The organism is Bradyrhizobium sp. (assembly GCF_004799405.1).
Taxonomy (GTDB): Bacteria; Pseudomonadota; Alphaproteobacteria; order Rhizobiales; family Xanthobacteraceae; genus Bradyrhizobium.
The window spans coordinates 1-50,518 of sequence record NZ_SSMW01000066.1 but is presented as its reverse complement, the minus strand read 5'-3'; the positions used below and the strand labels follow the sequence as shown (position 1 = coordinate 50,518).

The following is a 50,518-nucleotide window of genomic DNA, read 5'->3' as shown; positions in this document are numbered from 1 at the left end:
GAAGGTAAAAGCGAGACTGGCGCTCTCGCGGGCGAAACACTGTTCGTTGAGCGGACATTCGAAGATGTCGCGCCTGGTCGCCCGGCTCATCCCGTTCTACGAATTCGGCGTCGACGATTTCTTCTGCTCCGACGGCGCGCCGGCCGAAGTGGCGACGCAGCGCAAGCATGGATTCTTCTGGCTCGCGGCCTTCTACAAGGAGCGATACGCTCGCAGCCGGCAAATGACGTCGCAAGCCATGAGCCGGATTTCCGACCTGCAATTTACTCAAAGCTACCGCGTGCCGTTTCAATACAGCCGGCTGGTCCGCGAGCATCTGGGCGCCGGCACCTTCATGCAGTCCTCGGCCGGCGTGACGCTGACCGATCTCGACGGCAATGTGTTCTACGATCTCGCCGGCTCCTACGGCGTCAATATCTTCGGCAACGACTTCTACAAGGAATGCATCGCCAGTGCCGAGAAGCGGACGCATGATCTCGGCCCGGTGCTCGGCTTCTACCATCCCGTCGTCGCGGACAATGTTCGCCGGCTGTGCGAGATTTCGGGGCTCGATGAAGTCTCGTTCCACATGTCCGGCACCGAAGCGGTGATGCAAGCAGTCAGGCTTGCCCGCTATCATACCGGCCGCTCGCACCTGGTGCGCTTTGCCGGCGCCTATCACGGCTGGTGGGGCGACGTGCAGCCCGGCGTGGGCAATCCGGTTTCGCCGCACGAAACCTACACGCTGGCCGAGATGTCCGACCGCACGCTTCACGTCCTGAGGACGCGGCGGGATATCGCCTGCGTTCTGGTCAATCCGCTGCAGGCGCTTCACCCCAATGCCAGCGCGCCCGCCGATTCCTCGCTGGTCGACAGCTCGCGAGCGGCCTGCTATGACCGCGCAGCATATGCCGCCTGGCTGACGGCGCTGCGGCAAGTCTGCACCGAGCGCAATATCGCGCTGATCTTTGACGAGGTGTTCGTCGGGTTTCGGCTGGCCGCCGGTGGCGCCCAGGACTATTTTGGCGTGCGCGCCGACATAGTCACTTACGGCAAGAGCCTCGCCGGAGGCCTGCCGGTCGGCGTCGTCTGTGGACGCAAGGAGTTGATGCGCCGCTTCCGCGATGACCGTCCGGCCGATGTCTGCTTCGCGCGCGGCACCTTCAATTCGCACCCCTACGTCATGACGGCGATGGATGAGTTTCTCGGCCGGCTTGCCAGTCCCAATTTCCACTCGATTTATGACGGCCTCGACGGCATCTGGAACGGGCGCGCGGAGCAGTTGAACGCCTGGCTGGACCAGCAAGACCTGCCGGTTCGGGTCGCCAATCTGTCCTCGATCTGGATGGTCCATTACACCGTGCCGTCGCGCTACAATTGGATGTTGCAATATTACCTTCGTGCCGAAGGGCTGGCGCTGAGCTGGGTCGGAACCGGCCGTTTGATTTTCAGCCTGAATTATACCGACGCGGATTTTGCCGAGGTGGCTAAACGTTTTGTCGCTGCGGCCGAGAAAATGAAGCGGGACGGCTGGTGGTGGCAGGTCCCCACCCTCACCAACAAGACCATCCGCCGACAAATCCTGAAGGAGATGATCACGAAAAAACGGCAGCGGTGAATCGCAGCCGTTTTCCCGATAACGCGATCCTCAGGCGGGCTTCTCCTCGAGTCCGTGCTCGATGAGATCAAGACCCGGATCGATCAACTCGCCCTTCAGCAGGTATAGCGGCGCCTTGCGGTAAAGCTTGAAGTCGTTGAACGGATCGGTCAGAATTTTTGTCATCCAGACCAGGCCGGTCTCGACATCGCGGATGAAGAAAAGGTGCACGGTGCGGAACAAAAGGCCGCCGATGCCCACCACCAGCCAGATCTTGGCGACCTGACGCATGAAATCGGCCGGCGAAGTCCAGGGCGTAAACATCCCGAACAGGGTGGGATCGAAGTACAGGACCAGCGGAGACGCCGCCCAGATCGTCATCAGCACGACCTTGCGCCGCAGATTGTAGCCGACCTTGACCTCTTCCTTGTGCTCGTGAGTGGCATTGTTGATGTGGTCGTACCCCCGCGGCTCAAAGAAGAAATGTCCCGCCTGACGCGAGGTCATCGAGACCAGCCAGCCGATCAGTGCCGATGCCACCGGATCGAAGAACATCATGGCATAACCGATGATGAAGCTGACCGCGCTGACGAAGTGCAGGCTCTGGTTGATGCGGCTGTGGTGATAGTAGCGATGATCATCCCAGCGTTGGATGCGCAATTGCTCGCGGAAATTCTCGATCATTCTCTTCCTCCAAAAAAACAGGCTGATTCGTTTTACGAGGATTCGATGTACGGGGTGTGACATCATCGAAATGTCATATGACGCCACACGGTGGACCTGACACGGTGACTCTACGGGACAGATCGGCTTCAGCGTCGATCAGGCGGCTACCGCCGCATCCGTTTTTCGGATACGGACCAGCGAGAAGTGGCCGAGCGGCGGCACCAGCCGGCGCTCAATCAATTCCATTGCATTCGCGCCCGCCAGCCATCGCGCATAGCGCGACCAGGCGAATTCAGCGGTGCGGAAGCCGAGCGGACGCACCACCGGCTGCAGCCGTTGCTCGATAAAGCGCCGCATGCCGGCATCGGCGCTGACCCGGGTCAGGATAATCAGTTCACCGCCGGGGCGCAGCACACGGGCGAATTCGTCGAGTGCTGCTTCCGGATTCGGCACGGCCGTCACCACATATTGCGCCATCACGACGTCGAACGAATTATCGGGGAATTCGAGTTTCTCCGCGTCCATCACGGCGAGACCCTCGACATTCTTCAGGCTGAGATCGTCGACTCTGTGCTTCGCCTTGCGCAGCATCGCTTCCGAAATATCGGTGCCGAAGATGCGAAGATGGGGCGCGTATTGCGGCAGCGAGATTCCCGTGCCGACGCCAACCTCGAGCACCCGGCCGCCGATCTTGTTGGTCGCCGCAATCGCCGCCTTGCGGCCTTTGCTGAACACACCGCCAAACACGAGGTCGTAAACCGGCGCCCAGCGGTCATAGGCCTGTTCGACCGTCTCGCGGTCGAAATCCAGCTGTCCTGCGTCGTCAAGCTTCATAATCTCTGCCATGGGGGGTCTCGTTTGCCGTTGTAAGGGGTTTCAGATCAACCTTGTACCGCGCTTCTGCCGGTCACGCGGCTGGCGGACCGCGGACGGCGGCTTGGCTGCAACGCGCTCAGATTGCCAATGAACTGTCTCGCGCTGTTTTCCCAGGAACGCTCCAGCGCGAAATTCCGGCACGCCTGGCGCGACATGCCAAGCGCACGGATGCAGGCGCTGCGCAGGTTGCTATCGAGGGCGCCAACCGGATGATCGGCGATCACGTCAAGCGGGCCTGTCACCGGAAAGGCTGCGACCGGCGTGCCGCACGCCAGCGCTTCGAGTTGAACGACGCCGAACGTATCCGTCAGACTCGGAAAAACGAACACGTCCGCGGCCGCCAGATATCGGGGCAGATCCTTGCCGGTCTTCTCGCCCAGGAATTTCACCTTCGGATAGCGTCGCGCCAGCTCGGCCTTCTGCGGCCCGTCGCCAATCACAACCTTCGATCCCGGCAGCTCCAGTGCAAGGAACGCCTCGAGATTTTTTTCGACCGCGACCCGTCCCATCGTCATGAAAACAGGCCGCGGCAGATCGAGCTCGACGGGCTCATCGGGCGTGAACAATCCGGTGTCGACGCCGCGCGTCCAGGTGCCGAGCTTTCTGAAACCCCTGCGCCCGAGCTCCTGTTTCAGCGAGGTGGCCGCGACCATGGTCATGGCGGCCGCCGCATGAAAGTGCCGCAGCACCGCATAGCTCATCGACAGCGGAATGATCGAGCGTACCGCGATATATTCGGGAAAGCGTGTCGTGTAGGAGGTTGTGAAAGCCAGATTCCGCCGCCGGCAATAGGCGCGCGCCGCCCAACCGATCGGTCCTTCGGTTGCGATATGAATGGCGTCCGGCGAAGCTGCCTCGATTCTTCCGGCGATCTCGCGCCGGTTCGGCAGCGCCACCCGCAACCCCGGATAGGTCGGGACGCCTATCGAGGGAAATCCATCGGGGGTCAGGAATTCAATTTCGGCGCCGAACGCCGCTGCGCTGCGGGCCAGCGAGGTCAACGTCCGGACCACGCCATTGACCTGCGGGTGCCAAGCGTCGGTCGCAATCAAAATCCGCATTTCCGGAACCCGAACGTTGCTGCTGATTCTCAATTTGAGGACGTTCAGCCCGGGATATTTCAGGCGTATGACGCTATTGATGCAAAATCATTTTTTTATAAAACGGATTCAGCTGCCGTCTGTGCCACGGCTTTGTCGTCACGCCGATGAAAGCAGCGCGCGGCCGGCGAAATCCGGATGCCAGCGCCACGACCATCTAGCCCTCGGTTTTTTTATCGCGGGCCGCCTTGCAGCAAATATCCAGCACCGTTCGGATTTTATCACCCTGCAACAGATCCGGAACGCGCCGGTATCCTTTTTGGACGAGTTTTTCCCGGATGCTTTCCCAGCCGCGCATTTTTCCCGAAGTCGCCAACCGCACGGCTGCTTCGTAAACTTCAAGATTTCTTTTCCACATAACAGGAGCGCTCTCGGCAGCGAGCGGAACCATCGCAATCGCCGCGGGCGTATTTCATAAAACTGTCACAAATATCCAGGGATGCGGCGAAGCTATTTGGCACACAGGCCCTTCGCGTGTCAGCCGTTCGCCGCCAGCACGCCGGAATGCTTGGCCCTGTGCGGCACACCTTTGGCCGCCCGCTGCCGTCAGCCATTATCCGCGTACCCACCGCACAATCTTGTCGTACCTCGCCGCGATTCGTGACAGAATTAATTCGGTCTGATGTCAGTTTGGTTACGCGCGGGAGTGATACATGAGTTTGGAGTGGCGGGCGCAGTCCAGTTCCCTGGCTTGGTCAAATCCCCTGGCCTGGTGGTGGAGTCTGTTGACGCTGGTCAGCGGCGTAAATATCGCGGTTTGGTTCTTGCTCTACCGCCAGCTCCACGAACCGCCGACCGGCAGCGTCGGCAGCACGCCCAGCGTAGTATTCATGCTGCTGCTGTGTGCGGGCTATGTTTTTGGCTGCGCATTCCGCTCGTTCCTTCCGCGCGCGGATGTGCAGCGGATCTGCTTGTTCGACACCTGGCTGTCGAGCGTTGTCGTCGGCCGGTCGGTCGCCACGGTGGCCGAGATCTGCGTCGCGGCGCAGTGGGCGATTATCCTGCACCGGCTGAGCACGATGACGGGAGCGGACATCACCTTGAATGCCGCGTGGCTGGTCGTGCCGTTGATCCTCATCGCGGAATGCTTCTCATGGCATGCGGTGCTGACCACCAACTATGTGGGCAACGCCATTGAAAACTCGATATGGGCCGTTGCCTTCTTCGTGGTCGGGATTGGCCTTTGCCGGTTGCTGCCGGAGTTCGACGGTCCGGTTTGCCTGTTTCTCGCCATCGCGATCATCGGGATTGCAGGCTATCTGGTGTTTCTCATGACCATCGATGTCCCGATGTACCTGAGCCGATGGCGGGCCGGGCTTGCCGATGGCAGCAGGTTTCTCAGACCGCTCGAGGGTCTGCGCGATGTGAGCACGCGTTGGGTCGTGACGCACGACCTTGCCGAGTGGAAGGATGAGATCGCCTGGATGACGCTTTATTTCAGTTTGGCGGTCTGGGCCAGCCTTGCGCTGTGCGTTTTCTACTCGCTTGGGGATCGTCTACCGCACTATCGCACCGAAGCGACGGTCGCAAGCTGGTGGTCGGACGCCTCGGCAGCAGGCAGCAAGCAGCAGCCGGTGATGGCGCGTCGGGCGGAATAACCGTCGATATCGCCGCCCCCGGGTTGCGGCTGGCACGCTTGTTGCTCGTTGGTCGGCTGGGATGCCTTGAATCGAGGGGGAGTGCTCAATGTCGACCATATCAGCCGCGGCAACGCCTGCGCGAAAGCCGCTCTACACGTCGTTGTTCGTCCAGGTGCTGGTGGCACTGCTGCTCGGGATTGTGCTCGGGATGGCGACGCCCGATTTTGCGGTCAGCCTCAAGATCCTGAGTGACGCCTTCCTGAAGCTGATCTCGATGATCGTGGCGCCGATCGTGTTCTGCGTCGTTGTCCATGGCATCGCAGGCGCCGGCGACCTGAAGAAAGTCGGACGGGTCGGCGTCAAGGCGCTGGTCTATTTCGAGACCATGACGACGGTGGCGCTGGTCGTCGGCCTCATCCTCGCCTACGTGTTCGGGCCGGGCCACGGCATGAATATCGACACCTCGACGCTCGACCCCAAGGCGCTCAACACCTACGCCACCAATGCCCACAAGCTGCAGGGCGAAGGCATCGGCAGCTTCCTGATGAACATCATCCCGACCACCTCGTTCGACGCCTTGTCGCGCAACGATGTGCTGCAGGTTCTGTTCTTTGCGATCCTGTTCGGCGTCAGCCTGGCGCTGGTCGGCGGCGAGAAAGGCGAACGCATCAGTTCGTTCATCGACGCGGTATCGACCGTATTGTTCCGCACCATGGGACTGATCGTGCGTGTGGCGCCGCTCGGGGTGCTGGGGGCGGTGGCCTATACGGTCGGCAAATATGGTGTCGGCTCGCTCAAGCAACTGGTCTCGCTGGTTGCCTTGTTCTACGTTTCACTCGCCATCTTCGTGCTCGGCGTGCTCGGCGGCGTGATGGCGTTCGTCGGCTTGAACATTTTCAGGTTCCTGGCTTATTTCCGCGAGGAGTTGACCATCGTTCTCGCCACCGCATCGTCGGACGCGGTGCTGCCGCAGATCATGCGCAAGCTGGAGCGGCTGGGTGTCAAGGACTCGGTGGTGGGGCTGGTGATCCCGACCGGCTATTCCTTCAACCTCGATGCATTCTCGATCTACCTCACGCTGGCCGTGGTGTTCATCGCGCAGGCGACCAATACGCCGCTGTCGTTCGGCGACCTGATGCTGGTGCTCGGCGTCTCCCTGATCACCTCGAAAGGCGCCCACGGCGTGCCTGGTTCAGCGATCGTGATCCTGGCCGCGACGCTGAATGCGGTGCCGAGCATTCCCGCGATTGGCCTCGTGCTGGTGCTGTCGGTCGACTGGTTCATCGGCATGGCGCGTGCGCTCGGCAACCTGATCGGCAACTGCGTGGCGACCGTGGTCGTGGCCGCGTGGGAGGGCGATCTCGACCGCGCCAAGGCGACGCGCGTTCTCGGCGGCGAGGAACTGGTGGACGTAACGGCCGGCTAGCGACAGCTCGGTTCAACCGCAGTTCGGTGACGTGCCGCGGATTCGGGCTCGGTTCGCGGACATCGTAGCGCCAACGGGTCGCGCCTATTATCGGGCGGTTCTTTGGGCTTAAAATTCTCGATCAGCCGCAGCAGCACGCGCGCGCCGGCATCGGCATCGGCGGTGTCGACATGCTCGTCCGGATGATGGCTGACGCCGCCTCGGCAGCGCACGAACAGCATGGCTACATCGGCAATGTCGATCATCGCCATGCCGTCATGCCCCGCCCCGCTCGGCAGTTCGAACACGCGATAGCCCTCCGCCGCCACCGCATCGGCGACCTGCGACCTCAGCCACGGCGCGCAAGGCACGGTGCGGTTTTCATGGGTGACGTCGACCTGCAGCGCGAGCTTGCGATGTTTGGCGATGGATTCGATCCGGCGGACGATATCGGCCACCGCGCGCCGGCGATGCGTATCGGTCGGCGCGCGAAGGTCGATGGTGAACGAGACCTGCCCCGGGATCACATTGGTGGCGCCGGGCGTCGCGTGGATATATCCGACGGTCCCGACCAGCCCGCCGAGGTCAGTCCGGCACAGTTCCTCGATCGCGACGATGCACTCCGCGGCACCGGTCAACGCGTCGCGGCGCAGCGGCATCGGCACCGTGCCGGCATGCCCGGCCATACCGGACAGACATGCCGCCAGCCGCGTGGCGCCCGCGATCGCCGTCACGACGCCTACCGGCAAATGTTCGTTTTCGAGCACCGGACCCTGCTCGATGTGCAACTCGAGATAGGCGAGCAATTCACCGGGAGCCCGCGCCGCCGCGCCGATATGGTCGGGATCGAGACCGAACTGCACCAGCGCCTGGCGCATCGACATGCCGCCACTGTCCCGCGCGTTGAGCACGCTCTCGTCGAACGTGCCGGCGACGGCGCGGCTGCCCAGCAGCGTCGAAGCGAACCTGACACCTTCCTCGTCGGCGAAACCGGTCACCTCCACGGCGAACGGCAACCGCCGCCCCCGCTTGTGCAGATCCCCAACGCAGGAGATTGCCGTGATCAATCCGAGCGGGCCATCCCATTTGCCGGCGTCCCGAACGGTGTCGTAATGCGAGCCCAGCATCAGGCACGGCAATCCCGGCCGCTCGCCTTCGTAACGGCCGCAGACGTTTCCCATGGCATCGAGATGGGCGCGCATTCCGGCTGCCTGCATCCAGTCCAGGATGAGGTCGGCGGCGGCGCGATGCTCCGGGGTAAGGAAGATGCGCGCAAGATGCTCCGATGTTTCGGAAATCGCGCCGAGCTGGTTGATCCTGCCGACGATCTCTTCGCCGAGGTGCGCGCCTTGGGGCTCGGCGAGTTGCGGCTTCATCTCACTCATGCTGTTCCAATGACGAAAGCCGCACCGGTTCACCCGTGCCTGCAGACCGATCGATACAAGTTCGGTGCCAGCGGATCGGCGAATCCGGAGAAAGCCGCCCGAACCTACCGACTGGTATCAGCCTGCGCTGCCTTGACCAGCCGGCAAATGATCGGATTTGCCATCCGGTCGACCGCCGCGAAGGCCAATCCGGGCTAACGTTTGCTTAACTCCCTTGCATACAATCAGGAAAAGTAGCTGAAATTTTAATCGATCGCCGACCTGCACAAGTTTTAAACCAAGCCCCGTTTCTGGATATACATTATACTTTTCAGAGATTTAACCGTCTATGCCCACAAAAATGGCGTTGGCACAAAGATTGCGACATGCCCTTTGGGCTCCGCCGGATCGGCGAAGCCGCGAAATCAGCCGGCGGTCCATCCGCCAAAAGGAGCAACCAATGGATTTTGGCAGGATTTCACGACGGCATCTGTTGCAGGGAAGCGCCGCCCTCACGCTCGGCACTGCGCTGGGGACACGTTCGGCTTTCGCCGCCGATACCACCATCGGCTTCATCTATGTCGGGTCGCGCGATGACTACGGCTATAACCAGGCCCACGCGCAGGGTGCTGCGGCGCTGAAGAAAATGCCCGGCCTCAAGGTGGTCGAGGAAGAAAAAGTCCCGGAAACCGACGCGGTCGAAAAGACCATGGAATCGATGATCAATCTCGACGGCGCGACGCTGCTGTTTCCGACCTCGTTCGGATACTACAATCCGCACATGATCAAGATGGCAAACAAGTTTCCGAAGCTGCGCTTCGAGCATTGCGGCGGCTTGTGGACCGACAAGGACCCGAAGAATGCCGGAAGTTACTTCGGCTATATCGACGAGGCCCAGTATATTTCCGGCATCGTCGCCGGTTACTCGACCAAGTCCGGCAAGCTCGGCTTCGTTGCCGCCAAGCCGATCCCGCAGGTGCTGCGCAACATCAATGCCTTCACGCTCGGCGCCAGACTCGCCAACCCGAAGGTAACGACGCAGGCGATCTTCACCGGCGACTGGTCGATGCCGGTCAAGGAAGCCGAGGCCACCAACAGCCTGATCGATCAGGGCGTCGACGTGCTGACTTGCCATGTCGACGGACCGAAGACCATGGTCGAGAACGCCGCGCGCCGGGGTGCCATGGTTTGCGGTTATCACGTCAACCAGGCGCCGCTGGCGCCAAAGGCGTATCTGACCGGCGCGGAGTGGAACTGGGAAGCGTTGTATCCGAAATTCGTCAAGATGCTCGCCGCCGGCGAATCGATCCCGAATTTCTATCGCGGCGGCCTGAAGGAAGAGATCGTCAAGGTCTCGCCCTATGGCGAAGCGGTGTCGGCCGAGGCGCGCAAGCATGCCGACGATATCAAGGCTCAGCTCACCGCTGGCACCTACACCATCTTCAAAGGCCCGATCATGGACAACAAGGGCAAGACCGTGATCGCCGCCGGAACCGACCGCGGCCAGAAGGACCCCGAACTCGAAAAGATGGACTACCTCGTGGAAGGCGTCATCGGAGCAACTTCGTGACATCAGGCGTTGGAGATCCTGCCGAAGCCGTCGCGATCTCTCCGGCAGCGGATCCGGGATTTCTCCAGCGCCATGGCGGGACCATCGAATACATCCTGATTCCGGGCGCGGCGCTGGCCGCCGCGCTCGGGGTGTTTGGAATATTCGTGGCCTTGTTCGGCAAGAGTCCGCTCGATCTTTATTTCTATATGTACCAGGGCGCATTCGGCACCTGGTTCTCCTGGCAGAACACGCTGACTCGCGCCGCGCCGCTGATCCTCACCGCGCTCTGCACCGCGCTACCCGCACAGCTCGGCATGGTCATCATCGGCGGCGAAGGCGCGCTCCTGATCGGGGCACTGGCGGCGACCAGCGCGGCGCTGCTGATGCAGTCGGCGCCGCCGTTCGTCGTCCAGCTCGCGATGGCTTGCGCCGGCATGGCCGGCGGCGGTCTCTGGATCATGCTGTCGGGCGGGCTTCGCCAGTACCGGGGCGTCAATGAAACGATCTCAAGCCTGCTGCTGGTCTATATCGCGCTTGCCATCCTTAATCATCTGGTCGAAGGCGCGATGCGCGATCCGGCCAGTCTCAACAAGCCGTCGACCCGCGAAATCGGCGCCGCCAACATGATCGGATCGATACCCGGGACCGACGTGCATTGGGGACTGGTGTTCGGCGTCATCGCCGCTGTCGCGTCCTACATCCTGATCTATCACACCGTGTTCGGATTCGCCGCGCGCGTAGCCGGCGGCAACATTCGCGCCGCCAGGATCGTCGGCCTCGGCGTCGGCAAGCTGATCCTGACCATCTGCTTTCTGGCCGGCGCATCGGCCGGTCTTGCCGGGATGGTCGAAGTCGCCGCCGTTCAAGGCCGCACCAACGCCAACCTCGCCGCCGGTTACGGCTTTACCGGCATCCTGGTCGCCTTTTTGGCGCGCCAGAATCCGCTGGCCATTATCCCCGTGGCAATTCTGCTCGGCGGCATCAGCGCCAGCGGAGGCCTGTTGCAGCGCAGGCTAGGTTTGCCGGATGCCTCGGTTCAGGTGCTGCAGGGAATCATCTTTGTCGCGGTGCTCGCGAGCGACGCACTCTATGGCCGGATCGGATTTTTGAAAGGAAAGGCCTGACATGGCTGACGGAACCATCGGACTTTGGACGGTGCCATTGGCGGTGTTCGGTGGGGCGATCCGTGTCTCCACGCCGTTTCTGTTCGTCAGCCTTGGCGAGTGCATTACCGAGCGCTCCGGGCGCATCAATCTCGGTCTCGAGGGCACGCTGGTGATGGGCGCCATGAGCGCCTACGGCATCTCTTATCTGACCGGTTCGCCCTGGCTCGGCGTGCTTGCCGCCGGCCTGACCGGCGCGCTGCTCGGGGCGCTGCATGCCGGCATTTGCTCGCTGCCGCGGGTCAACGACATCGCCGTCGGCATTGCCCTGATGCTGTTCGGGACCGGGCTGGCCTTCTATCTCGGCAAGCCGCTGATCGAGCCGACCGCTCCGCGGCTGCCGGCGATCGATTTCGGCTGGTGGAGCGACGTGGCGCAGGTTCGCGCGGCATTGCGGATCAACGTGTTGTTCCTGATCGGCGTGGCCCTGGCTCCGATTTTATACTGGGCGTTCCGGGCCACGCGCTGGGGCCTGTTGATCCGCACGGCCGGCGAGAGTTCGGACGCGGCGCGCGCCATGGGATATTCGGTATTGATCATCCGCTTGCGCGCCACCATGGTTGGCGGCTTTCTGGCCGGGATCGGCGGCTCGTTCCTGTCGTTGTTCTATCCCGGGAGCTGGAACGAGGGCCTGTCGAGCGGACAGGGCATCACCGCGGTGGCGCTGGTGATCTTTGCCCGGTGGGACCCGATGTTGTGCCTGTGGGCGTCGCTGGCCTTTGGCGGCGCCGCGGCGCTCGGGCCGGCGCTGCAATCGGTTGGCGTCACTTCCGGATATCACCTGTTCAATGCCGCCCCCTACATCCTGACGCTGGCGATCATGATCATCACCTGCTCGCCGAAACGCACCCTGACCGGCGCACCCGCCGAACTTTCGATCACCCGATGAACCGACAGACGAGACCGTGACATGGCCGAGCGCTATCTGAAGTCCGAGCCCTATGCGTGGCCCTATAATGGCGATCTGCGCCCGGAGAATACCGCGCTGATCATCATCGACATGCAGACCGATTTCTGCGGTGTCGGCGGCTATGTCGACAAAATGGGATACGACCTGTCGCTGACGCGCGCGCCGATCGAGCCGATCAAGCGGCTGCTCGCGGTGATGCGCGGCCAAGGCTTCCACATCTTCCATACCCGCGAGGGGCATCGTCCGGACCTCACCGACCTGCCCGCCAACAAGCGCTGGCGCTCGCGGCAGATCGGCGCCGGAATCGGCGACCCCGGCCCCTGCGGCCGGGTGCTGGTCCGTGGCGAGGCTGGCTGGGAGATCATTCCGGATCTGGCGCCGCTGTCGGGCGAACCCATCATCGACAAGCCGGGCAAGGGGTCGTTCTGCGCCACCGACCTCGAGCTGATGCTGCGGCTGCGCGGCATCGAGAACATCGTTCTCACCGGCATCACCACCGACGTCTGCGTCCATACCACCATGCGGGAGGCCAACGATCGCGGCTTCGAATGCGTGCTGATCGAGGACTGCTGCGCGGCTACCGACAAGAGCAACCACGACCACGCACTGAAAATGATCAAGATGCAGGGCGGCGTGTTCGGCGCGGTCGCGACTTCCTCGGCGCTGATCGGAGCCTTGTCATGATCGTCGGCGAAGTGCCCATGCCGGGCGGCGCGCTTGGTGTCGACGCCGTCGCCATGACCATGCGCTTCGGGGACTTCGTCGCACTGGATAACGTCGAGCTGAAGGTGCGTCCCGGCTCGTTCCATGCGCTGCTCGGCGAAAACGGCGCCGGCAAGAGCACGCTGGTCAAATGCATCATGGGTTACTACCACCCGACCGAAGGCGACGTCCTGGTCGGCGGCCGCGAGCAAGCGATCGCCAATCCGAAGAACGCCCACGCGCTCGGCCTCGGCATGGTGTACCAGCATTTCACGCTGGTGCCGGCGATGACGGTAGCGGAAAACCTGGTGCTGGCGCGCGACGACGTTCCTCCGGTCGTCAACTGGGCCAGGGAAAAACTGGAACTGGAAGCGTTCCTGGCGAACATGCCGTTCAAGGTGCCGCTCAATGCCAGGGTCTCCGACATTTCGGCCGGCGAGCGGCAAAAATGCGAAATTCTCAAGCAGCTGTACCTGAAGCGGCGCTTTCTGATTTTGGATGAGCCGACATCGGTGCTGACGCCGGGCGAAGCCGACGAGGTGCTGGGCATGCTGCGCGGTATGGTCGTCAATGACGGGCTGACCATCCTGATGATCACGCACAAATTCCGTGAAGTGATGGCATTCGCCGACGAGGTCACGATCCTTCGTCGCGGAAAACTGGCGGGCCATGGCAAGGTCGCCGATCTCACTCCCGACAGCATGGCCCGCATGATGATCGGCGCCGAAGAGCTGACGGTACAACCGGCGCGCGTTGGACAAGTCGGCGAACCGCGCCTGGAACTGAGCAAGCTCAACGCGCTCGACGATGCCGGCGCAGTTGCGGTGCATGACGTGTCGCTGGCGGTCCGCGGCGGCGAAATCGTCGGCATTGCCGGTGTATCCGGCAACGGCCAGCGGCAACTGGTCGAGGTGTTGGCGGGCCAGCGCGAGGCCGAAAGCGGAGAAGTTCGCGTCGCCGGCGAGATCTATCATGCCAACCGCGAGGAAATGCGCCGCCACAAGATGTCGCTGCTGCCGGAAGAACCGCTGAAGAATGCCTGCGTCGGCGGCATGAGCGTTGCCGACAATGTCGCCTTCCGCGAATTCGACCGCGCACCGTTTGCCAGCGGCGGCTGGTGGCTCAACCGTGCCGCCTTCCGCGACGACGCCGACCGCAAGATCGCGCAGTACAAGATCAAGACCCGCACCCCCGACACGCCGATTGCGGCACTGTCCGGCGGCAATGTGCAGCGCGCCGTGCTGGCGCGCGAATTGAGCGGCGACGTCGAGGTCCTGATCGCCGCCAACCCCTGTTTCGGGTTGGATTTCGCCGCGGTAGCGCAGATCCACGCCGAGATCATGGCGGCGCGAAACCGCGGCGCCGCGGTGCTGCTGGTGAGCGAGGACCTCGACGAGTTGCTCGAACTGTCGGATCGCCTGGTCGTGATGTTTCACGGCGAATTTGTCTATGAGACCCGCGCCAGCGAGGCCAACCTCACCGAAATCGGGCGGCACATGGCGGGACATTGATGAGCGATGTTTCGCATCCTGGCCCGCTCGAACTCGATCAATACTTTCTGCGCCGGTCGTTCGAGGTCGCGCGCCGCGCTCTGACCCACGGCAACCATCCGTTCGGCGCCATTCTCGTCGACCAGAATCACAATGTGCTGATCGAGGCCGAGAACGGCTACATGCCGGCGCATGACGGCACCGCGCATGCCGAGCGTTTGCTCGCGACGCAGGCCTGCACCACCCTCGATGCGGGTATTCTCAAGCACGCGACGCTGTATTCGTCGGCCGAGCCCTGTGCGATGTGCGCCGGCGCGATCTACTGGGCCGGCATCGGCCGTCTGGTCTACGGGCTGAGCGAACACCGGCTGCGCGCGGTCACCGGCAACCACCCGGAAAACCCTACCCTCGACCTGCCCTGCCGCGAAGTGTTCAGGAGCGGCCAGCGGGCCACCGAAGTGGTTGGGCCGCTGCTGGAGGACGAAGCGGAAGCGCTGCACGCCGGCGTCTGGCACAAATAGCGCCCAGAACTTCAATCATCTAAAGGCGTCAAGTCAGCAAACAGAAAGATGGCGCCGCGGGTACATCGCGGCGCCATCGCTTTTCACCTGGAGAACCCGTCAGGCGGTTAGAACTTTACCGTCACACCGGCGTAGACGGTCGATTCGGTGCAGGAGTTAGTGCTGCGCAGGGTGTTAGTTACATAGTTGCACACGCCATATTCGGCACTGTGGTCGAGGCCGAACTTGTTCTGCCAGTAACGATAGGCAACCCAGGTGGTTACGAATTGCGAGTACTTCGGACCCCAGAACGCCTTGCTGGCGTCGAAGGTCAGACGGATCGGTTCGCTGTTGAGTTCAGTCTTGGTTGCGGTGCTAAGCACGCCAGGACCGGAAAGGAACGGAAGGCTGTTCGCATCGCCCTTCGGTCCGTAGAAGCCGGCGCGACCGCTGATAGCGAAATATTGGAAGTCTGGCGGCAGGAAGCCGAGATCCATGTAGTAGTTGATTTCAACTGCCCAGGTGGTGTGGAAGCTCGTATTGCCATCGCTCAGGCAGGTTAGGCCGGGGATGTTAGGACCAGAAAAGAGACCACACTGATCGAATGCGTTGTGGTTGATTTCCTTATAGGCCAAGGGCGCGACGTTGATGTAGCCCTTGTAGGGAAGATCGAAGGCGAATTGCAAACCGGCGACGAAGTCGCGCTTGGCCGGAGCCAGGAAGTTGTTTTCCGAGTTGCCGTCGGCGCCGACTTCGAACGAAATGTTATGCAGCGGACCCATGGTGAACATCTTGGTGTTGAAGATTTCGTTCCAGCCGAAGGTGCTGCGGAACAGGCCGTAGATCTCGGTCGCGCCAGCACAATTTGAAAACGGGCCGCCGCCGGTGATGAGAGTTCCCGGTTCAGTGCAGGGCGAGGCCGGATCGTTATGGCCCGACTTGAACATCGAGATGGTGAAGAAGTTGGTGCCGTAGGCCCACGCGTCGAAGTGGGTGAACGAATAGACGCTCTTCGAAGTGGTGCCATTGATGCTGCCGTCGGGGCGGATGCTATAAGCACCGGGATCGGTACCCCTGGGCATCCACGAATAGGTCACCCGGTCGTCGATCACGAAGAAGAACGGCGCATCGGCAACCGGCTTTGGCTTGACCTTGACCGGCAAGTCCGCCGCACTGGCGAGGCTGATTGGCGCGACGGTAGCAATGGCAGCAAAGGACAGCACGGCTGCTGCGATTGCCTTGTAACAGTAGGACATCGGAAGTACCCCCAAGTTTGACGATCGAATGATCGAGCCCTTGAGGCGACCCTTGCGCTGTTTGTTCCACGTGAGAAGCCTCAAGATTCCCCAAGACTTGCTGCAAGTTTCATCAAGAATGGCCGGCATAAGCGCTTGTTTTCAGGTGTCGGCGGCATTTGGCACCGCAAACAGCACAAGCCTGGGGGATGCAAGATCGTCGGGTTATGCCCGTTTTAATTGAGTTTCTTGCAACATCCGGACGCAGGACCGACATCAAAACCGTCCGATCGGGTGGAGGGGAAAACGGTTCTGTTTGCACGAAATCGGCTGCTCACAATCGCGGCACACTTCACTTGGGTGGTGCGATTTGTCCATGATCGTCACAATTCTGCAACACCGAGGCGCAGCGGGGAAAAAACAGCGGCCGATCCGAACTTCGCGAAAGCCCATCGGCAGCGAAGCGACCCAATGATCGTTTGCCAAAGACTTGAGCAAACACTGGCGCTTTTTCGAGACTTACCCTGGTCGGCAAACTAGCACAGTATTGAGGCACCCGTTTCTCCTCGCACGCGTGACAGCGAATGTTAGATCCGACGCCCTCCAGCCAGCACACGCCCCTGCTCCAGACTATCGGGTTGACCAAGCGCTACGGCACCTTTCTCGCCAATGACTCGATCGACATCGATATCTGGCCACGGCAGATCCACGCGCTGCTCGGCGAGAACGGCGCGGGGAAATCGACGCTGGTCAAAACCATCTACGGACTGGTTCAGCCGAGCGACGGCGAGATGCGCTGGCAGGGCGAGAAGATGGTCCTCTCCGGACCGTCCGAAGCGCGCAGCCGCGGCATCGGCATGGTGTTTCAGCACTTTTCCCTGTTCGACAACCTGACCGTCGCCGAAAACGTCGCGCTCGGTCTCGACGGCAAAGAATCGTTCAAGGACATGTCCGCGCGTCTGGAAGAAGTGTCCAACGTTTACGGCCTTCCGCTCGATCCAAAGCGCGAGGTCTGGCAGCTATCGGTCGGCGAGCGTCAGCGCATCGAGATCGTCCGGGCGCTGATGCAAAATCCAAAATTCCTGATCCTCGACGAGCCGACCGCGGTGCTGACGCCGCAGGAGGCCGATCAGCTCTTTGTGGTGCTGGAGCGCCTCAAGGCCGAAGGCCGCGCCGTGCTCTACATCAGCCACAAGCTGGAGGAGGTGAAACGGCTTTGCGATACCGCGACGATCCTGCGCGGCGGCAAGAAGATTTCGACCTGCAATCCCCAGCAAGAGACCGCCGCATCGCTCGCGCGCATGATGGTCGGCGCCGATATCAAGGAGGTGAAGGCAGCTGCAGGACGCAAGATCACGGTGCCGCGCCTCGTCGTCAACGATCTCTGCCTTGAGCCCGACGATCCTCATGGAGTCCGGCTGCAGCACATCTCGCTGGAGCTCATGGGTGGTGAAATCTTGGGCATCGCCGGCGTTGCCGGTAACGGCCAGGACGAGCTTTTTGCGGCGCTTTCGGGGGAGCGCCTGGCGCAAGACCCCGGTACGGTGATCTTCGACGGCCACGCCGCCGGTCACCTCACGATCACCGAGCGCCGCAGGCTTGGGGCGGCTTTCGTGCCTGAAGAACGGCTGGGCCATGGCACCGCGCCGCGCATGAAGCTTTCCGAAAACGCCTTGCTGACCGGTCACGCCGCCAGCGGCATGGTTCAGCACGGCTTCGTCAACACCGCCGCGACGCTATCGACGGTGGACCGCGCCACCGAGACGTTCGACGTCCGCAAGGCCAAACGCGATCCCGAAGCGGCGAGCCTTTCCGGCGGCAACCTGCAGAAATTCATCGTCGGCCGCGAAATCCTGCGCAATCCCGCCGTCCTCGTCGTCAGTCAGCCGACCTGGGGCGTTGACGCGGGCGCGGCCGCGGTGATCCGTCAGGCACTGCTCGATCTTGCCGCCAGCGGTGCTGCCGTGCTCGTCACCAGCCAGGACCTCGATGAACTCGCCGAGATCACCGACCGGATCGCGGTGATGTTCCATGGACATCTCTCGGAGCCGCTGCCGACCGCGGACGCCAATCGCGAGAAGCTCGGCCTGTTGATGGGCGGCAGCAGTCTGACGCAGAAGGAAACGGCTCATGCAGTTGGTGCTTGAAAAACGCGCCGAGCGATCCACCACCATCGCGCTGGTCTCGCCGCTGATCGCGATCGGCCTGACCATCGTGACCATGAGCATTCTGTTCGCGATTCTCGGCAAGAACCCGATTCTGGCGCTCGGCGTCTACTTCATCGATCCCCTGACCGACAGCTATTCGCTGCAGGAAATCGCGGTGAAGGCGACGCCTTTGGTCATGATCGGCATCGGCCTGTCGCTGTGCTATCTCGCCAATGTCTGGAACATCGGGGCCGAAGGCCAGTTTCTGATCGGCGCCGTCGCCGGCAGTTGGCTCGCGGTCAAGACACAAGGCACCGGCGCAGGGTACTGGGTGATGCCCGCCATGCTGCTGCTCGGCGCGGTGGCGGGCGCGCTTTATGCGTTGATCCCGGCGATCTGCAAGGTCCGGTTCGGCGCCAGCGAAATCCTGACCAGCCTGATGCTGGTCTATGTGGCGGATCTTTTCCTGGATTATCTGGTGCGCGGTCCGTGGCGCGATCCGGCCGGGTTCAATTTCCCGACCACCGCCGAGTTCGATCCGGTCGCAACGGTGCCGGTTCTGATCGAAGGCGGCCGGCTGCACCTTGGCGCGATTATCGCGCTTCTGGTAGTTGCCGCGGCGACCGTGCTGCTTGGCAAGACCATCAAGGGCTTCGAAATTCGCGTGGTCGGCGCCGCCCCCCGCGCGGCGCGTTTTGGAGGGTTCAATTCCGACCAGTTGATCCTCCTGACCTTCGCCATGTCGGGCGCGCTGGCCGGGCTTGCCGGGATCATCGAGGTGGCCGGTCCGGTCGGACATCTGCAGCCGGGCATTTCGCCGGGCTATGGCTTCACCGCCATCATCGTCGCCTTTCTCGGGCGCTTGAACCCAATTGGAATATTAATTGCAGGCCTTTTCCTCGCACTCACCTTCATTGGCGGCGAGCAGGCCCAGATCGCGATGAAAATCCCGTTGGACGTGACCAAGGTGTTTCAGGGCATTTTGCTGTTCTACGTGCTCGCCTGCGACTCGCTCATCCTCTACCGCTTCCGGCTGATTTTCCCGTCGCCAAAGGTGTCCAGTGGAACTGCTTGAGGCCATCATCCTGTCGGTGCTCGCGGCGTCGACGCCGCTATTGATCGCCGCCACCGGGGAACTGGTGACCGAGCGCGCCGGCGTGCTCAACCTTGGCGTCGAGGGCATGATGATCGTGGGCGCGGCTTGCGGATTCGGCGGCGCCTGGCTTACCGGCTCCACCATCATTGGTGCAGCCTGCGGCATCGTCGCAGGCACGCTGCTGTCGCTTATCTTTGCGGTGATGACGCTGGGACTTGCCGTCAACCAGGTTGCCACCGGTCTTGCGCTCACCATTCTCGGCATCGGGCTGTCCGGCCTGATCGGCGCCGGCTTCGTCGGCGAGAGAATTACGCCGGCTCCGCATCTCCACATTCCCGGCCTGACCGATATTCCGCTGGTCGGGCGCATCCTGTTCGGCGAGGACGCCTTCATCTATTTCTCGCTGGCGCTCGTGATCGGGGTCTGGCTGTTTCTGTACCGGACCCGGGCAGGGCTGGTGCTACGGGCCGTCGGCGACAATCACGTTTCGGCGCACGCGCTGGGATACCCGGTGCTCAAGATCCGAATGTTCGCGGTGATGTTCGGCGGCGCCTGCGCCGGCCTCGCCGGAGCCTATCTGCCGCTGGCCTATACGCCGTTCTTCATCCCCGGGATGACTGCGGGCCGCGGCTGGATCGCGCTCGCGCTCGTGGTGTTCTCATCCTGGCGGCCGGCCCGTCTCGTGATCGGGGCGTACCTGTTCGGCGCAGTGACGATCCTGCAATTGCACGCGCAAGGGCTCGGCCTCGGCATCCCATCGCAGTTCATGTCGGCGCTGCCGTATCTTGCAACCGTCATCGTGCTCGTCCTGATTTCGCGCGCAAGAACCGGCGGTTCCACCGCGCCCGCAGCCTTGGGCACGGTATTCGTGCCCGATCGATAAATACCCGAGGCGCGCGCGATGGGGCGCGGGCGCACCGGGACAGCCAGTCCACCCCTTAGTGTCAGGAGAAACCTATGAGAAAAATTCTCATCGCAGCAACGGCGGTGTTGCTTACGGCCGGCGCGAGCCTGTTCAGCGCTTCCGCTGCCGACAAGCTTAAAGTCGGATTTATCTATCTTGGGCCGATCGGCGACCTCGGCTGGACCTACCAGCACGAACTTGCGCGCCAGGCGCTGGTCAAGGAATTCGGCGACAAGATCGAAACCACGTTCCTCGAAAACGTCAGCGAGGGTCCGGATTCGGAGCGTTCGATCGAACAACTGGTGCGCGCCGGCAACAAGCTGATCTTCACCACCTCGTTCGGCTACATGGAACCGACGCTGAAAGTGGCCAAGAAATATCCCAACGTGCATTTCGAGCACGCTACCGGCTACAAGCGCGACAAGAACATGTCGACTTATTCCGGCCGGTTCTACGAGGGCCGTTACATCCAGGGCGTGATCGCGGCCAAGATGTCGAAATCCGGCGTGCTCGGCTACATCGGTTCGTTCCCGATCCCGGAAGTCATCTCGGGCATCAACGCCACCATCCTCGGCGCGCAGACCATCAATCCCAACATCAAGGTCAAGATCATCTGGGCCAACTCCTGGTTCGATCCCGGCAAGGAAGCTGACGCCGCCAAGGCGCTGCTCGACCAGGGCGCCGACGTGATCATGCAGCACACCGACTCACCGGCGGCGATGCAGATCGCATCCGAGCGCGGCAAGCTGGCGTTCGGCCAGGATTCCGAAATGATCAAGTTCGGACCCAAGGCGCAGCTCACCTCGATCATGGATAATTGGGCGCCCTACTACATCGACCGCGTCAGGGCCGAACTCGACGGCAAGTGGGCGTCGGAAGATACCTGGGGCGGGTTGAAGTCGAAGATGGTGGTGATGGCGCCCTACACCAACATGCCCGACGACGTGAAGAAACTGGCGATGGACACCGAGGCCGCCATCACCGACGGCAAGCTGTTTCCGTTCAAATGCCCGGTGATGGGCCAGGACGGCAAGGAAGTTGAGTGCAAGGGCGGCGACCATCTCGCCGACGGCCAGGTGCTCGGCATGAACTTCTACGTCAAGGGCATCGACGACACGATTCCCGGCAAGTAACGGCCGGGCACCATCGAAGCCGAAAGGTCCGGGCGCCAAACGCCCGGACCTTTTTACTGGAAGCTTGTGGCCTCATCGCCGATGCATGGCATGCGCGGCGGCGCTGTGACGGTGGATCAGGTCGGGCACATCCAGACCGGGAATCGCGCCGTCTTTCACCACCCAGTGTCCGCCGACCATCACGCGGTCGGCGTGGTGCGCGCCGCACAGCACCAAAGCCGCCAGCGGGTCGCCGTGGCCGGAGAAGCGCAATTCGTCGAGCTTGAACAACGCCAGATCCGCCATTCTCCCGACCGCGATTTCACCGAGTTCGGGACGGCCGACGCAGGCGGCGGAGCCTTTGGTCGCCCATCGCAGCGCGTCCTTGTGGCTGACGCGGCCGACGCCGTAGCGGGCCCGCTGCAGCAGGAACGCGGCCCGCACCTCCTGCATCAGGTTGGATTCATCGTTCGAGGCCGAGCCATCGACGCCAAGCCCTATTCCCACCCCGGCTTCTTCCATGTCGCAGACCGGGCAGCAGCCGGACGCCAGAATCTGGTTGCTGCAGGCGCAATGGCTGATCGTGATCCCGGCCTTGCCGAGGCGCTTGATCTCGGCCGCGTTGAAATGGATGCCGTGGGCAAGCCATGTCCGCGCATTGAGCCAGCCGCATTGCTCGAGATAATCCAGCGGCCGGCAGCCATGCATCTGCTCGCAGAATTTGTTCTCGTCCTCGGTTTCCGCCAGATGGGTATGCAGCCGGACATCGAGCTTGCCGGCCAACGCTGCCGTCGCGCTCATCAGCGAGGTCGTCACCGAAAACGGCGAACAGGGCGCCAGCGCGATCTGCACCATGGCGTCCTCACCGCGCTGGTGATGCCTGGCGACCACGCGTTCGCTGTCGGCGAGGATGGTGTCTTCGTCCTGCACCACGCTATCGGGCGGCAATCCGCCGTCGCGCTGCGAACGGTTCATCGAGCCGCGGGTCAACAGCACGCGAACGCCGAGCCGCTTGGCGACGGCCACCTCGATATCGACGGCGTCCTCCAGTCCGGCCGGAAACACGTAGTGATGGTCGGTCGTGGTGGTGCAGCCCGACAGCAACAGTTCCGACATCGCCACGGTGACGCCGAGGTCCAGCGATTCCGGCGTCAGCCGCGCCCATACCGGATAGAGCGCCTGCAGCCACGGAAACAGCTCGCGATCCAATGCCGCCGGCAGCGCCCGCGTCAGCGTCTGGTAGAAATGATGATGGGTATTGATCAGCCCCGGCAGGACCACATGGTCGCCCGCCTCGAAAAACGCCGCGCTCGTGGCGGGCTGGCCGCCCTTGGGCACCAGTTCGACGATCCTGCCGTTCTGGACCACGATGCCGCGTTCGGCACCTTCGGCGAGAATAGCCAGGGGGTCCTTGATCCAGAGCGCCTGGGTTTGGTTCATGGCAGGTTGCATCTCCAGGCTATTGGTTTCCTAAACCCACTTGCAATTCAGGCACTTGCAATTCAGGGACCAGCCCGAATGTCCGGCCGAGTTGGCGTCCGTCTTGCAAGACTTCTACAAGAACACTCATCGCATTGAAACGACAAGCGTATCCATGGATTTGAATACCGTCACCGAGGTCGCGCATCCCACGACGCGGGAAGAGCTGCCCATTTGGATGGCAGGCGATGCTTGGCTCGCGGGCGGGACCTGGCTGTTCTCGGAACCGCAGGTCCATCTCACCCGGCTGATCGATCTGGCCGATCTCAAATGGCCGGCGCTTACGGTCGGCCCAACCCATCTGACGATCGCCGCTACCTGCACCGTCGCGCAACTTGATGGGCATCCCTGCCCTTCCGACTGGATCGCCTCGCCGCTGATCAACCAGTGCTGCCGGGCGTTTCTGGCGTCGTTCAAGATCTGGAAGACGGCGACCGTCGGCGGCAACATCTGCATGTCGCTGCCGGCAGGCCCGATGATCGCGCTGACGGCCGCCCTCGATGGCGGCTGCACGATCTGGAAGACCGATGGCAGCGAGCAACGGGTTCATGTCGCCGATTTCGTCACCGGCAATCAGCAGAACGTGCTCGCGCCCGGCGACCTGTTGCGGCAAATCGATATTCCGATCGCAGCACTCAGGCGGCGCTCGGCGTTTCGCCAGATCTCGCTGACACCGGTTGGACGGTCGGCGGCACTCCTGATCGGCAGCGTCGACCATCAGGGCGGCTTCGCGCTGACAGTGACGGGATCGACCGTCCGGCCAATCCAATTCTCGTTTCCCGAAATGCCTTCCGCAGACGAATTGCGCGACTCGATCCTCCAGCGCATTCCCGACGAACTCTATCACACCGACCTCCATGGCAAGCCGGCATGGCGCAAGCACATGACGTTGCGTCTGGCTGAGGAGATTCGCGCCGAACTTGCGGGCACGCGATGAGCTATCAGATCAACGGCAAGGAATTCTCACAAACGCCGCATGCCGGACAGTGCCTGCGGACCTTCCTGCGCCAGCTCGGCCATTTCGGCGTCAAGAAAGGCTGCGATGCCGGTGACTGCGGCGCCTGCACGGTATTGCTCGACGGTGAGCCGGTGCACTCCTGCCTGATCCCGGCGTTTCGCGCCGAGGGCCATGCCGTCACCACGATCGAGGGCCTCGCTCCCGAGGGCGGCGCGCATCCGATGCAGCAGGCGTTTCTCGATGCGCAGGCGTTTCAGTGCGGATTCTGCACCGCGGGCATGATCCTGACCTGCGCGTCGCTGAACCAGGCGCAGCGGCAGGATCTCGGCGCGGCGCTGAAGGGCAATATCTGCCGCTGCACCGGCTACCGCGCCATCGAGGACGCGCTGCATAACAGGAACAACATCGAAGACGCCGCCGCCGGCTCCGCGTTCGGCCGCAGCCTGCCTGCGCCCGCCGGGCCGGCCGTGGTGCGCGGTGCGGCGCGCTATACCTTCGACGTGGCGATCGAGGGCATGCTCCACATCAAGATGCTGCGCTCGCCGTATCCGCATGCAAAGATTGTCTCGATCGACAAGAGCGCGGCGCTGGCGCTAGCCGGCGTGCACGCGGTGCTGACCCATGAAGACGTGCCGGACCGGTTGTTCTCGACCGCGCGGCACGAAGTCGCCGACATGGATCCGGACGATACCCGCATCCTCGATACTGTCGTCCGCTTCATCGGACAAAAGGTCGCGGTCGTGGTGGCGGAGAGCGAAGCGATTGCGGAAGAAGGCTGCCGCCGTCTCAAGGTCGATTACGGTATTCTCCCCGCGGTGTTCGATCCGGCACAGGCGATTGCCCCGGGCGCGCCCGCGATCCATTCCGACAAGACAAGCGAGCATCGCGTCGCCAACGCGGAGCGCAACATCGTCGCCGAAACCCACGGCGAGTTCGGCGATGTCGCCGCCGCGCTGGCCAAGGCCGCGGTTACCTATCAGGGAAAGTTCACGACCCAGCGGGTGCAGCATGCCGCGTTGGAAACCCATGGCGGCGTTGCCTGGGTCGATCCCAATGGCTGCCTCAACCTGCGCTCCAGCACCCAGACGCCGTTCCTGACCCGCCGCGCGCTGGCGGACATCTTCAATCTCGCGCCGGACAAGGTGCGCGTGTTCTGCGAACGGGTTGGCGGCGGCTTCGGCGGCAAGCAGGAGATGCTGGTGGAGGACATTCTGGCGCTGGCTGCGCTCAAGACCGGACGCCCGGTCAAGCTCGAGCTGACCCGCGAAGAGCAGTTCATTTCGACCTCGACGCGGCACCCGATGCGCGTCACCGTCACGGCCGGCGCCGATGAAGCCGGAAACCTCACGGCACTGCAGCTGGAGGTGCTCTCGAACACCGGCGCCTATGGCAATCACGCAGGTCCGGTTCTGTTTCACGCCTGCGATGAATCGATCAGCGTCTATAATTGCCCAAACAAGAAAGTCGACGCCGTGGCCGCCTACACCAACACCGTTCCAGCCGGCGCTTTCCGCGGCTATGGTCTGCCGCAGACCATTTTCGCGGTTGAAGCGGCAATCGACGAATTGGCCAAAGGCCTCGGCATCAGTCCCTACCAGTTCCGCCGCCGCAACATCATCAAAAAAGGCGATCCGATGCTGTCGCCGCCGGGCTCGGAGCATAGCGATGTGCTCTATGGCAGCTACGGGCTCGACCAGTGTCTCGATCTGGTCGAGCGCGCGATGCAAGCCGACGCGCCGAAGATCGAACTGTCCGAGGACTGGCTGACCGGCGAAGGCATCGCGCTGACCATGATCGACACCGTGCCGCCGGACGGCCACATCGCCGACGCCAGGATTTCATTGCGCGACGATGGCGGCTTTGAACTGGTGGTCGGCACCGTGGAATTCGGCAACGGCACTTCCACGGTGCATCGCCAGATCGCCGCGACCGCGCTGGCGACGACGGTGGACCAAATCCGCCTGCTGCAATCCGACACCGCGCATGGCGGCCACGACACCGGCGCCTATGGCAGCACCGGGACCTTCGTCGCCGGGCGCGCCACGCAGGCGGCGGCCGAACATCTGGCCGACGATATCAAGGTTTTCGCCTCCACCGCGACCAGGACAAATCCCGATATTTGCGTGCTCGAAAACGATTCCGTGGTTTGCGGCAAGCAACATCTGTCGTTCGCCCAGCTCGCCAAGGCGGCGCGTGCGCAGGGACGGACGCTGACCGCGAACGGAACGTCGGCGGGGACACCGCGCTCGGTCGCCTTCAATGTGCAGGGCTTTCGGGTCGCGGTGAACAAGGCTACCGGCGAGATCAAGATTCTGAAAAGCGTTCACGCCGCTGACGCCGGGCGCGTCGCCAATCCGATGCAGTGCCGCGGACAGGTCGAGGGCGGTGTCGCGCAGTCGCTCGGCGCCACGCTTTATGAGGAGATGGTCATCGACGATAGCGGGCGCGTAATGAACCCGAAATTCCGCGATTACCATCTGCCGTCATTTGCGGATATTCCACGCACCGAAGTCTATTTCGCCGACACCACCGACTCAATCGGTCCGATGGGCGCCAAATCGATGAGCGAAAGCCCCTATAATCCGGTCGCAGCCGCGCTCGGCAACGCGCTGGCGGACGCCACCGGCATTCGCTTCACGGCGGTGCCGTTCAAGCCGGACCGGCTGTTTCCGCTGCTGCATGAGAAATTTGGAAAGACGTGATTTGGTCGCTGCAGCGATTGCGTTTCGAGAGCCCCCACCCCAACCCTCCCCCGCAAGTGCGGGAGAGGGGGCTCACCGTTCACACAGTGGGAGTCGCGCGCACATCGACCAACAAATAGAACTAATATCCGCGTTCCGGTTCATGCGCACCGCAGACGCGTTTCTCTCCCTCTCCCGCTTGCGGGGGAGGGTTGGGGTGGGGGTCTCTCCGCACGCACGATGTCAGAAAATCATCCCCGCCCGACCGTGCATTCGATCTGGCCGTGTGGCTCGTCGGTCGGCAGGAACACATCGTTGTTGTTATCCATCCCGAACGCCGACAGGTTCATCAGGATGAAGTGGATGTTCGGACAAGCCATGCTGATTTCGGAAATCTCCGGCACCGCGGCAAGTGCGGCTTCGCCCATGCGATACAGGCTGTCCTGCACGCTCGAACTGTAGGTGGTGCTGAACACCTCCAGCACCGTATCGAGGATTTTCGCATTGGTAGCGGGATAGTTCGCAGGCTTGGCCGACCATTTCCAGGATGCCACCATGCTGGTTGCGCACATCCGGTCGTTGGTCGGAGCGATCGTGGTATAGCGATCCTTGACGTAATTCTCCCAGCCCGACTTGGTCGATTTCATGAAGGTGAAACCGTCGATACCCGATGCCAGCGTCGTCGCGCCGGCGCGCGTCGCGGTGGCCTCGACAAACGGCTTGCCATTGCCGTCGAGAACGAAACTGTGGGGATGCGGCTTGCCGCCAAAGCTCAGCCGGCTCCATTTGGTTTCATGCGCGGTGACGGCCACCGATGCGATTTGCGGATAGCTGTCGAGGTATTTTTTCGCCAGCACCTGGCAAAATTCCTCGGTCGAAAGCCCGGTGTTTTCCCGGGCGACGATATTGACGACGTTCTTGATGGTATCGGTCGAGACCGCGGTGGAATTGTCGGCATGGGTATAGGCCCGGGCAAAGTCGCCCTCGATCATCGCCTTGACGTTGAGCTGGCTGACCTCATGCCTGTCGCCATCGCGGTGAATCCGCATGACGCGAACCCGGCCTTTTCCGTACTTGTTCTTGATGAGCGGCACGCGCGAACCTCCACAGTTTCAGCCGGCACCCGGGATTTCGATCGCCGTCCGGCCTGGGAACGAGCAACGTTCGTGCCATGGGGTGCGCAAACCGGCGCGCCCTTGGCACGAGCCTTGTATCGGTCCGGCTAGTTGAGCATTGCCAACGCCCATATTGAAGGGGAAATCATGAATACCGCCGTGCATCCGGTCGACGAAATCCTGCCTACCCCCCGCTTGCTGGTACTCGGTCTGCAACACGTGTTGGTCATGTATGCCGGCGCGGTCGCGGTTCCCTTGATCATTGGCCGCGCGCTGAAATTATCGCCGGAAGACGTTGCTTTCCTGATCAGCGCCGATTTGTTCGCCTGTGGCGTCGCCACGCTGGTGCAGTGCATCGGCTTCCCCGGTGTAGGCATTCGCCTGCCGGTCATGATGGGCGTCACCTTCGCCTCGGTCGGACCGATGCTATCGATGGCGGCAGCCCCCGATATCGGCCTGCTCGGCATCTACGGATCGGTTATAGCTGCCGGAATCTTCGGCATTATTGCCGCTCCTTTCATCAGCCGGCTGCTGCCGCTGTTTCCCGCCGTCGTAACCGGGACGATCATTCTGGTGATCGGCATCTCGTTGATGCGAGTGGGTATCAACTGGGCCGGCGGCGGCCTGCCGACCCTGACCAGAGTCGTCGAGGGCGTTCCCGGTGCATTCCCGAACCCGGGCTATGGCCAGTTGCAGGGGCTCGGCGTCGCCCTGTTCGTGCTGTTGATCATTCTCGGCCTGATCAAATGGGGCTCGGGTTTCGTCGCCAACGTCTCGGTATTGCTCGGCATCGTCGCCGGCGCGATCCTGGCAAGCGTGCTGGGTGTGATGCATTTCGAAAAGGTTGCGGCAGCACCCTGGGGCGACATCGTGATCCCGCTGCATTTCGGCATTCCGCAATTCCACCTCGTGCCTATCATCACGATGTGCATCGTGATGATCGTGGTGATGATTGAATCGCTCGGGATGTTCCTGGCGCTCGGCGAAATCACCGGCAAGACCATTGACCGCGACGCGCTGACCCGGGGGTTGCGCGCCGACGGCGTCGGTACCGTGCTCGGCGGTCTGTTCAATACGTTCCCCTATACCTCGTTCTCGCAGAACGTCGGTCTCGTCAGCGTCACCGGGGTACGATCGCGCTGGGTGACCGTCACCGGCGGCGCGATCATGCTGGTTCTCGGTTTGCTGCCGAAGATGGCGGCGCTGGTGGAGGCGGTGCCGCTGGTGGTGCTCGGCGGCGCCGGCCTGGTGATGTTCGGGATGGTCGCCGCGACCGGCGCGAGGATCCTCACCGCGGTCGATTTCAAGAACAACCGCTACAACCTGTTCGTGGTGGCGATTTCGGTCGGCTTCGGCATGATCCCGCTGGCGGCGCCGAACTTCTTCCGCAACCTGCCGCACGACCTGCAGCCCTTGCTGGAGTCGGGCATTCTGCTGTGCGCGCTGGTCGCGGTGATCCTGAACGCGTTCTTCAACGGCATCGGCAGCAGCGCCGCGGCGCAAGCCGATGCCGCGTCGGCGGCCGCATCGGCGCAGCACGTGTGAGAGAAAACGTCATTGCGAGCCAACGGGCCGCGCGAATGCGCGCCCCATGATAAACTCCGCGAAGCAATCCTGGCGGAATACTCCGGTCAATGGATTGCTTCGTCGCTTCGCTCCTCGCAATGACGGAAGAAAATGAAGACGCGCTGCTCACCATGAATGGTGAATTTCAGCTCCCCCGATACGTCGCGTAACTCCAGGGCGTGACCAATAGCGGCACGTGGAGGTGGCCCTCGGGATCGCTCGCCGAAAAACGCAGCGGGATGCGATCGAGAAACGGCGGATCGGTCATGGGCACCTGCCGCGCGGCGAAATAATCCGCGGTGCTGAACGTCAGTTCATAATTGCCGATCGGCACTGGCCGGCCGTGTATCAGCGGTTGATCGGTGCGGCCATCGCTGTTGGTGATCGCGCGCGTGACGACCCGGCTTGCGCCGAGCGCCGACAGTTCGATCAGTTCGAGCTTGATGCCGGCGGCCGGTTTTCCGCTGTGGGTATCCAGCACATGCGTGGAGAGGCGCCCGTGCACCTGCAACCGGTCGTCCGAGATGACGAGCTGGTCGACTCGCAGAGCCGCGATCCGGCAGATTTCCTCGATCGATTTCTGCGTCTCAGTGCTGGCATCGTTCGGCAGCCGGCGCTCGAAGTCGCGCAGGATCGAATCCCTGGTGTGGCGGCGAACGCAGACGATATAGGGAAAGCCAAATTTGGCGCGATAGGCATTGTTGACGCGCTCGAACGCCTCGTATTCGGCGTCCGACAATCGATCGAGGCCGACGCTGTTCTGTTCGGCGCTGGATTCAGCGGTCAAGCCGGCGGCGCGCTGGGTCTTGTCGGCGAGATCGGGATGCGCCTTGATCAGCGCCAGCCGCAGGCCGGAACTCGCATGGTCCACGGCTGCCGTCATCGCCGCGAACAACGGCTTGACGCCGGCAAACGGCCTGGCATCCGCCGCCTTTTCGGCAATCCACGGCGAATATTCGAAAATATTCGCCAACGCGGCGACAAAGTCTTCCCTGCTGCAAGCGTTCAGATCGGCGAGCGTTTTCTGCGACATGGTGTCCTGACTATCCGATGCTCGGCGCATTCGCCGCCAGATGCGCGAGATTGGCGTGCCAGTGCTGCGCGATCTGCAACCGCGTCGGCACCCAGACCCGGTCGTGACCTGCGACATAGTCGATAAACCGCGCCAGCGCCGCCGCGCGACCCGGACGGCCGACCACCCGGCAGTGCAGCCCCACCGACATCATCTTCGGCGCGGTCTCGCCCTCGGCATAGAGCACGTCGAAACTGTCTTTGAGGTAGGTGAAAAACTGATCGCCACCGCCGAACCCCTGCGCATTGACAAAGCGCATGTCGTTGGCATCGAGGCTGTAGGGGATGATCAGATGCGGTCCCGCCGGCCCTTTGATCCAGTACGGCAGGTCGTCGGCGTAGGAGTCGCAGGAATAGAGAAAGCCGCCGGCTTCCATCACCAGCTTCACGGTGTTGATCGAGGTCCGTCCGGTGTACCAGCCGAACGGACGTTGCCCGGTCACCTCGGTGTGGACGCGGATGGCGTCGGCGATCTCGACCCGTTCCTCCGCTTCCGACATGTCCTTGTGCTCGACCCACTTCATGCTGTGGCTGGCAATGTCCCAGCCGGCCTCTTTCATGGCCGCGACAATTTCAGGATTTCGTTTCAGCGCGGTCGCGACGCCGAATACCGTCACCGGCAGCTTGCGTCCGGTGAACATCCGCCATAGCCGCCAGAAGCCGGCGCGGGAGCCATATTCGAACATCGATTCGATATTGGCGTGGCGCTGCCCGGGCCAGGGCTGTGCGCCGAGCACGTCGGACAGAAACGCCTCCGACGCCCGATCGCCATGCAGGATGTTGTTTTCGCCGCCTTCCTCGAAATTCACCACGAACTGGACGGCGATTTTCGCGCCATGCGGCCAGTGCGGATCCGGCGGATTGCGTCCGTAGCCGTGGAGGTCGCGGGGATATTCGGCGTCGGCCATCTATACCGCCTCGAAGCGGACTTTCTGCGCGCCTTTCCACAGCACGGTCTTGCCCAGTTCGGGCAGCCGATCGAGATTGGAGGTCAGCGTAATGAAATGATTGCCGGCGAGCTGGCCCATTTTGCTGGCGAAATGCACGCCGCCATAGGCCAGCAGGATTTCGGTTTCGCTGATGCCGCCGGGATAAAGGATGATCTGGCCGGGCGCGGGATAACTGGTGTGGTTTTCGTAGGAGACGCCGAAATCGAGATCGCCAAGCGGCATCCAGACCCCCTCGCCGCTCCAGCGCACATGGATCGCCTGGCTCTCGAACGGCATCGCCTTGCGAAAGGCGGCACAGGTCTTGGGCGCCAGTTTCTCCTCGAAGCGAGCCTGAAACGTGAAGTCACCGGCGTGGACGACGAGTTGGCTCATCACTTAAATCTCATGGGGTTTGAACAGACAGGGAGCAGCGTTGCAGCCAGCGATCACGGATGCGCGCTCATTGGTCCGGTCGCTTGACTTCATAGGAGAGCCCGAAAATTCCGCTTCGGTGTATTTCCGGTTCCGGCGGCGGCGGCGGCGCGATTTCAGCCTGCGGCGGCAGCGGTGGCGGGCCCGGCAAATTATTGCACTTCATCGAATAGACCAGCTGGTGATCCGCGGTCTGGCCGATCGGCGCACAGGGATCCACGCGGCTGGTCACGTTCTTGGGCACCAGCTTGACTTGCGCCCACGCCGGCGAGCCGACCAGAAGGAGAATGATAAATACCAGTCTTTTCATGGTCTTCCCCAAGCAAGAAATGTACCGTTCGGGATCCAGTCCCACCGCCCGATCCATCGATTTCGACCCGACCATTCAATCGGGTTGAGTAGACCAAGTCCATAATTGTTGCGATGGTTTTCGAAGGCTCAGTTTGACCAAATAAAGGCCCGTCGCGGCAAGAGGGGCACATGAAACGGCGCAACTTCATCAAGTTGGCTATCGGCTCGGCATCGATGTGGCCGATACTGGCCCGCGCGGACGTCTATCCGTCGCGAACGATTACTCTGATCGTCCCTTTTGCGGCCGGCGGCCCGACCGACGTGATCGCTCGCGTTGTCGCCGAACGCATGGGTGAAGCGCTCGGCCAGACCGTGCTGATCGAGAACGTGACCGGGGCATCGGGTTCGATTGCAGGCACGAAGGTGGCTCGCGCCACGCCCGACGGCTACACCATTACCATCGGTCACTGGGGAACGCATGTTCTCAACGGCGCGATTTACGATCTCAAGTACGATCTTTTGAAAGACTTCGAGCCGGTGGCCCTGATCGCAAATGGTCCCCAGCTCATCATCGCGAGGCCGACATTACCGCCGACGGACCTCAAGCAGTTCATCGCCTGGCTGAAGGAAAATCCGAACAAGGCAACGGCCGGAACCGCGGGTCCCGGCACCGGAGCACACGTCGCTGGCATCTTCTTTCAAAAAATGACCGGCACCAGCTTTTCATTCGTGCCTTATCGCGGCGCGGGCCCGGCGCTTAACGACCTGATGGCCGGACATATCGATCTGATGTTCGATCAGGCCTCGAATTCCCTGGCCCAGGTCCGCGGCGGCACCGTTAAGGCATTCGCCGTTACCGCACCGACGCGCCTGGCGTCGGCGCCGGACATTCCGACCGTGGACGAAGCCGGCTTGCCGGGACTCTATATCGCTTATTGGCACGGCATTTGGGCGCCGAAGAATACGCCGGGCGACATCGTGGCAAAGCTGAACGGCGCCATCGTGAAGGCTTTGGCCGATCCCAATCTACGTCAGCGTTTCCTCGAACTGGGCCAGGAAATTCCACCGCTCGACAAGCAGAGTCCGGCCGCACTGCGAAGCCATCAGGAAGCCGAGATTCAGAAATGGTGGCCGATCGTGAAGGCGGCCAACATCAGGGCGGAGTAAGCGGATCGGCGCGGGAACCGCTTCGGGTGGGTCCCGAAATCGAGAGCTTGAAGACGCGGCCGCACCGGCGTCTTCGTCGTTCCGTTATTATGGAAACACTCGGCAGGGCTGACTTAGAGGATTTCTACTCATTCCTCGTCAGCCAGCCTGAGCAAGTCATTCGACAAGGCCTCACCGGGAATCCGGTGTTTGGGACGACGAAAGCGGGGCTGAATTGGCTTCATGGCCCGTTGTGGGCGGTTGATCAAACCCGGACATCACCGGGCCACCAACGCCAAACCGGACGCGATAGACTTGCAAATTCTCCATGACGCGCTGGACATAATTGCGGGTTTCGGCAAGTGGAATGCGTTCCACCCAATCGACCGCGTCCACGCTGGGATCGCGGGGATCGCCGTGCTTCTGCACCCACTCCCGAACCCTTCCCCGGCCGGCATTATAGCCCGCGAAGGTCATGATGTGAGAGCCGTTGTATTCCTTTAAAAGCGCGCTGAGTTCGGCTGCGCCCATTTGCGTGTTGTACACGGGATCGGAGACCATCCGGTCCCAGTCGTAGCTGACGCCGAACCTTTTGGCGGTGTCGCGACCGGCTTCCGGCGTGACCTGCATCAAGCCGACCGCATTGGCCGACGACTTGTCGCGCTGGTCGAAACCGCTTTCGGTGCGCGCGACCGAATAGATGATGCTGCGTTCGATCTCGGGTCCAATCGGGCTATGCGGCGGGATCCCGATCGTCGGGAAGGCGTAGTGGTCGACCGGCAGGCCACGGCCGAGCGCCGTCTTCCCGATCTCCAGCATGCCACGCGCATCGTTGTGGCGCCCGGCAAGCTCGCCGAGTGCGGCCAGCGTTGCCACGTCACTGCACTGCTCCGCGAGATCCACCATAAAGCTCACCACGGCGTCGCGCTCGCCAACCGCGTAGAGCATATCGGCGGCGCGCACGATTTCGTCCGAAAGTGCAGGGCCGCTGGCCGGATCGGCTTGCAGCGGCGCGCGGAGCTCAAGTCTTCTAAGGCCGAGCTTGGCACGCGCAAGCTGGCCGTAATAAGCGGTGCTATGGCGCGCGGCGGCTTGATAGGCCGCGCGCATGGCATCGTTGTCTCCGATCGCCTCGGCGGCGCGGCCTCGCCAGTAGTTCGCCCGCGCGAGCACGATTGGATTGGCCGATCCGTCGTCGATATGGGCGAATTGCGCGCGCGCCGTGGCGGGATCGTTGAGATAGCGCAGCGCGATCCAGCCCGACATGAAATGGAAATCCGCCCGGTAATTTTCACCGGCCGGCAGGGCGGCGGCGCGCACGATCTCATACGCAGTCCGGAACTGGCCGAGATCGAGCAGCTTGCGGGCAAGAACGCGCCGTTCGCGCCACCATTCATCGGTGTCCTGCAGCGCCATGGTTTCCGGCGCCGCCGCCAGAGTCAGGCGCACAGCGTCGTCAATTTTATCGTGACGCAACATCCAATGGACGCGGCACAGCGTGTAGCCCAGGTCCTGCCGGGCCGCGGTCTCGACGGAGTCGAGCCGGTCGAGCGCCTTGGTCTCATTGGTCATGGCGGCCACGCAGGCTTTCACGATCGAAAGCTCGTTGTCGCCGAGGCGCTGCGCTGCGCGCTTCGCTCCTGAAAAATCCTTTGCGCCGATGCGCCTGTCCATCCGTGCCCGGTGATCGTCACGCCCGAGCAGGTCGCGGAACATCTCGAAGGCCTCGGTTTCCGAGCGTTCCGACATCTCATCCGATCGCCATGCCTCGCGAGCCCAGCGTCCGGCGCCGTCACGGTCACCTTCGGCGAGTAGCGCGCGCGCGAGCGCCAGACGGCCCTTGGTGCTCGTCGGCTGATCGCCGGTAAAGCTGTGAACGGTAGTCGGCTCGCTCCGCTCCTGCCAAAGGCGCGCCTCCGCGCGCCGCCGCATCAAACCCATGCCCGGCCAGCCCGGGTTATCGGCAATGAATGCCGCATACCGGCCGAATACCGCGTCAGAGTCCGGATTGCGCAGAATGAACCATTCGACAAGTTTCTGGGCCGCCGGATCCCCGATGGTTTTTTCGATGACGGTCGCTTCACCGGTCTTGGTCTTGCGCGACAGATCAATCGCGTTCTTGACCGCCGCCAGATCTCCCGAGAGTGGCGGTGCGGCCGCAGTATCGGCAAATGGCGGTGTCTTGTGCCGCGCCGCCTCGACATGCGCCACATGCCCCTTGCCGTGGTGCCGCACGCCCGTTGTCTCGTGTGCCTTCTCGGCATGCCGGACTTGCTTGGGACGGGCGAGCGCGGTCGCATCGCCCGCAAGTGCGGCGAGTATTGCCAAGCTGAGAAAACAAGTGAGCGGCCGGAAGCGCTGGTTCAATCCGTGGTCCCCTGCGAAGCCACTGGCGCGACCCATGAGGTCGCACGATCCCTGCGGTTGGAACTGCATCGACACTACCACATCATGAGATTCGCGGCTGTCGCGCTTCGGCAACAGCGCCTGCAAACTCTGGGGCACCATGCTAAATGGCTAAGTGTTTGAAAATATTGGTGGTGTGTGCCGCCAGACAGGAACCGGGAGGAACCCGAAAGTGGCCAAATTGAGATTCAATCCAGAAGCGGATCGATGGACGCCTGGGCAGCCCAGCGGAACTTGCGTTCCTTGTATTGGGTGCCGTCCTTGCCCGAGAGCATGACGAGCAGATCGTAGACGCTGCGGCCGGATTCGATCCACGCCCGCTCCTTGTCGTCGAAGTCGATATTGCGCATCGCCAGATCGAGCACTTCGCCCGCCTTCGCCCAGGGCACAACGGTCAACCCATCGTCGTCACCAAACATCAGGTCGCCGTTACTGACCGATACGCCGCCACAAATCACGGTTTCGCCGATCGCGCCAACGGACGGCGTGCCGAAGCCCGCGATGGCCGGCGCTCGGCCGCAGGCAAACAAAGGAAGCGGGTCGGCCTGCGTCTGGATTTCGAGCAGGTCTCGCACCATGCCGTCGATGACGACGGCTCTCAGTTTGTTGCGGCTTGCATTCCAGTGGACCATGCTGCCCCAGACCGAAAGCTCGGATCGACCGCCCGCATCGACCACCAGAACATCGCCGGCGCTGGCCAGCGACAGCGCTTCTATGGTTCGGCGGGTAAAGCCAGGCAGGGTGCGCACCGTCAGCGCCCGTCCGGCAAAGCGCCGCCCCGGCAGCAGGGACTGGATCCGTGGCGACATGCAGGCGCCTCCGCCGGAATTGACGTGCTCGCTGGTCATGCGGGGATGCAGGAATTTTTCGACCAGGGCGCGGGCCACTTCGTTGTTGCCGGAGGACGCGATCATATCCATGACTCTTAAGTCCTTTTGCGCTCGCCGGAGCCGCCGGCGACCAATCCGAGCCGGAGGGCTGCTTCCGTCGCAGTTCTAGGCCGCGCGGCACATGCCAGCAAATTCCAAATTGCTTGCACTGTATTCCATCGAGTTATGTAATGTGCGCACAGTCGAGGCTGGGGGATGCGGCAGTCCCCGTTCCGGGTGGTGACGCATGAATATGCAAAGGCTCCGCGCCTTTCAGGCGATTATGAGAACCGACTCCGTCACCTCCGCAGCCGACGAGCTCAAGCTGACCCAGCCGGCGGTCAGCAAACTGCTGAAAGCCCTCGAACTCGAAGTTGGTTTTCCCCTGTTCAACCGGGCCAGGGGGCGCTTGACCCCGTCGGCCCAGGGAACGGCGTTCTACCAGCGGGCGCAGCGCATTCTGGCGGAGATCGAAGACCTCGCGACGATCGCGCGCAACGTCGCGGAAAACAGGCTGGGCGAAATCAGGCTGGTCGCCATGTCGCAACTTTCGACAAGGCTGTTCCCCCGGGCGATCGGAGAGTTTCAGAAGAAGCATCCCGATGTGTACGTCTCGCTCGAGATCATTCCGCGGCGCGACGCCGATCGCTGGATCAGTGGATTGAATTTCGATCTTGGAGTCAGTGCGCTTCCCATCCTGTGGAGCGGTCTCGGATACGAGCCTTTTCTGACATTGGCTCCCGTCGCGGTGGTCCCCACGGCCAACCCGTTGTCGTCGCGGGCCTCGCTCAGCGCGCGAGACCTCGACGGTCAGCCCTTCATCCGCTTGACCAATTCCAATCTGCTGCGATCCCAGGTGGATGCCGATCTGATCGAGGGGAACTCGCACCCCATCGTCAAGGCGGAGGTGTCCTCCCCGATCACGGCCTGCGCACTGGCGGCGCAGGGCGTCGGCCTCGCGGTGGTCGATGCGCATAGTCCGGTGGTTGCGAAAACGGACGACTTCCAGATCGTGCCGTGGAAATCTTCCATTTTGCTGACCTACGGCTTCTTTTATCCCAAGGATGGCGCCAATCCGTTCGTGCCCGTCTTCAAGAAAATCCTCAAGCGATTGGCGATCGCCGATCAGCCCCGATTGCGCATCCGCTCCGCCAATGGACGCTGAGCTGCGCGCAGCCGGGTATTCCAATTTATTATGAAGTCACTCTGATTTTGAATTTGCTGGGATGACCCCGTGCCCCTAGCCTGAACGCGAGCTGGCGCCGGCACGGCGCCGGCCGTTCAACACATCAGGGGGAACAGCATGGACGAGATGTCGCCAAAGTCGCAGCCTGCCACGGTATTTTCCGCCTCGCGCCGACGCCTGATCGTCGGCGGTGCGGCGATGGCGCTCGCCGGAACCGGCGTGATCGGGATCGCTGCCGCGCAGACATCAAAGACCATGCGGGTCGGGGTCCATAAGGGTGTGGTGTTCGTCCCCTCGCTGCTCCTCCAGTCGCTGCTCGGTGCCTCATGGCAAGTGGAGCTATCCTATTTCGGGTCGCCCGCGGACATGGCCAACGCGATCGCTTCGCGCAGCATCGACATTGGCTATACCGGGGTGACGATCGCTGCGATCGCGCGCTCCAAGGGGTTGCCGATCGTCATCATCGCGAGTTCAGCCGGCAAGGGAACCGCCATCATCGTCGGCGCCAAAACGTCGATCCAGAAGGTGGAGGATCTGAAGGGCAAGAATATCGGTCAGGTGGTCGGCGGAATCCAGGACGTTCAGCTTCGCGAGCAGCTCCGGATGGCGGGGCTGAGCATGAAGGACGTCAATCCGATCGCGATCTCCTTCGCCGATCTGCCGGCGGCCCTGGAAAAGGGCGGCATCGACGCTTTCTGCGGCGGCGAGCCGGCGTCCACCAAGACCATCGAGGACGGATATGGCCGGCTGCTCAAATATCCCTACGATACGCCCGTCGGCACCATCAACGCAGGCATTCTGACGCGCGAAACTACAGTGCAGGAAAATCCCGACATGCTCCGCGCATTCGTCGGCGCTCATCGCCAAGCGGTCACACGTCTTCGCGGCAACCTGGACGAAGCGGCCGAGCTTGCCAACAAGAATTGGGGTTTTCCGCTGGAGACGTCGCGAAAGGCGCTCAACAATGTGGACTTGCGTTGGGTCCTCGACGAAGGTTTCATGAGCGACCTCGCCAACTACATGGCGCGAATGAAGGATCTTGGTATGATTTCGGAGGTTCCCGACATCAACAAACTGGTGATCCGGGACTTCGCCAAGGCCTAGCCGGCTGCATTGCGCTTCCCGGGGTCACGATGCTCCGGCACGGAGATGCCAGATTTGTTCAATTTCGACCGCCTCGCGGCCATCGGCAAGGCAGCCTATCTGCCGGTCGTCCTCGTCATCATATGGGCCTTCGTGACGGAGAGCCGATGGGTCCCGGCCTATGTGCTGCCGTCGCCAAGCACGGTTCTGGCCACACTCGTGGATTTCATTTTCGGAGGTTCCGAACAGTCGTTCTCCGGTACTTTTGTGAAGCATTTTCTGCAGAGCCTCTACCGGGTGGCGGGCGGCTTCGCATGCGGGACGCTTCTCGGCGTCCCCTTGGGGATCGTGCTGGGATATAACCGCGGGATCGGCGCATTCATTGAGCCGACGATCGAGCTGTCGCGCGCGGTCCCCGGGATTTGCTGGCTTCCGCTGGCGCTGGTCTGGTTCGGCATCGGAACCGGCACCAGTGTTTTTCTGATTGCGCTCGGCTCGTTCTACTCGATCTTCCTCAGCACGCTCGGCGGCGTGCGCTATGTCAATCCGGTGCTGCTGCGGGCCGGTAGGTCGCTGGGGGCGACCGAGTCCAGCCTGCTCTATACCGTGATCCTGCCCGCAGCCTTTCCATCGATCCTGAGCGGCTTGCGGCTCGGCCTGTCATATTCCTGGATCTACATGGTGTTGGGAGAGTTCACCGGAGTCAATTATGGCCTGGGCGCGCTGCTTCTGCAGTCCCGCGACACCATGGATACTCCTTTGATTATAAGTCTGATGGCAGTAATCGGCACCTTGGGTGTCATCTCCGACAGGATCATGCTGCTGTTCATGACCAAGATACTTGGAATGGACGTCAGATGACCGACGCCCTCGCGGCCGAAGCACCGGTAAGGACAATGCCGCCTTCAGACGATCGGCCGGCAAAGATAAGCTTCCGCAACATCACCAAGGAGTTCGTGTCGCAGGCCGGCGGTCCTGCCATGAAGGCGATCGACGGCTTGTCGCTCGACATCGCGGAAAAGGATTTCGTTTGCCTGATTGGCCCGTCGGGATGCGGAAAAAGCACGCTGTTGAACCTGATCGCCGGATTTGAATCCGCGACGTCGGGCGAAGTCCTGCTGGACGGTGTCGGCATCAAAGGTCCCGGCCCCGATCGTGGCGTGGTGTTTCAGGAAGGCGCGCTGTTCCCCTGGCTGAACGTGCTCGACAATGTCTGCTACGGGCCGAAACGTCTGTCGGTGCCGCGCCAACGCTACCTCGCCGAGGCGCATGCCATTCTCAGGCAGGTCGGACTATCGGCGTTCGCGCAATATCTTCCGGCCGAACTTTCGGGCGGTATGCGGCAACGCGTTGCGATCGCACGCGCGCTCATCAATCAGCCGCCGGTCCTGCTGATGGACGAACCTTTCGGTGCGCTCGATCCGCAAACGCGGGTGCTGATGCAGGAAATGCTGCTGCAAATCTGGGAGCGCGATAACCGGACGGTGCTGTTCATTACCCACGATGTCGAGGAAGCGCTGTTCCTGGGCAGTCGTGTCGTCGTGATGAGCAGTCGGCCCGGACGCGTGCTGGAAGATGTCCGCGCCGATCTGCCCCGGCCGCGTGACTTCTCCGTCCTCAAGGAACCGGAATTCGTCAAGGTCAAGGCGGATTTGTTCGCGCTGGTCCGGGAGCAAACGATTGCAGCGGCGGCCGATTCGGCCGGCAGCACCCGACCCTCCCGGATCAAATGAATTCCTGATCAGACAGGTCGATGCTCTCACTTGCGAACATTGGCGTCGGGACCGACTCCATTTGCGACAATCGAGTCAACCCTAGAGCTGGAACTTCTGCCACGCATCGCGGAGGGCTTCCGCAAGCCGGTCGATCTGCTCATCGGTGTGGAACGGCGTGGGTGTGATCCGCAACCGCTCCGTTCCCCTTGGAACGGTGGGATAATTGATCGGCTGGATATAGATCCCCGCTTTCTCCAACAGATAATCGCTGACCGCTTTACACTTCTCGGGATCTCCGACCAGCACAGGAACGATGTGCGACTCGTTTTGGATATAGGGAATCGCGTAGTCGTCGAGCCGGGATCTGACCGCGGCAACCCGATCTCGGTGCCGAACCCGCTCGCTGCCCGAGGATTTGAGATGGCGTATCGCGGCGCTCGCGGCCGCACAGACCGGCGGCGGCAAGGCGGTCGTGAAGATGAAACCCGGCGCGTAGGAGCGGATCGCATCGATCGCCGCCGACGAGCCGGCGATATAGCCGCCAAGGCAGCCAAAAGCCTTCGCCAGAGTCCCTTCGATAAAATCGATACGGCCGGCCACACCTTCGCGTTCGCTGATCCCGCCACCATGCGCGCCATACATTCCAACCGCATGCACCTCATCGCAATAGGTCATCGCGCCGTATCTTTCCGCAAGCTCGCAGATAGCGCGGATCGGCGCGATGTCGCCGTCCATGGAATAGAGGCTTTCGAACATGACAAGCTTTGGCCGCGCGCGTCCAGCCGACCTCAGCAATTGCTCGAGATCAGCGACGTCATTGTGACGGAAAACGATCTTCTCGCAGCCGGACCGGTGAATGCCTTCAATCATCGAGTTGTGATTGCTTGCATCCGACAGGATGAGGCAATTTGGAACGAGCCTGGCGATAGTGGAAATGCCGGCCTGATTTGAAACATAGCCCGACGTGAAAACCAGCGCCGACGGCTTGCCGTGCAGGTCGGCGATCTCGCGTTCAAGCTCGACCAGCGGATGATTGGTGCCCGCGATGTTGCGTGTGCCTCCGGCACCGGTACCCATGCGCGCGGCGGTCGCCATCATCGCATCGACGACCGACCGGTGCTGGCTCATGCCAAGGTAGTCGTTGGAACACCACAGAACGATTTCGCGCTTCCCTGCGGGAGTATGCCAGATCGCCTCGGGAAACTTGCCCGCCTGCCGCTCGATGTCGGCGAAGACCCGATAGCGCTGCTCCTCGTGCAGACGATTGAGCGCACGATTGAAAGCCGCCTCGTAGTCGGGCTTTTGATGGCCGGAACAGGGGAGGAAATCGACCGTCGTCCGGGACCGTGCGGTCCCAACCGGAAAACCAGATCGAGCTGGAACAAGCGCCGGCATGTCGTATTACCTCTCGTGGCGTCCGAAGCCGGGGCCGCAAATACCTAGTATAAATAGGCTACCCCACGGCCTTGTAAATGCGATTGATGCAGATCAAGAGCCTGCGGAGTCTGGATCCTTGGTGTCAAAGCTGCCCAAAGATGAGTAGCGCCGAAAGATAAAAGGTGATTGATTTGAGTCAAAATGAAAGACTGCGCCTGCAATAGTCTTTAATCAGGAGATTTGCACGACACAGCCGCGCGCTATCAGCGAAGCGACCCGATATATGCAGCAAGATCGCCCGCCTCATTTCGGCTCAGCGGAAAATTCGGCATCTTCGGGTGCGGGTCGAGAAGGAAGAAGGCTACCTTTTCCGGAGTGAAGTCAGACTTGCGCGCGATTGCCGCAAACGGGGGAACGTCCGCACTTGCCTGCTTCTGATCTCCGGCAACCACATGACAGGTGGCGCACCAGCGCTTGGCGAGCTCAGCACCGTGATTTGCATCGGCGCCCCACGCCAACGATCCGCTCAGCCCGACTGTGGCAACGACCAACAATCCAACCTGTCCAAACACCGCTCGCATCCGATCTTTCCTCCGAAAACAGAAGTCTACGCTATCCGCGGGAAACAATACAATGGGCTCGGCAATCGGCTATTACCAGTTGATGCCAGGCGAAAGTTGCAAGGCAGCCCTTGATGACAGAAATCGTTAATTTTGTGGCATTGGCTTTTGATCGCATCGACGGCGTCCTGGTCGCCAATGAACCCGTGGTATGCGCAAGTCCCATGGCCGCGATCCAAACGGCGCAGGGGCAGTGGAAGGTGTTCGGTCACGCCGGCGCCGTTGCATTCAGCCGCACCAGCGATTTCGAAAAAGGAAAATTCAACCGCAGGCATGTGCTACGCCGGTTCGGGCAGGTACCCGATGAGTACTCAGAAGAATATGATGACGAATGAATTCTGGATGACGGCGATGGTATTCGGCCTGTCGACATCGTCCATACTGGCGCAGGATGTTGCGGCCGGCGAAACGTCGTTCCGGAAATGCCTGCCGTGCCATGCGGTCGGCGCCGACGCCAGGAACAAGATCGGACCGCTCCTTAACGGGATCGAGGGCCGCAAGTGCGGAACCGTGAGCGGTTACAGTTATTCCGAAGCGAACAGGAATTGCGCCTTCACCTGGAACGAAGCGATCTTTCTGGACTACATCAAGAGCCCAAAAGCCAAAATTCCTGGTACCAAAAATTTGTTTTCGGGCATCAAGGATGAGACCGAGGCCAGCAACCTGTGGGCCTACCTCAGACAGTTCGGTCCCGATGGGAGTCCGAAATGATCTAAATAAGGCGTGATCGACTCACTTTTGAGGCAGGTCAATCCCCGCTTCTCTTGATGCGATAAAAATTCCATCCCTCGCGCAGAAGATGACGGTCCATGCCAAAGCTTGCCTTGAAGTTTCTCCTGACAGCATCAATGCTTCATCGCAAGCGTCGGCGGACGGACTGGTATTGGACGATTGCGATCGTTAGCACGCTGGTCACGATTGGCCTGATTGCGCTCTACGTTTCTCAACGCCGCATGCCCGGCTAAGTCTTGCGCGAAAAGGCACATAGACCCGCTTGATGGCCTTTATTCAGGGCGGGTCTCATGGGCTGGTTCGTCGTCTGCGATGGCGCGCCAGGCCGCACCTTCAAGATCGTCATACTGCCCGCTCTTGAGCGACCAGAGAAACCCGAGCAGACCGACAAGCCCGAGACCAAGGGCCAAAGGCACGAGAATCACGAGTACTTCCATCACGATCTCCCGTGCGCAGCGCGACGTGCGCGAAGCGCGTTCAGCATGACCAGCAGCGAGGACCCGGACATCGCCGCCGCCGCGATCAAAGGCGTTGCAACTCCGCTGATGGCAATGGGGACCGCCAGCAGGTTGTACCCGACCGCAAGCCAGAGGTTCTGCCGCATCAGGTGGAGCGCCTCGCGCGAAACATCGATTGCCGCGACGACCGGGGCGAGCGGCTTGCCAAGGAAAACCAGATCGGCCGTGGCCTGGCTGAGATGCCCGGCGGTTATCGGTGACATCGAGACATGCGCCGCAGCCAGCGCCGGCGCATCGTTCAACCCGTCGCCAACCATCATCACCTTGAAGCCTTGGCGTTTCAAATCTTCAATGCGCGCGATCTTGTCGGAAGGCGTAACCCCGGCGCGCCACTCGTCGATTCCAAGCGTCTGGGCCGCGGCTCGGACCGCCGGCTCCCGATCACCGGAGAGAATCTCGATTGCGATGCCGCGCGCTTGCAGTGCGGAAACCACGGCCTGCGCGTCAGGGCGCACACGCTGCCGGACCGCAAACATATAGCACGCGCCGCCTCGTTTGAAGGCCACGGCCGATACTTCCGGATCGAGACTCAACATCTCATTGGCCAACTCGTCGGCTTCGCAGAACGACGGCCTGCCCAGCCTTACCTCTTCGCCGTCGACGAAGCCACGGACGCCCTGCCCCGGCTGCTCGACAATTTCGGCGAGCGGCGATTTGGCATTCGAAGCGCGCGCTACCGCGGCTGCGACCGGATGATGGCTCGCAAGCGCGACCCGTCCGGCCAGATCAAACACGTCCTTCGGAACACTGCCTGAATTCACCACATCGAGTTCCGGGAGTGTCAGCGTACCGGTCTTGTCGAAAATAACACGATCGACCTCGGCCAGCCGCTCGATGGAATCGCCCGAGTTCAGCAGGACTCCGGCCCGGAACATGGCTCCGGCCGCTACGGTTTGCACCGTGGGAATTGCGAGCCCCAGCGCGCAGGGGCAGGTGATGATCAGAACGGCAATGCCGGTGACGATGGCGTCGTGCCAGGTTGCACCCATCAGAACCCAGCCGAGTATCGTCAGCAACGCCGTCGCGTGCACCACCGGCGCATAGAGCCTGGACGCACGATCGGCGAGGCGCACATAGCGGGAGCGGGTCTGCAAGGCATTGTCGAGCAATCGGGTGATTTCCGCCAGCAGCGTACCCTCCGACGCCGCGGAAACCCGGACGCGCAGTGCTCCGGAGATGTTGAGCGAGCCGGCATAGACAGCGGTGCCATGTTCCGCGGTCGCATACAGGGTTTCCCCCGTAATCAGGCTTTGGTCGATCTCGGATCGTCCTTCGATAACCGTGCCGTCGACCGCGCACCGTTCACCCGGCCGCAGCAAAACGATATCGCCGGCCTGAATCGCGGCGACCGGCACCTCGGATATCTCGTCGGTCCCGATGAACTTGGTCGCCGTCTCGGCCTTGAGCGCCGCCAGATTTCCGGCAAATGCGCGCGTTTTCAGACGCATGCTCTGGTCGAGATAGCGTCCCACCAGCAAGAATGTCAGCAGCATGATGGCGGCGTCGAAGTAGGTATGCTCGGCATGGCGCAAGGTTTCGACTACCGACATTGCAAGCGCAAGCGTGACGCCGATGCTGATCGGAACGTCCATATTGACATTCCGGGTACGCAACGCCCGAAACGCAGAGCGGAAGAATGGCTGGCCGGCGTAGGCGACCGCCGGCAGCGCGATCAAGGCCGACAGCCAGTGAAAAAAATCGCGCTGCTCCGGAATCATATCGCCGGCGTTGCCGGACCAGACCGGAATCGACAGCATCATCACATTCATGGTGGCGAACGCTGCGACGCCGAGACAACGCAGCAGAAATCGCGAGTTGTCGGCCGCAACGGCCTCCGCTCGTACCGCTTCAAACGGATAGGCCTTGTAACCGAGTTCCGCGAGCCGATCGATGAAGCCGGCGGGGTCGAGTGCGCCCTGCTTCCATTCCAGCGCCACGCGGCGGTCGGTCAGGTTGACACGCGCGAGCGTGACGTCGGGCATCGCGGAAAGTCCGCGCTCGATCTTTGACATGCATCCGGCGCAACTGACGCCTTCAACTGCAAGATCGATGTGTGAGAGACCCGAGCCTATGTCCCTCACATAATGGGAAAAGTCGCGTGTCGCCTGCATGATGCAGCCTTTCCTAATTCAACAGCACGCGATTTCTTGACAGGAACATCCGCTGTCCTGCGGTGTCGCCTTCCAACACCAGATCCCATTGTCCCGGCCCGATCTGGGGTGCACTCCCGCGATAGACGCCGCTTGCTATCTCAGCGAGCAAAACCGCCCGATCGGCTCGCCTGTCGGCAGGCCGCTCGAAGTGACCTTGAAAATTCAAACCGGTCATCGGTAGACCGCTGCTGTCGCGCACCTCGACCTCTACTGTGGCGCCTCCATTCGGCGCGCGCTGAATATGCGCATCGACTTTCCAGTTTCGGGCGTTCTGGTCGTGGGCAGCCGCGATCTCATTCTCGTAGGCCAGACTGGCGCTATAGGCGCTATCGACCTCGGTGCCGGGCAATGTCTGGATCGCGAGCTTCGCCATGACGACATTGACGGCGATCACGACGCCAAAAAAGGCGATCAGCATGAAGAGTACCTTGCGCCCGGTCAACGGCTTCGGCGATGCCAACGGTCGGCTCATTGCAAATTCCTCTGGCAATCTCATGGAGTGACGAAATTATCGGTCGCTGACGCCACCTCGCCGAGTCCGATATCGGTGACCCTGAATTTAACCGGACTCGATTTCTCGAGCTTGTTGTCGGAAGGCGTCGTTACGAGAAGCCTCAGTTCGGTGGTTTGATCCCGCCCGAGGACGATCATGGGACGGTCGCGCGTGATGGAATCGACTCCGACCACGTGGACTGTCGCGTTCGGCGGACCATCGATATCAATCGCTATGACGCGGTCGAAGCCCCGCTTGTTCAGAAGACGAACCGTATAGGCATTACGGACCGAACCGTCGCTCAGTTTCACCGCGACCGGATTGCGGTCATGCAACACGTTGACGTCGAGCAGCGTCCGCGTCAGCAGCGCGTAAAGCATGAGTCCGCCGACGGCTGCGATCATGGCACAATAGACAACTGTGCGCGGCCGGATCAGCCGGTAGATTTCCGATTTCCCTGCCTGCCTGCGCTGAATATTGATGTCGTTGTCGTACCCGATAAGACGGGGCTCCCTGCCGATCTTCTTCATCACGGTATCGCAGGCATCGATGCACAGACCGCACTGGATGCAGCCGAGTTGCGCGCCATTGCGGATATCGATACCTGTCGGACACACCGCAACGCATTGGTTGCAATCGATGCAGTCGCCGACGGTCTCACCAAGCGCGCGCAGATCGTTCGCCTTCTTCAGCGAAGTGCGCTGTTCACCGCGGTCGTATTTGTAGGTGACATTGACCGCCCATTCGTCGGTAAGCGCGGCCTGGATACGCGGCCACGGACACATATAAACGCAGACCTGCTCGCGCATGAAGCCGGCAAGCACATAGGTCGTTGCCGTCAATATTCCGATCCAGATATAAGCCAGCATGGGCGCCTGGAACGTCGCAAGCTGCTTCACGAGCGTCGGCGCATCGTTGAAATAGAGAACCCAGGCGCCGCCGGTCCACCACGCGATCAAAAGCCAGATCGAATGTTTCAGGGTGATTTCGCCAAGCCGTCGCAGCTTCACGGTGCCGCCAGCGGCATCTTTTCTCATGCGTTCGCGGCGATCGCCTTCGACCAGTCGCTCGACGGCATAAAACAGATCGGTCCATACGGTCTGCGGGCAGAGATATCCGCACCAGATTCGACCGCCGACCGAATTCATCAGAAAGAGCGTCATGGCGGCGACGATCAACAGCCCGGTAAAATAGTAGACCTCCTGCGGCCACAGCTCGATGAAAAAGAAATAGAATCGGCTGTTCGGGATATCGACCAGGACGGCCTGGCTCGGCGCACCCAGGCCGCGGTTCCACCGCACGAACGGCAGCAGGTAGTAGACGCCGAGGCAGAACGCCATCAGCCCCCATTTAATGCGGCGGAATGTTCCGGAGACGCTCTGCGGATAGACCTTCTTGTGGGCGACATAAAGCGGCCCATCGTCCAAGTCCATATCGATCGGAAGTGCGGTCTGGTTCATGATAAGGATTCATCTCGCGTCTTTGGCTGAACCTAGGCCCAATCCCGGACGCTCGATTGATCCACCTCAAACCGGCGTCTCCGACCGATACGATCGGCTCGCGCCGGCCTTACTGGCCGCCGCCAAGCGAATGAACATAAACCGCCATGGCCTTGATGGTCGATGGGTCGAGACGGCCGGTCCAGGCCGGCATCACTCCGGCGCGTCCGTTGGTAATGGTCTCGATGATGGTCGCCTCGTCCGAACCATAGAGCCATATCTTATCGGTCAGATTGGGGGCACCGACTTCCTGGTTACCGTTGCCAGCATCGCCGTGACAGGACACGCAATTATCGACGAAGATCTTCCGGCCTGCGACCGCATCGTAGCCTTGGCTGGTTGGCAGGTCCGACAGTGATCTCACATAGTTCGCAACCGTGACGATTTCGGCGCTCTTCAGGATACCTTCCTTGCCGAAGGCAAGCATCGCGCTTTCATGGGTTTTGGGGTGGCCCGACCGCGCCCCAAATTCGATGGTCTGCATGATCTGCTCGAGCGAGCCGCCCCACAGCCAGTCGTCGTCGTTCAGGTTCGGATATCCCTTGGCACCGGCAGCTCCGCTGCCATGGCATGGCGCGCAATTATCGCCAAACACGGCTTTGCCGCGCGCACGCGCCAGCGCCAGCAATGCGGGATCCTTCTCGATATCGGCAAGGGACGCCGCGCCAAGCGTCACCATCTTTTCACCGCGTATTTTTTCGAGATTGGACAGTTCGACGGCAACATCGGCACGCGACGAATAATGCAGCACCCCGGAGGTGTACCCCGACAGCAGCGGCCACGCCGGATAGACCACCCAGTATCCGACCGCCCAGACAATGCAGGCGTAAAAGGTGATAATCCACCAGCGCGGCAGCGGCGTATTCAACTCCTTGATGCCGTCCCAATCATGGCCGGTCGTCGCTGTGCCGGAGTGTTTGTCAATTTCACTGTGATCGGTCATGATCTCGTCATTCCTCTCGCAACGGCATTCTCGACGCCTCGTCGAAGGTCGCCTGGTTACGAGGCCAAAGGGCGTAGCCCACGATCGCCAGAAAGATTCCGACGAAGATCGGCGTCCATGCTGTCACAACCAAGTCCGATACGAAATTCTGGACCGTCAGAATCGCTTTCATTGTCCTGCCTCAGCGAAGATTTGCTTTTTCATTGTAGAGTTTGAAATCGACCAGCGTGCCCAGCACCTGCAAATAGGCGATCAACGCATCCATTTCGGTAGGCATGCCAGCGTTGCCGTCAAAATTTCGTACGACGGCTTTCGGATAGCGCTTTGCAAACGCATCCACTCCGGCATTGTCAGGATCAGCCTGGGCCTTCAGATCGGCCACGGCGTTGGCAATCTGATCGTCCGAATACGGCACGCCGACCGTGCGGCTGGTTCGCAGATGATCGGCGATCGTTGTGGGGTCGACCTCGGTTTCAGCCAGGAACGGATATCCCGGCATTACCGACTGCGGAACGATCGCCCGCGGATTCGTCAGATGCGTGACGTGCCACTCGTCTGAATACTTGGCGCCGACGCGGGCGAGATCCGGGCCGGTGCGTTTCGAACCCCACTGGAACGGGTGATCGTACATGCTTTCGGCCGCAAGCGAGTAGTGGCCATACCGTTCAACCTCATCGCGCAAGGGGCGGATCATCTGCGAGTGGCAGAGATAGCAGCCTTCGCGGACGTAAATGTTGCGTCCGGTCAGTTCAAGCGGCGTGTAAGGCCGGATGCCATCAACCACCTCGATGGTGCTCTTCAGATAAAACAGCGGCGTGATCTCGACGAGACCGCCGATCGCGATGACCGCGAGAATCCCGACCACGAGAAAGATCGAGTTCTTTTCGAGGGCTTGGTGCCGGGTCCAGAGTGACATCAGAGACTCCTCATTCGGCCGGCTGGAGAGCGACGGGCGGTGATCCAGGCATAGGCGCGGCTTCCTCGGCCTCACCCACTCGGACAGTCATCCAGAGATTATAGGCCATGATCAGCGCGCCGATCAGGAACAGGGAACCGCCTGCGGCACGGATAATATAGAACGGATGCATCGCCTCGACGGTTTCGATGAAGGAGTATTCAAGGAAGCCGAGTGACGTGTAGGCCCGCCACATCAAACCTTGAAGGATTCCAGAGACCCACATCGCCGAAATGTAGAGGACGATACCGATGGTCGCGATCCAGAAATGCCAGTTAACGAGCTTCAGGCTGTAAAGCCCCTTGCGATTCCATATCCAGGGCACGAGGCAATAGAGCGCGCCAAAGGAGACAAATCCGACCCAGCCCAATGCACCCGAATGAACGTGACCGATGGTCCAGTCGGTGTAGTGGCTGAGTGAATTCACCACCTTGATCGACATCAGCGGGCCTTCGAACGTAGCCATGCCGTAGAACGCTACCGACACGACTAGCATCCGCAGAACCGGATCGGTACGCAGCTTGTCCCAGGCGCCGGACAGCGTCATCAGTCCGTTGATCATTCCGCCCCAGGACGGCATCCACAGCATGATCGAGAATGTCATGCCCAGGGTCTGCGCCCAATCCGGCAGCGCCGTATAGTGCAGATGGTGCGGCCCGGCCCAGATGTAGAGGAAGATGATCGCCCAGAAGTGAATGATCGAAAGCCGGTAGGAGTAGACCGGTCGCTCGGCGCGTTTGGGAATGAAGTAGTACATGATGGCGAGGAAGCCGGCGGTCAGGAAAAACCCGACCGCGTTATGTCCATACCACCACTGGAACATGGCATCCTGAACGCCGCCCCAGAGAATGTAAGATTTCGATCCGAATACCGACACCGGGACTGCCGGATTGTTGCCGAGGTGGAGCACGGCGATCGTAATG

The 50,518-nt window shown here is 61.7% G+C and carries 48 protein-coding genes; 24 read left to right on the top strand and 24 right to left on the bottom strand.

The window, feature by feature from the left end; genetic code table 11:
- On the top strand, positions 1-1,597 hold a 1,597-nt coding region (locus E7813_RS10280), incomplete at its 5' end, for an aminotransferase class III-fold pyridoxal phosphate-dependent enzyme (protein ID WP_291573432.1).
- 30 nt (positions 1,598-1,627) lie between these two features.
- On the opposite strand, the gene E7813_RS10275 is transcribed toward E7813_RS10280, so the two are convergent.
- The 4 genes from E7813_RS10275 to E7813_RS10260 all read right to left on the bottom strand — a co-directional run bounded on the left by E7813_RS10275 (position 1,628) and on the right by E7813_RS10260 (position 4,609).
- A complete protein-coding gene (locus tag E7813_RS10275) occupies positions 1,628-2,260 on the bottom strand; it encodes a hypothetical protein (protein ID WP_291573430.1) in 633 nt (210 codons plus the stop codon).
- A gap of 138 nt (positions 2,261-2,398) precedes the next feature.
- A complete protein-coding gene (locus E7813_RS10270; protein WP_291573428.1) occupies positions 2,399-3,088 on the bottom strand; it encodes a methyltransferase domain-containing protein in 690 nt (229 codons plus the stop codon).
- A gap of 35 nt (positions 3,089-3,123) precedes the next feature.
- Positions 3,124-4,179 carry a glycosyltransferase family 1 protein gene (locus E7813_RS10265; protein ID WP_291573426.1) on the bottom strand — a complete coding sequence of 352 codons (1,056 nt, stop codon included), beginning with the start codon at positions 4,177-4,179 and terminating at the stop codon, positions 3,124-3,126.
- 196 nt (positions 4,180-4,375) lie between these two features.
- The gene (locus E7813_RS10260) at positions 4,376-4,609 is read right to left on the bottom strand and encodes a hypothetical protein (RefSeq protein ID WP_291573424.1); all 234 of its coding nucleotides are present in this window, start codon (positions 4,607-4,609) and stop codon (positions 4,376-4,378) included.
- A gap of 262 nt (positions 4,610-4,871) precedes the next feature.
- Between E7813_RS10260 and E7813_RS10255 the strand changes: the two genes are divergently transcribed.
- Positions 4,872-5,816 carry a hypothetical protein gene (locus E7813_RS10255; protein WP_291573421.1) on the top strand — a complete coding sequence of 315 codons (945 nt, stop codon included), beginning with the start codon at positions 4,872-4,874 and terminating at the stop codon, positions 5,814-5,816.
- Positions 5,817-5,904: 88 nt separating this feature from the next.
- Positions 5,905-7,224: a dicarboxylate/amino acid:cation symporter gene (locus E7813_RS10250; RefSeq protein ID WP_291573419.1), complete on the top strand. Its 1,320-nt coding sequence runs from the start codon at positions 5,905-5,907 to the stop codon at positions 7,222-7,224.
- On the opposite strand, the gene E7813_RS10245 is transcribed toward E7813_RS10250, so the two are convergent.
- Positions 7,221-8,588, bottom strand: a complete 1,368-nt coding sequence (locus tag E7813_RS10245) for an allantoate amidohydrolase (RefSeq protein WP_291573416.1) — start codon at positions 8,586-8,588, stop codon at positions 7,221-7,223. The genes E7813_RS10250 and E7813_RS10245 overlap by 4 nt on opposite strands.
- Before the next feature lie 439 nt (positions 8,589-9,027).
- On the opposite strand from E7813_RS10245, the gene E7813_RS10240 reads away from it, so the two are divergent.
- Genes E7813_RS10240 through E7813_RS10215 form a run of 6 tightly spaced genes read left to right on the top strand, consistent with a single transcriptional unit; the run spans position 9,028 to position 14,905 of the window.
- Positions 9,028-10,137: a BMP family ABC transporter substrate-binding protein gene (locus E7813_RS10240; RefSeq protein ID WP_291573414.1), complete on the top strand. Its 1,110-nt coding sequence runs from the start codon at positions 9,028-9,030 to the stop codon at positions 10,135-10,137.
- A complete protein-coding gene (locus E7813_RS10235; RefSeq protein ID WP_291573412.1) occupies positions 10,134-11,243 on the top strand; it encodes an ABC transporter permease in 1,110 nt (369 codons plus the stop codon). Before E7813_RS10240 ends, E7813_RS10235 begins: the two co-directional genes overlap by 4 nt.
- Before the next feature lies 1 nt (position 11,244).
- Positions 11,245-12,171: an ABC transporter permease gene (locus E7813_RS10230; protein WP_291573410.1), complete on the top strand. Its 927-nt coding sequence runs from the start codon at positions 11,245-11,247 to the stop codon at positions 12,169-12,171.
- 21 nt (positions 12,172-12,192) lie between these two features.
- Entirely contained in the window at positions 12,193-12,876 is a 684-nt protein-coding gene (locus tag E7813_RS10225; RefSeq protein WP_291573408.1) for an isochorismatase family cysteine hydrolase, read from the top strand.
- Positions 12,873-14,405 (top strand): ABC transporter ATP-binding protein, encoded by a 1,533-nt coding sequence (locus E7813_RS10220; protein ID WP_291573406.1) that lies wholly within the window; start codon positions 12,873-12,875, stop codon positions 14,403-14,405. Before E7813_RS10225 ends, E7813_RS10220 begins: the two co-directional genes overlap by 4 nt.
- On the top strand, positions 14,405-14,905 hold the full coding sequence (locus E7813_RS10215) for a nucleoside deaminase (protein WP_291573405.1): 501 nt from the start codon (positions 14,405-14,407) through the stop codon (positions 14,903-14,905). The genes E7813_RS10220 and E7813_RS10215 overlap by 1 nt, the downstream gene beginning before the upstream one ends.
- A 107-nt stretch (positions 14,906-15,012) precedes the next feature.
- Here E7813_RS10215 and E7813_RS10210 read toward each other — a convergent pair whose 3' ends face one another.
- Positions 15,013-16,140 carry a hypothetical protein gene (locus E7813_RS10210; RefSeq protein WP_291573441.1) on the bottom strand — a complete coding sequence of 376 codons (1,128 nt, stop codon included), beginning with the start codon at positions 16,138-16,140 and terminating at the stop codon, positions 15,013-15,015.
- Between the two features lie 563 nt (positions 16,141-16,703).
- Between E7813_RS10210 and E7813_RS10205 the strand changes: the two genes are divergently transcribed.
- The 4 genes from E7813_RS10205 (at position 16,704) to E7813_RS10190 (ending at position 21,399) form a co-directional block, all read left to right on the top strand.
- Positions 16,704-18,266, top strand: a complete 1,563-nt coding sequence (locus tag E7813_RS10205) for an ABC transporter ATP-binding protein (protein ID WP_291573404.1) — start codon at positions 16,704-16,706, stop codon at positions 18,264-18,266.
- Positions 18,250-19,341: an ABC transporter permease gene (locus tag E7813_RS10200; RefSeq protein WP_291573403.1), complete on the top strand. Its 1,092-nt coding sequence runs from the start codon at positions 18,250-18,252 to the stop codon at positions 19,339-19,341. Before E7813_RS10205 ends, E7813_RS10200 begins: the two co-directional genes overlap by 17 nt.
- The gene (locus E7813_RS10195; protein ID WP_291573401.1) at positions 19,328-20,245 is read left to right on the top strand and encodes an ABC transporter permease; all 918 of its coding nucleotides are present in this window, start codon (positions 19,328-19,330) and stop codon (positions 20,243-20,245) included. The genes E7813_RS10200 and E7813_RS10195 overlap by 14 nt, the downstream gene beginning before the upstream one ends.
- 74 nt (positions 20,246-20,319) lie before the next feature.
- Complete coding sequence (locus E7813_RS10190; protein WP_291573399.1) at positions 20,320-21,399, top strand: BMP family ABC transporter substrate-binding protein; 1,080 nt, start codon at positions 20,320-20,322, stop codon at positions 21,397-21,399.
- A gap of 72 nt (positions 21,400-21,471) precedes the next feature.
- Here E7813_RS10190 and E7813_RS10185 read toward each other — a convergent pair whose 3' ends face one another.
- Positions 21,472-22,818 (bottom strand): 8-oxoguanine deaminase, encoded by a 1,347-nt coding sequence (locus tag E7813_RS10185; protein WP_291573397.1) that lies wholly within the window; start codon positions 22,816-22,818, stop codon positions 21,472-21,474.
- A 154-nt stretch (positions 22,819-22,972) separates the two neighbouring features.
- On the opposite strand from E7813_RS10185, the gene E7813_RS10180 reads away from it, so the two are divergent.
- Positions 22,973-23,794 carry an FAD binding domain-containing protein gene (locus E7813_RS10180; RefSeq protein WP_291573396.1) on the top strand — a complete coding sequence of 274 codons (822 nt, stop codon included), beginning with the start codon at positions 22,973-22,975 and terminating at the stop codon, positions 23,792-23,794.
- Positions 23,791-26,517, top strand: a complete 2,727-nt coding sequence (locus E7813_RS10175; protein WP_291573394.1) for a molybdopterin-dependent oxidoreductase — start codon at positions 23,791-23,793, stop codon at positions 26,515-26,517. Before E7813_RS10180 ends, E7813_RS10175 begins: the two co-directional genes overlap by 4 nt.
- Positions 26,518-26,747: 230 nt before the next feature.
- On the opposite strand, the gene pucL is transcribed toward E7813_RS10175, so the two are convergent.
- Entirely contained in the window at positions 26,748-27,590 is an 843-nt protein-coding gene (gene pucL, locus E7813_RS10170) for a factor-independent urate hydroxylase (RefSeq protein WP_291573391.1), read from the bottom strand.
- 168 nt (positions 27,591-27,758) lie between these two features.
- Here pucL and E7813_RS10165 point away from each other — a divergent pair, with 168 nt between their 5' ends.
- Positions 27,759-29,156 carry a nucleobase:cation symporter-2 family protein gene (locus E7813_RS10165; RefSeq protein WP_291573389.1) on the top strand — a complete coding sequence of 466 codons (1,398 nt, stop codon included), beginning with the start codon at positions 27,759-27,761 and terminating at the stop codon, positions 29,154-29,156.
- Between the two features lie 166 nt (positions 29,157-29,322).
- Here the strand turns inward: E7813_RS10165 and uraD are convergent, their stop codons facing one another.
- The 4 genes from uraD to E7813_RS10145 all read right to left on the bottom strand — a co-directional run bounded on the left by uraD (position 29,323) and on the right by E7813_RS10145 (position 31,919).
- Positions 29,323-30,210, bottom strand: coding sequence for a 2-oxo-4-hydroxy-4-carboxy-5-ureidoimidazoline decarboxylase (gene uraD, locus E7813_RS10160; RefSeq protein WP_291573387.1), 888 nt, complete (start codon positions 30,208-30,210; stop codon positions 29,323-29,325).
- Positions 30,211-30,220: 10 nt separating this feature from the next.
- Entirely contained in the window at positions 30,221-31,156 is a 936-nt protein-coding gene (puuE, locus tag E7813_RS10155) for an allantoinase PuuE (protein WP_291573385.1), read from the bottom strand.
- Positions 31,157-31,570: a DUF3830 family protein gene (locus E7813_RS10150; RefSeq protein ID WP_291573384.1), complete on the bottom strand. Its 414-nt coding sequence runs from the start codon at positions 31,568-31,570 to the stop codon at positions 31,157-31,159.
- 67 nt (positions 31,571-31,637) lie between these two features.
- Positions 31,638-31,919, bottom strand: a complete 282-nt coding sequence (locus E7813_RS10145) for a hypothetical protein (protein ID WP_291573382.1) — start codon at positions 31,917-31,919, stop codon at positions 31,638-31,640.
- Between the two features lie 215 nt (positions 31,920-32,134).
- On the opposite strand from E7813_RS10145, the gene E7813_RS10140 reads away from it, so the two are divergent.
- Positions 32,135-33,067, top strand: a complete 933-nt coding sequence (locus E7813_RS10140) for a tripartite tricarboxylate transporter substrate-binding protein (RefSeq protein ID WP_291573439.1) — start codon at positions 32,135-32,137, stop codon at positions 33,065-33,067.
- A gap of 171 nt (positions 33,068-33,238) precedes the next feature.
- Here the strand turns inward: E7813_RS10140 and E7813_RS10135 are convergent, their stop codons facing one another.
- Both E7813_RS10135 and E7813_RS10130 read right to left on the bottom strand, forming a co-directional pair.
- On the bottom strand, positions 33,239-35,413 hold the full coding sequence (locus E7813_RS10135) for a lytic transglycosylase domain-containing protein (protein WP_291573437.1): 2,175 nt from the start codon (positions 35,411-35,413) through the stop codon (positions 33,239-33,241).
- Positions 35,414-35,640: 227 nt separating this feature from the next.
- Positions 35,641-36,372, bottom strand: a complete 732-nt coding sequence (locus E7813_RS10130; RefSeq protein ID WP_291573380.1) for an RraA family protein — start codon at positions 36,370-36,372, stop codon at positions 35,641-35,643.
- Between the two features lie 196 nt (positions 36,373-36,568).
- On the opposite strand from E7813_RS10130, the gene E7813_RS10125 reads away from it, so the two are divergent.
- From E7813_RS10125 to E7813_RS10110, 4 genes are all read left to right on the top strand, one after another.
- Complete coding sequence (locus E7813_RS10125; RefSeq protein ID WP_363331164.1) at positions 36,569-37,486, top strand: LysR family transcriptional regulator; 918 nt, start codon at positions 36,569-36,571, stop codon at positions 37,484-37,486.
- Positions 37,487-37,624: 138 nt separating this feature from the next.
- Complete coding sequence (locus E7813_RS10120) at positions 37,625-38,611, top strand: ABC transporter substrate-binding protein (RefSeq protein ID WP_291573378.1); 987 nt, start codon at positions 37,625-37,627, stop codon at positions 38,609-38,611.
- A 45-nt stretch (positions 38,612-38,656) separates the two neighbouring features.
- Complete coding sequence (locus E7813_RS10115; RefSeq protein ID WP_291573375.1) at positions 38,657-39,451, top strand: ABC transporter permease; 795 nt, start codon at positions 38,657-38,659, stop codon at positions 39,449-39,451.
- A complete protein-coding gene (locus E7813_RS10110; protein ID WP_291573373.1) occupies positions 39,448-40,323 on the top strand; it encodes an ABC transporter ATP-binding protein in 876 nt (291 codons plus the stop codon). The genes E7813_RS10115 and E7813_RS10110 overlap by 4 nt, the downstream gene beginning before the upstream one ends.
- An 81-nt stretch (positions 40,324-40,404) precedes the next feature.
- On the opposite strand, the gene hemA is transcribed toward E7813_RS10110, so the two are convergent.
- Both hemA and E7813_RS10100 read right to left on the bottom strand, forming a co-directional pair.
- Complete coding sequence (hemA, locus tag E7813_RS10105) at positions 40,405-41,700, bottom strand: 5-aminolevulinate synthase (RefSeq protein WP_291573372.1); 1,296 nt, start codon at positions 41,698-41,700, stop codon at positions 40,405-40,407.
- Between the two features lie 245 nt (positions 41,701-41,945).
- Positions 41,946-42,263: a cytochrome c gene (locus E7813_RS10100; protein ID WP_291573370.1), complete on the bottom strand. Its 318-nt coding sequence runs from the start codon at positions 42,261-42,263 to the stop codon at positions 41,946-41,948.
- 113 nt (positions 42,264-42,376) lie between these two features.
- On the opposite strand from E7813_RS10100, the gene E7813_RS10095 reads away from it, so the two are divergent.
- From E7813_RS10095 to E7813_RS10085, 3 genes are all read left to right on the top strand, one after another.
- Positions 42,377-42,637, top strand: coding sequence for a hypothetical protein (locus E7813_RS10095; RefSeq protein WP_291573369.1), 261 nt, complete (start codon positions 42,377-42,379; stop codon positions 42,635-42,637).
- Positions 42,627-43,013: a cytochrome c family protein gene (locus tag E7813_RS10090; RefSeq protein ID WP_291573368.1), complete on the top strand. Its 387-nt coding sequence runs from the start codon at positions 42,627-42,629 to the stop codon at positions 43,011-43,013. The genes E7813_RS10095 and E7813_RS10090 overlap by 11 nt, the downstream gene beginning before the upstream one ends.
- Positions 43,014-43,111: 98 nt before the next feature.
- Positions 43,112-43,267, top strand: a complete 156-nt coding sequence (locus E7813_RS10085; RefSeq protein ID WP_291573367.1) for a hypothetical protein — start codon at positions 43,112-43,114, stop codon at positions 43,265-43,267.
- A gap of 39 nt (positions 43,268-43,306) precedes the next feature.
- Here E7813_RS10085 and ccoS read toward each other — a convergent pair whose 3' ends face one another.
- The 8 genes from ccoS to E7813_RS10045 all read right to left on the bottom strand — a co-directional run.
- The gene (ccoS, locus tag E7813_RS10080) at positions 43,307-43,471 is read right to left on the bottom strand and encodes a cbb3-type cytochrome oxidase assembly protein CcoS (protein ID WP_291573365.1); all 165 of its coding nucleotides are present in this window, start codon (positions 43,469-43,471) and stop codon (positions 43,307-43,309) included.
- Complete coding sequence (locus tag E7813_RS10075) at positions 43,471-45,663, bottom strand: cation-translocating P-type ATPase (protein WP_291573364.1); 2,193 nt, start codon at positions 45,661-45,663, stop codon at positions 43,471-43,473. Before E7813_RS10075 ends, ccoS begins: the two co-directional genes overlap by 1 nt.
- Before the next feature lie 13 nt (positions 45,664-45,676).
- Positions 45,677-46,177: a FixH family protein gene (locus E7813_RS10070; protein ID WP_291573433.1), complete on the bottom strand. Its 501-nt coding sequence runs from the start codon at positions 46,175-46,177 to the stop codon at positions 45,677-45,679.
- A 20-nt stretch (positions 46,178-46,197) separates the two neighbouring features.
- A complete protein-coding gene (ccoG, locus tag E7813_RS10065) occupies positions 46,198-47,658 on the bottom strand; it encodes a cytochrome c oxidase accessory protein CcoG (protein ID WP_291573362.1) in 1,461 nt (486 codons plus the stop codon).
- Positions 47,659-47,767: 109 nt separating this feature from the next.
- A complete protein-coding gene (ccoP, locus tag E7813_RS10060; protein ID WP_291573360.1) occupies positions 47,768-48,640 on the bottom strand; it encodes a cytochrome-c oxidase, cbb3-type subunit III in 873 nt (290 codons plus the stop codon).
- Between the two features lie 7 nt (positions 48,641-48,647).
- Entirely contained in the window at positions 48,648-48,812 is a 165-nt protein-coding gene (locus E7813_RS10055; RefSeq protein WP_291573358.1) for a cbb3-type cytochrome c oxidase subunit 3, read from the bottom strand.
- A gap of 9 nt (positions 48,813-48,821) precedes the next feature.
- A complete protein-coding gene (gene ccoO / locus E7813_RS10050; RefSeq protein ID WP_291573355.1) occupies positions 48,822-49,556 on the bottom strand; it encodes a cytochrome-c oxidase, cbb3-type subunit II in 735 nt (244 codons plus the stop codon).
- 10 nt (positions 49,557-49,566) lie between these two features.
- The coding region (locus E7813_RS10045) for a cbb3-type cytochrome c oxidase subunit I (protein ID WP_291573354.1) at positions 49,567-50,518 on the bottom strand (952 nt) is incomplete at its 5' end.

Coding starts and splice junctions, on each gene's coding strand:
- ccoP (WP_291573360.1), bottom strand. CDS start 48,640: ATGACCGATCACAGTGAAATTGACAAACACTCCGGCACAGCGACGACC.
- E7813_RS10115 (WP_291573375.1), top strand. CDS start 38,657: ATGCCAGATTTGTTCAATTTCGACCGCCTCGCGGCCATCGGCAAGGCA.
- E7813_RS10130 (WP_291573380.1), bottom strand. CDS start 36,372: ATGGATATGATCGCGTCCTCCGGCAACAACGAAGTGGCCCGCGCCCTG.
- E7813_RS10150 (WP_291573384.1), bottom strand. CDS start 31,570: ATGAGCCAACTCGTCGTCCACGCCGGTGACTTCACGTTTCAGGCTCGC.
- E7813_RS10075 (WP_291573364.1), bottom strand. CDS start 45,663: ATGCAGGCGACACGCGACTTTTCCCATTATGTGAGGGACATAGGCTCG.
- E7813_RS10215 (WP_291573405.1), top strand. CDS start 14,405: ATGAGCGATGTTTCGCATCCTGGCCCGCTCGAACTCGATCAATACTTT.
- E7813_RS10240 (WP_291573414.1), top strand. CDS start 9,028: ATGGATTTTGGCAGGATTTCACGACGGCATCTGTTGCAGGGAAGCGCC.
- E7813_RS10230 (WP_291573410.1), top strand. CDS start 11,245: ATGGCTGACGGAACCATCGGACTTTGGACGGTGCCATTGGCGGTGTTC.
- E7813_RS10165 (WP_291573389.1), top strand. CDS start 27,759: ATGAATACCGCCGTGCATCCGGTCGACGAAATCCTGCCTACCCCCCGC.
- E7813_RS10095 (WP_291573369.1), top strand. CDS start 42,377: ATGACAGAAATCGTTAATTTTGTGGCATTGGCTTTTGATCGCATCGAC.
- E7813_RS10260 (WP_291573424.1), bottom strand. CDS start 4,609: ATGGTTCCGCTCGCTGCCGAGAGCGCTCCTGTTATGTGGAAAAGAAAT.
- hemA (WP_291573372.1), bottom strand. CDS start 41,700: ATGCCGGCGCTTGTTCCAGCTCGATCTGGTTTTCCGGTTGGGACCGCA.
- ccoG (WP_291573362.1), bottom strand. CDS start 47,658: ATGAACCAGACCGCACTTCCGATCGATATGGACTTGGACGATGGGCCG.
- E7813_RS10100 (WP_291573370.1), bottom strand. CDS start 42,263: ATGCGAGCGGTGTTTGGACAGGTTGGATTGTTGGTCGTTGCCACAGTC.
- uraD (WP_291573387.1), bottom strand. CDS start 30,210: ATGTCGCAGAAAACGCTCGCCGATCTGAACGCTTGCAGCAGGGAAGAC.
- E7813_RS10145 (WP_291573382.1), bottom strand. CDS start 31,919: ATGAAAAGACTGGTATTTATCATTCTCCTTCTGGTCGGCTCGCCGGCG.
- E7813_RS10125 (WP_363331164.1), top strand. CDS start 36,569: ATGAATATGCAAAGGCTCCGCGCCTTTCAGGCGATTATGAGAACCGAC.
- E7813_RS10205 (WP_291573404.1), top strand. CDS start 16,704: ATGTTAGATCCGACGCCCTCCAGCCAGCACACGCCCCTGCTCCAGACT.
- E7813_RS10185 (WP_291573397.1), bottom strand. CDS start 22,818: ATGAACCAAACCCAGGCGCTCTGGATCAAGGACCCCCTGGCTATTCTC.
- E7813_RS10120 (WP_291573378.1), top strand. CDS start 37,625: ATGGACGAGATGTCGCCAAAGTCGCAGCCTGCCACGGTATTTTCCGCC.
- E7813_RS10140 (WP_291573439.1), top strand. CDS start 32,135: ATGTGGCCGATACTGGCCCGCGCGGACGTCTATCCGTCGCGAACGATT.
- E7813_RS10255 (WP_291573421.1), top strand. CDS start 4,872: ATGAGTTTGGAGTGGCGGGCGCAGTCCAGTTCCCTGGCTTGGTCAAAT.
- E7813_RS10210 (WP_291573441.1), bottom strand. CDS start 16,140: ATGTCCTACTGTTACAAGGCAATCGCAGCAGCCGTGCTGTCCTTTGCT.
- E7813_RS10250 (WP_291573419.1), top strand. CDS start 5,905: ATGTCGACCATATCAGCCGCGGCAACGCCTGCGCGAAAGCCGCTCTAC.
- E7813_RS10220 (WP_291573406.1), top strand. CDS start 12,873: ATGATCGTCGGCGAAGTGCCCATGCCGGGCGGCGCGCTTGGTGTCGAC.
- E7813_RS10180 (WP_291573396.1), top strand. CDS start 22,973: ATGGATTTGAATACCGTCACCGAGGTCGCGCATCCCACGACGCGGGAA.
- E7813_RS10055 (WP_291573358.1), bottom strand. CDS start 48,812: ATGAAAGCGATTCTGACGGTCCAGAATTTCGTATCGGACTTGGTTGTG.
- E7813_RS10070 (WP_291573433.1), bottom strand. CDS start 46,177: ATGAGCCGACCGTTGGCATCGCCGAAGCCGTTGACCGGGCGCAAGGTA.
- E7813_RS10175 (WP_291573394.1), top strand. CDS start 23,791: ATGAGCTATCAGATCAACGGCAAGGAATTCTCACAAACGCCGCATGCC.
- E7813_RS10085 (WP_291573367.1), top strand. CDS start 43,112: ATGCCAAAGCTTGCCTTGAAGTTTCTCCTGACAGCATCAATGCTTCAT.
- E7813_RS10200 (WP_291573403.1), top strand. CDS start 18,250: ATGCAGTTGGTGCTTGAAAAACGCGCCGAGCGATCCACCACCATCGCG.
- puuE (WP_291573385.1), bottom strand. CDS start 31,156: ATGGCCGACGCCGAATATCCCCGCGACCTCCACGGCTACGGACGCAAT.
- ccoS (WP_291573365.1), bottom strand. CDS start 43,471: ATGGAAGTACTCGTGATTCTCGTGCCTTTGGCCCTTGGTCTCGGGCTT.
- E7813_RS10190 (WP_291573399.1), top strand. CDS start 20,320: ATGAGAAAAATTCTCATCGCAGCAACGGCGGTGTTGCTTACGGCCGGC.
- E7813_RS10225 (WP_291573408.1), top strand. CDS start 12,193: ATGGCCGAGCGCTATCTGAAGTCCGAGCCCTATGCGTGGCCCTATAAT.
- E7813_RS10090 (WP_291573368.1), top strand. CDS start 42,627: ATGACGAATGAATTCTGGATGACGGCGATGGTATTCGGCCTGTCGACA.
- E7813_RS10270 (WP_291573428.1), bottom strand. CDS start 3,088: ATGGCAGAGATTATGAAGCTTGACGACGCAGGACAGCTGGATTTCGAC.
- E7813_RS10265 (WP_291573426.1), bottom strand. CDS start 4,179: ATGCGGATTTTGATTGCGACCGACGCTTGGCACCCGCAGGTCAATGGC.
- ccoO (WP_291573355.1), bottom strand. CDS start 49,556: ATGTCACTCTGGACCCGGCACCAAGCCCTCGAAAAGAACTCGATCTTT.
- E7813_RS10110 (WP_291573373.1), top strand. CDS start 39,448: ATGACCGACGCCCTCGCGGCCGAAGCACCGGTAAGGACAATGCCGCCT.
- E7813_RS10275 (WP_291573430.1), bottom strand. CDS start 2,260: ATGATCGAGAATTTCCGCGAGCAATTGCGCATCCAACGCTGGGATGAT.
- E7813_RS10245 (WP_291573416.1), bottom strand. CDS start 8,588: ATGAGTGAGATGAAGCCGCAACTCGCCGAGCCCCAAGGCGCGCACCTC.